The sequence below is a fragment of the Malikia granosa genome, from assembly GCF_002980595.1.
In the GTDB taxonomy this organism is placed as follows: Bacteria; Pseudomonadota; Gammaproteobacteria; order Burkholderiales; family Burkholderiaceae_C; genus Malikia; species Malikia granosa.
Window position 1 is genome coordinate 111,986 of record NZ_PVLQ01000008.1, and the last position, 57,671, is coordinate 169,656.

The 57,671-nt window shown below is 67.6% G+C and carries 45 protein-coding genes and 3 tRNA genes (2 of these 48 running past the window's edge); 30 read left to right on the plus strand and 18 right to left on the minus strand.

All coding sequences use genetic code 11. From position 1 onward, the window contains the following. The 3 genes in view from C6P64_RS01640 to C6P64_RS01650 are tightly spaced (at most 37 nt apart) and all read right to left on the minus strand, a layout consistent with a single transcriptional unit that may run on beyond the window. On the minus strand, positions 1-277 hold the 5' portion of the coding sequence (locus C6P64_RS01640) for a metal-sensitive transcriptional regulator (RefSeq protein ID WP_105746845.1). The gene continues 35 nt to the left of window position 1, outside the view; only the first 277 of its 312 coding nucleotides appear in the window; the start codon lies at positions 275-277; its stop codon lies off the left edge, out of view. A gap of 37 nt (positions 278-314) precedes the next feature. Then, a complete protein-coding gene (locus tag C6P64_RS01645) occupies positions 315-1,259 on the minus strand; it encodes a complex I NDUFA9 subunit family protein (protein WP_105746846.1) in 945 nt (314 codons plus the stop codon). A 21-nt stretch (positions 1,260-1,280) separates the two neighbouring features. Beyond that, positions 1,281-3,215, minus strand: coding sequence for a lytic transglycosylase domain-containing protein (locus C6P64_RS01650; protein WP_105746847.1), 1,935 nt, complete (start codon positions 3,213-3,215; stop codon positions 1,281-1,283). Between the two features lie 63 nt (positions 3,216-3,278). Between C6P64_RS01650 and C6P64_RS01655 the strand changes: the two genes are divergently transcribed. Continuing rightward, positions 3,279-3,902: a 5-formyltetrahydrofolate cyclo-ligase gene (locus C6P64_RS01655; protein ID WP_105746848.1), complete on the plus strand. Its 624-nt coding sequence runs from the start codon at positions 3,279-3,281 to the stop codon at positions 3,900-3,902. A gap of 16 nt (positions 3,903-3,918) precedes the next feature. Here the strand turns inward: C6P64_RS01655 and C6P64_RS01660 are convergent, their stop codons facing one another. Then, a complete protein-coding gene (locus tag C6P64_RS01660; protein ID WP_245911589.1) occupies positions 3,919-4,428 on the minus strand; it encodes a YeeE/YedE family protein in 510 nt (169 codons plus the stop codon). Further along, entirely contained in the window at positions 4,425-4,832 is a 408-nt protein-coding gene (locus C6P64_RS01665; protein WP_105746849.1) for a YeeE/YedE family protein, read from the minus strand. The genes C6P64_RS01660 and C6P64_RS01665 overlap by 4 nt, the downstream gene beginning before the upstream one ends. A 138-nt stretch (positions 4,833-4,970) precedes the next feature. On the opposite strand from C6P64_RS01665, the gene C6P64_RS18750 reads away from it, so the two are divergent. Then, entirely contained in the window at positions 4,971-6,092 is a 1,122-nt protein-coding gene (locus C6P64_RS18750; protein ID WP_105746850.1) for an MBL fold metallo-hydrolase, read from the plus strand. A gap of 56 nt (positions 6,093-6,148) precedes the next feature. Beyond that, positions 6,149-6,928 (plus strand): type III pantothenate kinase, encoded by a 780-nt coding sequence (locus C6P64_RS01675; RefSeq protein ID WP_105746851.1) that lies wholly within the window; start codon positions 6,149-6,151, stop codon positions 6,926-6,928. A 54-nt stretch (positions 6,929-6,982) separates the two neighbouring features. On the opposite strand, the gene C6P64_RS01680 is transcribed toward C6P64_RS01675, so the two are convergent. After that, positions 6,983-8,200, minus strand: coding sequence for a M20 aminoacylase family protein (locus C6P64_RS01680; protein ID WP_105746852.1), 1,218 nt, complete (start codon positions 8,198-8,200; stop codon positions 6,983-6,985). Positions 8,201-8,382: 182 nt separating this feature from the next. Between C6P64_RS01680 and C6P64_RS01685 the strand changes: the two genes are divergently transcribed. The 8 genes from C6P64_RS01685 (at position 8,383) to C6P64_RS01720 (ending at position 16,604) form a co-directional block, all read left to right on the plus strand. Further along, positions 8,383-9,630 carry a glycosyltransferase gene (locus C6P64_RS01685; RefSeq protein WP_105746853.1) on the plus strand — a complete coding sequence of 416 codons (1,248 nt, stop codon included), beginning with the start codon at positions 8,383-8,385 and terminating at the stop codon, positions 9,628-9,630. Positions 9,631-9,735: 105 nt separating this feature from the next. Beyond that, positions 9,736-9,811 (plus strand) — tRNA-Asn (locus tag C6P64_RS01690). A gap of 9 nt (positions 9,812-9,820) precedes the next feature. Then, positions 9,821-9,896: transfer RNA gene (locus C6P64_RS01695), tRNA-Gly, on the plus strand. 23 nt (positions 9,897-9,919) lie between these two features. Then, positions 9,920-9,994: transfer RNA gene (locus C6P64_RS01700), tRNA-Thr, on the plus strand. A gap of 272 nt (positions 9,995-10,266) precedes the next feature. Next, the gene (locus tag C6P64_RS01705; RefSeq protein ID WP_105746854.1) at positions 10,267-12,036 is read left to right on the plus strand and encodes a type I secretion system permease/ATPase; all 1,770 of its coding nucleotides are present in this window, start codon (positions 10,267-10,269) and stop codon (positions 12,034-12,036) included. Between the two features lie 32 nt (positions 12,037-12,068). Further along, on the plus strand, positions 12,069-13,805 hold the full coding sequence (locus C6P64_RS01710; protein WP_105746992.1) for a type I secretion system permease/ATPase: 1,737 nt from the start codon (positions 12,069-12,071) through the stop codon (positions 13,803-13,805). A 67-nt stretch (positions 13,806-13,872) separates the two neighbouring features. Beyond that, the gene (locus C6P64_RS01715; RefSeq protein ID WP_105746855.1) at positions 13,873-15,231 is read left to right on the plus strand and encodes an HlyD family type I secretion periplasmic adaptor subunit; all 1,359 of its coding nucleotides are present in this window, start codon (positions 13,873-13,875) and stop codon (positions 15,229-15,231) included. 2 nt (positions 15,232-15,233) lie between these two features. Further along, positions 15,234-16,604, plus strand: coding sequence for a TolC family outer membrane protein (locus C6P64_RS01720; protein WP_105746856.1), 1,371 nt, complete (start codon positions 15,234-15,236; stop codon positions 16,602-16,604). A gap of 54 nt (positions 16,605-16,658) precedes the next feature. On the opposite strand, the gene metK is transcribed toward C6P64_RS01720, so the two are convergent. Continuing rightward, complete coding sequence (gene metK / locus C6P64_RS01725) at positions 16,659-17,849, minus strand: methionine adenosyltransferase (protein WP_105746857.1); 1,191 nt, start codon at positions 17,847-17,849, stop codon at positions 16,659-16,661. A gap of 157 nt (positions 17,850-18,006) precedes the next feature. Between metK and C6P64_RS01730 the strand changes: the two genes are divergently transcribed. Next, on the plus strand, positions 18,007-18,855 hold the full coding sequence (locus tag C6P64_RS01730; RefSeq protein ID WP_105746858.1) for a lysophospholipid acyltransferase family protein: 849 nt from the start codon (positions 18,007-18,009) through the stop codon (positions 18,853-18,855). Between the two features lie 32 nt (positions 18,856-18,887). Here the strand turns inward: C6P64_RS01730 and yihA are convergent, their stop codons facing one another. Next, entirely contained in the window at positions 18,888-19,619 is a 732-nt protein-coding gene (gene yihA, locus C6P64_RS01735; protein ID WP_105746859.1) for a ribosome biogenesis GTP-binding protein YihA/YsxC, read from the minus strand. Between the two features lie 109 nt (positions 19,620-19,728). Here yihA and C6P64_RS01740 point away from each other — a divergent pair, with 109 nt between their 5' ends. From C6P64_RS01740 to msrP, 4 genes are all read left to right on the plus strand, one after another. Next, positions 19,729-20,343, plus strand: a complete 615-nt coding sequence (locus C6P64_RS01740; protein ID WP_105746860.1) for a c-type cytochrome — start codon at positions 19,729-19,731, stop codon at positions 20,341-20,343. A 150-nt stretch (positions 20,344-20,493) separates the two neighbouring features. Continuing rightward, positions 20,494-22,620 (plus strand): cytochrome c biogenesis protein ResB, encoded by a 2,127-nt coding sequence (locus C6P64_RS01745; protein ID WP_105746861.1) that lies wholly within the window; start codon positions 20,494-20,496, stop codon positions 22,618-22,620. Continuing rightward, the gene (gene ccsB, locus C6P64_RS01750; RefSeq protein WP_105746862.1) at positions 22,617-23,954 is read left to right on the plus strand and encodes a c-type cytochrome biogenesis protein CcsB; all 1,338 of its coding nucleotides are present in this window, start codon (positions 22,617-22,619) and stop codon (positions 23,952-23,954) included. The genes C6P64_RS01745 and ccsB overlap by 4 nt, the downstream gene beginning before the upstream one ends. A 112-nt stretch (positions 23,955-24,066) precedes the next feature. Beyond that, on the plus strand, positions 24,067-25,050 hold the full coding sequence (gene msrP, locus C6P64_RS01755; RefSeq protein ID WP_105746863.1) for a protein-methionine-sulfoxide reductase catalytic subunit MsrP: 984 nt from the start codon (positions 24,067-24,069) through the stop codon (positions 25,048-25,050). 23 nt (positions 25,051-25,073) lie between these two features. On the opposite strand, the gene C6P64_RS18680 is transcribed toward msrP, so the two are convergent. From C6P64_RS18680 to lptM, 9 genes are all read right to left on the minus strand, one after another. Then, positions 25,074-25,520, minus strand: coding sequence for a type IV pilin protein (locus C6P64_RS18680; RefSeq protein ID WP_105746864.1), 447 nt, complete (start codon positions 25,518-25,520; stop codon positions 25,074-25,076). Positions 25,521-25,532: 12 nt separating this feature from the next. Next, positions 25,533-29,447, minus strand: coding sequence for a pilus assembly protein (locus tag C6P64_RS01765; RefSeq protein WP_170073022.1), 3,915 nt, complete (start codon positions 29,445-29,447; stop codon positions 25,533-25,535). Positions 29,448-29,488: 41 nt separating this feature from the next. Next, positions 29,489-30,127: a pilus assembly PilX family protein gene (locus tag C6P64_RS01770; RefSeq protein ID WP_105746866.1), complete on the minus strand. Its 639-nt coding sequence runs from the start codon at positions 30,125-30,127 to the stop codon at positions 29,489-29,491. Next, positions 30,124-31,179 carry a PilW family protein gene (locus tag C6P64_RS01775; RefSeq protein ID WP_170073029.1) on the minus strand — a complete coding sequence of 352 codons (1,056 nt, stop codon included), beginning with the start codon at positions 31,177-31,179 and terminating at the stop codon, positions 30,124-30,126. Before C6P64_RS01775 ends, C6P64_RS01770 begins: the two co-directional genes overlap by 4 nt. After that, complete coding sequence (pilV, locus tag C6P64_RS01780; protein WP_105746868.1) at positions 31,176-31,655, minus strand: type IV pilus modification protein PilV; 480 nt, start codon at positions 31,653-31,655, stop codon at positions 31,176-31,178. The genes C6P64_RS01775 and pilV overlap by 4 nt, the downstream gene beginning before the upstream one ends. Further along, on the minus strand, positions 31,652-32,290 hold the full coding sequence (locus tag C6P64_RS01785; RefSeq protein ID WP_105746869.1) for a GspH/FimT family pseudopilin: 639 nt from the start codon (positions 32,288-32,290) through the stop codon (positions 31,652-31,654). Before C6P64_RS01785 ends, pilV begins: the two co-directional genes overlap by 4 nt. A gap of 120 nt (positions 32,291-32,410) precedes the next feature. Further along, a complete protein-coding gene (locus C6P64_RS01790) occupies positions 32,411-35,686 on the minus strand; it encodes an AMP-binding protein (protein ID WP_105746870.1) in 3,276 nt (1,091 codons plus the stop codon). Positions 35,687-35,740: 54 nt separating this feature from the next. Continuing rightward, complete coding sequence (gene lysA, locus C6P64_RS01795; protein WP_105746871.1) at positions 35,741-37,027, minus strand: diaminopimelate decarboxylase; 1,287 nt, start codon at positions 37,025-37,027, stop codon at positions 35,741-35,743. A gap of 4 nt (positions 37,028-37,031) precedes the next feature. After that, a complete protein-coding gene (gene lptM, locus C6P64_RS01800; RefSeq protein ID WP_105746872.1) occupies positions 37,032-37,202 on the minus strand; it encodes an LPS translocon maturation chaperone LptM in 171 nt (56 codons plus the stop codon). Between the two features lie 66 nt (positions 37,203-37,268). Here lptM and cyaY point away from each other — a divergent pair, with 66 nt between their 5' ends. Further along, entirely contained in the window at positions 37,269-37,598 is a 330-nt protein-coding gene (gene cyaY / locus C6P64_RS01805; RefSeq protein WP_105746873.1) for an iron donor protein CyaY, read from the plus strand. On the opposite strand, the gene C6P64_RS01810 is transcribed toward cyaY, so the two are convergent. Continuing rightward, positions 37,588-39,951, minus strand: coding sequence for a penicillin-binding protein 1A (locus C6P64_RS01810; RefSeq protein ID WP_105746874.1), 2,364 nt, complete (start codon positions 39,949-39,951; stop codon positions 37,588-37,590). The genes cyaY and C6P64_RS01810 overlap by 11 nt on opposite strands. Before the next feature lie 203 nt (positions 39,952-40,154). Between C6P64_RS01810 and C6P64_RS01815 the strand changes: the two genes are divergently transcribed. From C6P64_RS01815 to C6P64_RS01875, 13 genes are all read left to right on the plus strand, one after another. After that, positions 40,155-41,234, plus strand: a complete 1,080-nt coding sequence (locus C6P64_RS01815; RefSeq protein ID WP_105746875.1) for a pilus assembly protein PilM — start codon at positions 40,155-40,157, stop codon at positions 41,232-41,234. After that, the gene (locus C6P64_RS01820) at positions 41,231-41,851 is read left to right on the plus strand and encodes a PilN domain-containing protein (protein WP_105746876.1); all 621 of its coding nucleotides are present in this window, start codon (positions 41,231-41,233) and stop codon (positions 41,849-41,851) included. Before C6P64_RS01815 ends, C6P64_RS01820 begins: the two co-directional genes overlap by 4 nt. Positions 41,852-41,861: 10 nt before the next feature. After that, positions 41,862-42,554 (plus strand): type IV pilus inner membrane component PilO, encoded by a 693-nt coding sequence (locus C6P64_RS01825; protein ID WP_105746877.1) that lies wholly within the window; start codon positions 41,862-41,864, stop codon positions 42,552-42,554. Further along, on the plus strand, positions 42,551-43,102 hold the full coding sequence (locus C6P64_RS01830; RefSeq protein ID WP_105746878.1) for a pilus assembly protein PilP: 552 nt from the start codon (positions 42,551-42,553) through the stop codon (positions 43,100-43,102). The genes C6P64_RS01825 and C6P64_RS01830 overlap by 4 nt, the downstream gene beginning before the upstream one ends. Further along, on the plus strand, positions 43,099-44,997 hold the full coding sequence (locus C6P64_RS01835; RefSeq protein ID WP_105746879.1) for a type IV pilus secretin PilQ: 1,899 nt from the start codon (positions 43,099-43,101) through the stop codon (positions 44,995-44,997). Before C6P64_RS01830 ends, C6P64_RS01835 begins: the two co-directional genes overlap by 4 nt. Positions 44,998-45,019: 22 nt before the next feature. Next, a complete protein-coding gene (locus C6P64_RS01840) occupies positions 45,020-47,131 on the plus strand; it encodes an Ig-like domain repeat protein (protein WP_146115841.1) in 2,112 nt (703 codons plus the stop codon). A gap of 121 nt (positions 47,132-47,252) precedes the next feature. Next, positions 47,253-47,786 (plus strand): shikimate kinase, encoded by a 534-nt coding sequence (locus tag C6P64_RS01845; protein WP_105746881.1) that lies wholly within the window; start codon positions 47,253-47,255, stop codon positions 47,784-47,786. A gap of 9 nt (positions 47,787-47,795) precedes the next feature. Beyond that, a complete protein-coding gene (gene aroB, locus C6P64_RS01850) occupies positions 47,796-48,953 on the plus strand; it encodes a 3-dehydroquinate synthase (RefSeq protein WP_105746882.1) in 1,158 nt (385 codons plus the stop codon). Then, a complete protein-coding gene (locus tag C6P64_RS01855) occupies positions 48,937-50,130 on the plus strand; it encodes a deoxyguanosinetriphosphate triphosphohydrolase (RefSeq protein WP_105746883.1) in 1,194 nt (397 codons plus the stop codon). The genes aroB and C6P64_RS01855 overlap by 17 nt, the downstream gene beginning before the upstream one ends. 6 nt (positions 50,131-50,136) lie before the next feature. After that, a complete protein-coding gene (locus C6P64_RS01860) occupies positions 50,137-51,375 on the plus strand; it encodes an MFS transporter (protein ID WP_105746884.1) in 1,239 nt (412 codons plus the stop codon). A 10-nt stretch (positions 51,376-51,385) separates the two neighbouring features. Continuing rightward, on the plus strand, positions 51,386-52,096 hold the full coding sequence (locus C6P64_RS01865; protein ID WP_105746885.1) for an REP-associated tyrosine transposase: 711 nt from the start codon (positions 51,386-51,388) through the stop codon (positions 52,094-52,096). A gap of 158 nt (positions 52,097-52,254) precedes the next feature. Then, on the plus strand, positions 52,255-57,003 hold the full coding sequence (locus tag C6P64_RS01870; RefSeq protein ID WP_105746886.1) for a glutamate synthase-related protein: 4,749 nt from the start codon (positions 52,255-52,257) through the stop codon (positions 57,001-57,003). 57 nt (positions 57,004-57,060) lie between these two features. After that, positions 57,061-57,671, plus strand: partial view of a glutamate synthase subunit beta gene (locus C6P64_RS01875; protein ID WP_105746887.1) — the 5' portion only. The gene runs 871 nt beyond the window's last position; the window shows 611 of its 1,482 coding nt (coding positions 1-611); it begins with the start codon at positions 57,061-57,063; its stop codon lies beyond the right edge, outside the window.

The following is a 57,671-nucleotide window of genomic DNA, read 5'->3' on the forward strand; positions in this document are numbered from 1 at the left end:
CGACGCCCTCGATCGAGTCGCCCTGGGTCACGGCTTCCAGCATCGAACAGGCCATCATGCGGTAGAAGGCCTTGTCCATTGCCTTGCGTGCGGCCGACATCTGTTGCGCGATGTCCTCGCAGGGGCGGCCGGCATCGACCATCTCGGCCAGGGCCCGGACCTGGCCCTCGATGCGGCGCAGCCGGTTGACGATGTCGCGCTGGTGCTCGCTGCGCTGCACGGCGGCGCTGGGCACCGGCGTCGGGCTGGCCTGGGTTGCAGTCTTGTTCGCGGGCATGTGGGAGGATCTTTCTGTGGTTCGGGACCGGCCAGGGTCAGCCCCGGGTGTAGCGCTGGCGCATGGCCAGCAGGGGATCGGCGCGGCCCTGCAGTTCGAGGTAGCTGGCCACCACCGGCTCGAGCGCCTCGGCGCTGATGCCGAGCTCGGCCAGGCCGGGCAGCTTGCCGCTGGCGACGTTGTCGACCTTGAGCGAGGCGAAATTGTCGGTGCTCATGAGCGGCTCGCCCGGCAGCGATTGCAGCAGCAGCGCCTGCAGATAGCCGAAGGCGCGCGGCATGCCGATCACCGGGCGCGGATGGCCCGACAGCCGACCGGCGATCTGCACCAGCTCGCGCAGCGGGTAGGCACGCGGCCCGGCCAGCTCATAGGTCTGGCCGATGGTCGCCGGCTGCTGCAGGCAATGGACGACGGCGCGCGCGACATCGCCGACCCAGACCGGCTGCAGGCGCGCGTCGGCGCCCGGCAGCAGCATCACGGGCACGACGGCCTGCAGGCGGGCGAACAGGGTCAGGAAGCTGTCGCCGGCGCCGAAGATCACGCTCGGGCGCAGCAGGGTCAGCTCCAGCCCAGCCTCGCGCAGCGCTGCTTCGCCAGCGGCCTTGCTGCGCTGGTAGAGCGAGGGACCATCGGCGCTGGCGCCCAGCGCGCTGACATGCACCAGCCGCCGGATCCCGGCAGCCTGCATCGCGCGCGCCAGCTTGCGCGGCAACTCCACATGGGCGCGTTCGAAGCGCTGCTGATTGCCATGCAGCACGCCGACCAGGTTGACGACCGCGTCATGGCCCGGCAGCAGGCGCGCCAGCTCGGCCTCGTCATGCACATCGGCCTCGAGCACGGTCACGCCGGGCAGGGGCTGGACCGCGCGCGCGTTGACCTCGCGCCGGGTCGGCACGGTCACGCGCAGGCCGGCACGCACCAGCTGTTCGCAGATCTGGCGACCGACGAAGCCGGTGCCGCCCAGCAGCAGGATGTTATTCATCTTTGTTTCCTCCGGTGCGGTTCAGGGCAGGTCGGCATTGGGGGGCAGGTTGCCCAGCCGCGGCCCGATCGCGGCCAGGCGGCTGCCGATGCGTTGCGGCTGCCCGCTCAGCAGTGCCGCATACTGGGTGGTGTTGGCGATCACTTTCTTGACGTAGTCGCGCGTCTCTGTGAACGGGATGTTCTCGATCCAGACCGGCGCCTCGAGCACCGGGCCGTTGCGCCAGACGCGCGGCCGACCGGGTCCGGCGTTGTAGGCGGCGGCGGCCATCGGCATCGAGCCCTCGAAGTCGTCCAGCGCCAGCTTGAGGTAGGCGGTGCCGATCAGGATGTTGGTGTCGCGCTCGGCGATCTGGTGCGGCTTGTAGTCGCTCAGGCCGATGCGTTTGGCGGTCCACTGCGCGGTCGCCGGCATGACCTGCATCAGTCCCGCCGCGCCGACGCCCGAGCGCGCCTCGGTGATGAAACGGCTTTCCTGCCGGATCAGCCCGTAGACATAGGCCGGATCGAGTCCGACCTCGCGCGCGCGCCTGACCACCTGTTCGCGGTGCGGGGTCGGGAAGCGCTGGCTGTAGTCGATCTCGCTCTTGGTGCGCTCGCTGGTGTTGATGCAGCGGTCCCAGACCTGCTGCTGGCAGGCCAGGTCGGCCGCGGCCAGCAGCTCGCGGTCATTCATGCCGCCGCGCTGGTGCAGGTTGGTCTGGTAGTTCCATTCGCGCACGCCTTCGCTGCGCAGGCCGTTGGCGATGGCCCAGAGCGCGCGTTGCAGGCCGGGGTTGTGCTGGGCTGCCGCCTTTTCGGCCGGACTCAGCGGCGCGGGTACCGACGCCACCGCAGTGGCCTGGCCCAGCGCCTCCTGCGCGAGCTGTTCGTAGAAACCGGTACTGCCCGCGATGCGCTGCAGCAGCGCGCGCGCCTGGGCCTCGTGATCGGGCCCCTGCAGCGCGAGCAGCGCACGCGCCTGCCAGTAGCTCCAGGCCGGGTCGCGCCGCTGCGCCTCGCTCATCTGGGCGATCGCGCCCTGCACCTGCTTCCAGTCGGCCGAGCGCAGCGCGGCACGCGTCTTCCAGGCCAGCATCTCGTCGTTGAGGTAGCGTTCCTGCGCCTGGTTGAAATAGTCGAGAGCGCGCGGCGACAGCCTGAGCGCGGCCTGGCGGCCGATCACGCCCCAGACCCAGCTGCGTTCCTCGTCGGTCAGCTGGGTGCGCCAGCGCAGCTTGCCGAGCTGTTCGGCGGCTTCCTCGTGATCCTTGATCGCCAGCCTGACCAGCGCCAGCGTGACCAGCTCCTTGGTGCTCTGGCGCAGCGCGGTCAGCTTCTCGAGGTAGCGCGCCGGGTTGGCGTAGATTTCCTCGACCGTGGCCGCCCATTGCCGGTCGAGCATGGACACGGCCTGGGTCGCGACGCGCAGGCGGCCACTCTCCATCCCGAGCCGGGCGCGTTGCCAGACCGTGTCGACATCGAGCGCCTCGCGCTGCAGCAGCGCGCGCGCGGCGCTGGCGCAGCCCTCGTCGGCCTCCTTCTGGCCCAGCCAGAGCGGGCGCAGCGTCTCGGCCGCCGAGGCACGCGGGCCCTGCGGATCGGCCAGCAAGGCATAGCACTGGACCTCGCGGTCGTCGTTCATGCGGTATTGCGCCTGCTCGAGGCGGAAATTGTCCCAGTCGCCGCGCCGGCCCAGCAGCAGCAGCCAGTCGTTGCGCAACCGGTCCTCGTAGTAGCTGCCGGCCCAGCGGCTCATGAAGGCGCGGATCTCGTCCGGGCTCGCGCTCTCGAGCCGCACGCGCAGCTCCCAGTAGGCGCCCAGGGGTTCGAGCAGATGGCCTTGCAGGCGTGGCAGGGCGGCGCTCAAGGCTCGGCTGTCCTTCTTGCGGAAGGCCTCGCGCATGTCTTGCAGGGTTTGCTCGGGCCCGCTCTGGGCGCTCGCCGCCGTTGGCGCACCCAGCAAGGCGGTGGACATGGAAAGCGTGGCAAAAATCGAACACAATCCTGCCAGGGTCACATTTCTCATCATAAGGCGATTATGGACAACATTGACCGAGTCGTGCAGGCGGGCCGGGCGGCCCAGAAGGCCGTCTGGCGCAAGCGGCTGGTGGCCGAGCGCCTGCAACTGGAGGACAGGCTGGCGCGCAACGAGGCGCTGCAGCGGGTCATGCGGGTCTGGCTGGTTGATCGTCCCGATGTCGTGATCGGCGCCTACTGGCCGATCAAGGGCGAGTTCGATCCGCTGCCGGCGCTGTTCCGCTGGCAGGAGGCCGGCATGGAGGCCGATGCGGCCGCTGCTTCGCAGCGGCGCCGGATCGGGCTGCCGGTCATCAACAAGATCGACAAGACGCTGAGCTTTCATCGCTGGTACCCCGGTTGCGAGATGGAGGAGGACGCCTTCGGCATTCCCAAGCCCAAGGACACCGAGTTGGTGCACCCGACCCTGCTGTTTGTTCCCTGCGTCGGCTACGGGCCGGGCGGCTACCGGCTCGGCTACGGCGGCGGCTTCTACGACCGCACGCTGGCCGCGCTGTCGCCCCGGCCCTTCACCGTCGGCCTGGGTTACACCCATGGCTTCCTGCCCGAGCTCGAACCCGAGCCGCATGACCTGGCGCTCGACGCGTTGCTCAACGACAACGGTGTGGTCTGGCCGCTGCCCTGAGTCGCTATTCGGACTGTCAGCGCGCCATGCGGCGCGCCAGCCACATGCCGGCCAGCATCGCCGGCACGAACAGCCAGACATCCCGGCCGCCGAGCAGCAGCGTCGCCAGCGCCGGTCCCGGGCAATAGCCCGCCAGGCCCCAGCCGACGCCGAAGATCACTGCGCCCTGCAGCAGCGGGGCGTCGATGCGCTCCTGCCGCGGCAGCTCGAAGCGGCTGCTGAACCAGGGCCGGTGCTGCGGTTGGCTCGGCTTGGGCGGCGTGAGCCGGAACGCCAGCAGCGTGACCATGACTGCGCCGCCCATCACGAAGGCCAGGCTCGGGTCCCAGGCGCCGGGGAATTCACCCTGTGCCAGGCCGGCCAGGTTCAGGAAGCCGATCACCTTGGCCGGCTGTGCCATGCCCGACAGCAGCAGGCCGAGCGCAAACAGCAGGCCGGCGGCCAGCGCCAGCAGCAGGCCACCGATCAGCTGCGCGGCCGGAGTGCGCTGGGGCAGGGGCGGGGTGACGAAGTTATCGGGTTTCATTGCAGGCCTCCGGTCAGGAACACGGTCACGAAGGCGCTGGCCATGAAGGTCAGCACCGCGACCAGCGAGCGCAGCGAACGCCGGCCCAGGCCGCAGACGCCATGTCCGCTGGTGCAGCCCGAGCCGCGCACGCTGCCGAAGCCGACCAGCAGTCCGGCGGCCACCATCAGCAGCGGCGCGCGCGCCGGCAGTTCCGGCACCGGCAGCCATTGCGCGAACAGCGCGCCGCCCAGGACCAGTCCGAGCAGGAAGGCCCAGCGCCAGCAGGCGTGCCAGCCACGCTCGCTCAGCGCCGCGCAGGCGATGCCGCTGATGCCGGCAATGCGGCCCAGCCCGGCCAGCAGCAGCCAGCTCGCCAGGCCGATCAGGATGCCGCCCAGGGCGGCCGAAAGATAGGGGTGCAATTTCTCTCCAGGGGCCGCCAGCCGGCGGCAAACCCGCTATTTTCAGCCGAAAGCGCTGGCCGCCGCGGCGCAGGATTGCCGCCCTATTTATGATGTCGGGTCAATCCCGTCTGGCCCTTTCGATCCTCTGCCGCCGCCATGCAACCGATCCAGCTCTTCGATCCCGACTCCAGCAGCTACACCTACCTGCTGTTCGATGAATCCAGCCGCGAGGCGCTGATCATCGATCCGGTCGACAGCCAGCTCGAACGCGACCTGGCCGTGCTGCGCCAGTACGGACTCAAGCTGCTGTGGACGATCGAGACCCATGCCCATGCCGACCACATCACGAGCGCGGGCCTGCTGGCCGAGCATGCCGGCGCGCGCACCGTGGCGCCGGCCGGCTGCGGCATCAACACGGCCGCGGTCCAGCTGCAGGATGGCGACCGGCTCGAATTCGGCCGCCAGTCGCTGCTGGCCCTGGCCACGCCCGGCCATACCGCCGGCAGCATGAGCTACTACTGGGATTGCGACGGCAAGCACCATGTCTTCACTGGCGACACGCTGCTGATCAACGGCTGCGGCCGAACCGATTTCCAGTCCGGCAGCGCCGAGGCGCTCTGGCACAGCATCACTGACAGGCTGTTCGCGCTGCCGGCCGACACCACGGTCTGGCCTGGTCATGACTACCACGGCCGCAAGCATTCGAGCATCGGCCACGAGAAGGCGCACAACCCGCGCCTGGCCGGCAAGACACAGCAGGAATTCGTCGCCATCATGGCAGGCCTGGACCTGCCCAAGCCGCGCCGGATCGACGAGGCCGTGCCGGCCAACCTGAGCTCGGGCCTGCGCCACGACGCCGATGGCGCCTGGCTGCTGCAGCCGCGCCCGGCCGCCGGCTATGCGGGCGATGTCTCGCCGCAGCTGGCCTGGGCCTGGGTCCACGCGGGTGAAGCCGTGCTGGTCGACGTGCGCACCGATGCCGAGCGGGCCTGGGTCGGCTTCGTGCCCGAGGCGGTCCCGCTGGCCTGGAAGCAATGGCCCGGCATGGCGACGAACCCGGACTTCGATGCCGCGCTGCTGCAGGCAGCTGCCGGCCGCAAGGTGGTGCTGCTGTGCCGCAGTGGCGTGCGTTCGGTGGCGGCGGCCAAGCGCGCGACCGAACTCGGGCTCGAGGCCTACAACATCCTCGAGGGCTTCGAGGGCGATCCCGATGCCCAGGGCCAGCGCGGCCACCTGGGCGGCTGGCGTTTCCACGGTCTGCCCTGGCGCCAGAACTGATGCGCTTTTGGTGCAGCAAGGGTTAACCCTGGTAGCGGCCTGATTATCATCGCGGCATGAGTTTTCTTGCCATCGACGTTGGTAACACCCGCCTCAAGTGGGCGCTTTACGACAAGCCTGCCGTGGACGCCCGCCTGCTCGCGCATGGGGTGCAGTTCCTCGAGAACATCGAGACCCTGGCCGAGGGCGACTGGAGCCGCATCGCGGCGCCGACCCAGGTGCTGGGCTGCGTGGTCGCTGGCGAGGCAGTCAAGCGCCGCGTCATCGAGCAGCTCGAGCTCTGGGACGTGACGCCACAGTGGGTGGTGTCGAGTGCCGCCGAGGCCGGACTGGTCAACGGCTACGACCATCCGTCGCGGCTGGGCTCGGACCGCTGGGTCGCGATGATAGGCGCGCGCCAGCGCCTGATCGCGCGCGGCCAGCGCAGCCCCTGCGTGCTGGTGATGGTCGGCACGGCGGTGACGGTCGAGGCCATCGACGCCGACGGCCGCTTCCTCGGCGGCATCATCCTGCCGGGCCACGGCATCATGCTGCGCGCGCTCGAGTCGGGCACCGCCGGCCTGCATGTGCCGACCGGCGAGGTGCGCGACTTTCCGACCAACACCAGCGATGCGCTGACCAGCGGCGGTACCTTCGCGATCGCCGGTGCGGTGCAGCGCATGGTCGACAACCTGCGCCACCACAGCGGTCAGGAGCCGACCTGCATCATGACCGGTGGCGCGGGCTGGAAGATGGCGCCGAGCATGACCGTCAAGTCCGAGTTGGTCGAGAGCCTGATCTTCGATGGTCTGCTCGCGATCGCGCACCACCGCTTCGGCGCCGTTCCGGTCGCCTGAACGGCGCGCAGCCACCAGCCCGCCGCCTTGCCGGCGAAGCGGGCGGCTGCCGCTTTAGGCGAGCGGCCGGCCCAGCCAGCGCCTGGCCAGCTCGACCCAGAGGCTGGCGCCGACCGGGATCAGCTCGTCGTTGAAGTCGTAGTAGGGGTTGTGCAGCGTGCAGGGACCCGCGTCATGGCCGCCGCCGGCATAGCCGGCCCGGTGCTCGCCGTCGCCATTGCCCAGGAACAGGTAGGCTCCCGGCCTGGCCTGCAGCATGAAGGCGAAGTCCTCGGCGCCCATGGTCGGTTCCTGCGCCAGCGTCAGCTCGGGTCCGACCAGGTCCAGCATCACCTCGCGCACGAAGGCGGCTTCCGGCGCGCTGTTGACCGTCGGCGGGTAGTTGCGCTCGAACTCGAACTCGCAGCTGGCGCCGAAGGCGGCGCAGCTGTGGACCGACAGCTCGCGCATGCGCTGCTCGATCAGGTCCAGCACCTCGGTCGTGAAGGTACGCACCGTGCCCTGGATCTCACAGCTGTCCGGCACCACGTTGGTGGCTTCGCCGGCATGGATCATCGTGACCGAGATCACGCCGGTATCGATCGGCTTCTTGTTGCGCGAGATGATGGTCTGGAAGGATTGCACCAGCTGGCAGGCGAGCGGGATCGGATCGATCGACCGGTCCGGCATCGCCGCGTGGCCGCCCTTGCCGCGGATCGTGATCTTGAACTCGTTGCTCGACGCCATCACCGGCCCCGGGCTGACGGCCAGGCTGCCGGTCGGCAGACCGGGCCAGTTGTGCAGGCCGAACACCGCCTCCACCGGCCAGCGCTCGAACAGGCCGTCGATGATCATCTCGCGCGCGCCGCCGCCGCCTTCCTCGGCCGGCTGGAAGATCAGCACCACGGTGCCGTCGAAGTCGCGCCGCCGCGCCAGTTCGCGCGCCGCCGCCAGCAGGATCGTGATATGGCCGTCATGGCCGCAGCCATGCATGCGGCCTTGGTGCCGGCTCGCGTGCTCGAAGCGGTTGAGCTCGGTCATCGGCAGCGCGTCCATGTCGGCACGCAGGCCGATGGCGCGACCACAGGCGCCGCCGTCACGGCCGTGGACCAGTCCGACCAGGCCGGTGCGGCCCAGGCCCCGGTGCACCGGTATGCCCCATTCGGTCAGCCTGGCTGCGATCAGCTCGGCGGTGCGCAGCTCCTCGAAAGCCAGTTCGGGATGGGCATGGATGTCGCGGCGCAGTTGCGCCATCTCGGGCATCTGCGCGACCAGGGTATCGATCAGTTTCATAGCAAGGCTCCGGCCATGGGGAGATATTAGGCCATCCGCATGTCGCTTGCCCAGGTCCGGACTCTGCCATCAGGGCGGCGCCGAACGACCTGGATAATGCAGCGATGCCAGCACCAGGGCAAGGCCCCATGATCCCGGGCGCCTGCTGCAGCGGCAGCAGGGCCTGACCATCCGGACTCCCGATGAACATCCTCTTCGTCCACCAGAACTTTCCCGGCCAGTTCAAGCACCTGGCGCCGGCCTTGGCGCGCCAGGGCCATCGCGTGCTGGCCATGACGATGCGCCAGACCGAGCCCGGGGTCTGGCGGGGCGTGCGCATCCTGCCCTACCGGGCGCAGCGCGGCTCCACCCCCGGCGTCCACCCCTGGGTGCAGGATGTCGAGGCCAAGACGCTGCGTGGCGAGGCCTGCTTCCGCGCCGCCCTGGCGCTCCAGCGCGAAGGCTTCGAGCCCGACGTGATCGTGGCGCATCCCGGCTGGGGCGAGAGCTTGTTCCTCAAGCAGGTCTGGCCGCGGGCTCGGCTGGGCATCTACTGCGAGTTCTTCTACCAGGCGCAGGGGGCCGATGCCGGCTTCGATCCCGAGTTCGCGTCCGCCGACCCGGCGGGCGATGCCTGCCGGCTGCGGCTCAAGAACCTCAACAACCTGCTGCATTTCGAGGTCGCCGAGGCCGGCATTGCGCCGACGCAATGGCAGGCCAGCACCTTCCCCGCGCCATTCCGCGACCGCATCACGGTGGTGCATGACGGCATCGATACCGCGGCCCTCGCGCCCCGGGCGGACGGGCACCTGATGCTCAACGGCCGGGTGCGGCTGGAGCGCGGCGACGAGATCATCACCTTCGTCAACCGCCAGCTCGAACCCTACCGCGGCTACCATGTCTTCATGCGTGCGCTGCCCGAGATCCTGCGCCGGCGCCCCAACGCCAGGGTCATGATCGTCGGCGGTGACGGCGTGAGCTATGGCGCCGCGCCCGATCGGGCGCGTTACGGCGCGCGCAGCTGGAAGCGCATCTTTGCCGAAGAGGTCAGGCCACTGATCCTCGATGCCGACTGGGCGCGCGTGCATTTCCTCGGCAACCTGCCTTACCAGCAGTTCGTGCCGCTGCTGCAGCTCAGCGCCGTCCATGTCTATCTGACCTATCCCTTCGTGCTGAGCTGGAGCCTGCTCGAGGCCATGAGCGTGGGCTGCGCCATCGTCGCCAGTGATACCGCGCCGCTGCGCGAGGCCATCGTCCACGGCGAGACCGGCCGCCTGGTCGACTTCTTCGACGTTCCGGCACTGGCGCAGCAGGTCTGCGCGCTGCTCGACGACAAGCCCGAGCGCGAGCGCCTGGGCCGGCAGGCGAGGGCGTTCGCGCGCGAGCGCTACGACCTCGCGACCGCCTGCCTGCCGCGCCAGCTGGCCTGGGTCAGCGAGCTGGCGGGCTGAAGCGGTCCTGGGACAGGAATTTTCTGCCTTCATGCTGCGGATCACGAAAACGCCGAATTTTCTGTATATAATCATGGCTTCTGATCGATGCGCAATGCATCGTATTCCTCGATAGCTCAGTCGGTAGAGCGCCGGACTGTTAATCCGTAGGTCCCTGGTTCGAGCCCAGGTCGAGGAGCCAGAGTTTGACGCGGGATTAGCTCAGTTGGTAGAGCGATACCTTGCCAAGGTATAGGTCGAGAGTTCGAGTCTCTTATCCCGCTCCAGCGTCTTCACGCTCGAGCAGTCCGCCCATGTGGCTCAGTGGTAGAGCACCCCCTTGGTAAGGGGGAGGTCGGCAGTTCGATCCTGCCCATGGGCACCACGCCTTTTTCTTGCGCGGCCGTTCTGGTTGCCTGATTCCCCATTTTCTCGTCGATCAGCCGGTTGGCCGTAGCCACCCAGGCTTGGTGCTGTCGTCTTTGTCAGTGGCGAGACTTTCATATGACATTGCTAGAATGGTCTGAATATGAAAAAAATGTGGCCAGTCAGCTTGCCCGCCCATGAGGGTCTGGGTGCCTTCCCGTGCACCTTGCTGCCGCGGGTCGCGCGTCCCGGCAAGGTCTCGTGCTCCCCTAGGCTGGAAGAGCAGGCCGCATGAATCCTGACAAGAAAACCTCCGAGCTGGCGGCGGCTGTGCTGGCCTTGAAGCCCGCCTATTGGCGTGCCTTCGGCTTTGCCATCGTCTCCGGCCTGCTGGTGCTGGTGCCCACGCTCTACATGCTCGAGGTCTACGACCGGGTGGTCAACAGCCGCAACCACATGACGCTGGCCATGCTGACCCTGCTGGTGCTGCTGGCCTATGTGGTGATGGAAGTGCTGGACTGGGCGCGCGCCGAGACCCTGCGCGAGGCGGGGGCGGCGCTGGACCGGGCGCTGGCGCCGCGCGTGTTCCAGGCCATCTACGAGTCCAACCTGCGCCGTCTGGGGGCGGCATCGATCCAGCCGATGCACGATTTCCGCACCCTGCGCGATTTCCTGCATCACCCGCTGCTGGGATCGCTGATGGAGTCGCCGGTCTCGCTGGTGTTCGCGCTGATCCTGTTTCTGATGAGTCCGGCACTGGGCTGGTCGGCCGTCGCCGGCGCACTGGTCCAGGTGGCACTGGCCTGGTTCAACGAACGCAGCACCCAGCCGCCGCTGCTGGCAGCCAACCGGGCCGCGATTGCCGCCCAGCAATATGCCGACAACTCATTGCGCCAGGCCGAGGTGATCGAGGCCATGGGCATGCTGCAGCCCATCCACCGCCGCTGGATGGCCCGGCAGCGCGAGTTCCTGGGCCTGCAAGCCCAGGCTTCCGACCAGGCGGCGGCTTTCCAGGCCACCAGCAAGTTCGTCCAGACCACCATGGCCTCGCTGCTGCTGGGCGTCGGGGCCTGGCTGATACTCGAGAATGCCTTGCCCGGGGGCGGCGGCGCGATGATCGTCGGCTCGGTATTGGGCGGACGCATGCTGGCCCCGCTGGTGCAGACCATCAGCCAGTGGCGCGCGGTCGTCAACCTGCGCGATGCCTGGGGCCGGCTGGACCAGCTGCTGACCCAGCTGCCTGCCCGGCCGCCCGCCATGTCATTGCCGCCACCCAAGGGCCGGCTGCAGCTGGAAAACCTGATGGCGGCGGCCCCGGGCTCGAATGCCCCCATCCTCAAGGGACTGGCCTTCGCCCTGCAGCCGGGCGAGGTGCTGGCCGTGGTCGGCCCATCGGCTTCGGGCAAGACCACGCTGGCCAGGCTGCTGGTCGGGCTCTGGCCTGCCGCTGGCGGCAAGGTGAGGCTGGACGGCGTCGACATCTTCGCCTGGGACAAGCTGGAGCTGGGGCCTTGCCTGGGCTATCTGCCGCAGGGGGTCGAGTTGCTCGAAGGCACGCTGGCCGAGAACATTGCGCGCTTCGGCACGCCCAGTCCGGCCAAGCTGGAAGCGGCGGCGCGCGCCGTCGGCCTGCATGACTTCATCCTGAGCCTGCCCCAGGGCTACGACAGCCCGGTCGGACGCGACGGCGCCATGCTCTCGGGCGGCCAGCGCCAGCGCATCGCGCTGGCACGTGCGCTCTATGGCGATCCGGTGTTCGTCGTGCTCGACGAGCCCAATTCCAGCCTGGACGAGGCCGGCGACCTGGCGTTGGCGCAGGCCATCGCCCAGCTCAAGGCGCGCGGCACCACCTTCGTCGTGATGACCCATCGCACCAGCGTGCTGGGCGTGGCCGACAAGCTGCTGGTGCTGCGCGACGGCATGCAGCAGGCCTTCGGCCCGCGCGACGAGGTGCTGGCGGCACTGGCCAAGGCGGCGCAGCAGGCGCAACAGCAGGCCCAGCAGGTTCATAGGCCGCACGCACCGCAAGCGGGCCCCAAGATGGCAGCCCCGGCGCCCTGATGGCGGTGCAATACCTGGACGGATCGAACGAGATGACAAGCAAGGGGTTTTTGGCGCGCAGCGAGCTCACGGCCACGCTCTGGTCCTTCCGGCGCGAGTTCATGGTGGCGGGGCTGTTCAGCCTGGTGATCAACTTGCTGCTGCTGTCGCCCACGCTCTACATGCTGCAGGTGTATGACCGGGTGCTGGTCAGCCGCAGCGAGCTGACCCTGCTGGCGGTCTCGCTGCTGACCCTGTTCCTGTTTGCCGTGATGGCGTTCGCCGAATGGTCGCGCTCGCGCCTGCTGGTGCGCGCTGGCGTCCGGCTGGACGCCGTGCTCGGGACCCGGGTCTTCAACGCCAGCTTCGAGGCCAACCTGAGCCAGTCGGGCGCGCCGGTGCAGCGCGCCTTTGCCGACCTGACCGAGATCCGCCAGTTCCTGACCGGCAACGGCATCTTCGCCTTCTTCGATGCGCCCTGGACCCCGATCTACATCGCGGTGCTGTTCTTCCTCCATCCCTTCCTGGGCTGGGTCGCGATTGCCTTTGCCCTGCTCCAGGCCACGCTGGCCTGGCTGGGCCATCGCCACACCGTTGCGCCGGCCGAGGCGGCGGCCAAGGCCCAGAGCGAGGTCAACCAGTTCCTGCAGCACAAGCTGCGCAATGCCGAGGTGGTCGAGTCCATGGGCATGCTGGCCGGACTGCGCCAGCGCTGGCAGCAGCGTCACGCCGATTCCATGGCCTTGCATGGCACCGCGCAGGAACTGACGCATCGCATCACGGCCATCAGCAAATGGCTGCGCTACTGCCAGCAGTCCCTGGCCCTCGGGGCTGGCGCGCTGCTGGTGATCGACGGCCAGTTGAGCGCCGGCGCCATGATCGCGGCCAATGTGCTGATGACCCGTGCCCTGGCGCCGATCGATCTGATGGTGAGCAGCTGGCGCAGTTTCCTCGGCGCGCGCGGCGCCTTCGAGCGACTGGAAAAGCTGCTGCAGCTCCACCCGGAGCGCGATCCGGCGCTGAGCCGCGTTCCGCCCCGGGGCTCGATCTGCCTGCGTCAGGTGCAGGCCAGTGCCCCGGGCCGTTCCCGTCCCATCCTGCAGGATGTGAGCCTGCAGGCTGAGCCCGGCAGCGTGACGGTGGTGCTGGGCCCCTCGGGCTCGGGCAAGTCCACGCTGGCCAGGGTGCTGGTCGGCATCTGGCCCGAGGTCCAGGGCGAGGTGCTGCTCGACGGCCATCCCCTCGCTGGCTGGAGCCGTGCCGAGCTCGGATCGCATCTGGGCTATCTGCCGCAGGACATCGAGCTGTTCGACGGCACGGTGGCCGAGAACATCGCTCGCTTTGCCGAGATCGATTCCGGCCAGGTGATCGCTGCTGCGCAAAGTGCAGGCCTGCACGAGATGATCCTGCGCCTGCCCAAGGGCTACGACACCCCGATCGGCGAGGCCGGCAGCCTGCTGTCGGGCGGCCAGCGCCAGCGCATCGCGCTGGCCCGCGCGATCCATGGCGAGCCGGCGCTGATCGTGCTCGACGAGCCCAACGCCAACCTGGACGATGTCGGCGAAGCCGCGCTGAACCAGACGGTGCGCGAGCTCAAGGCCAAGGGCAAGACGGTGTTCCTGATCACCCACCGCCCCGGTGCCGTGCAGCTGGCCGACCAGCTGCTGGTGCTGCAGGAAGGGCGGATCGCCATGCAGGGGCCGCGTGCCGCCGTGCTGGCGCAGCTGCAGGCCCGGGCGCAGGCCCAGGCATCCCGGCCGGCGGCGGATGCCTTGCCTGCCTCGGCCTGAGCCGGCCTCCGGCGACCGCTGTCCAGCCTCTTCCTGCCCCGAACCGATTCCGATCCAAGCTTCCATCATGGCCCATCCTCAGCAACCCTCGACCTCTGTCTCCGCCACGCCCGGGACGGCCCCATCCAGCCAGCCGCCCGCCGATGCCGGTCGCGCGGCCCGCATCGGCCTGTGGGTGCTGGGCCTGGGTTTCGGCGGCTTCCTGCTCTGGGCCGGACTGGCTCCGCTCGACGAGGGCGTGCCGACCCATGGCATGGTCGCCATCGACACCAAGCGCAAGGCGGTCCAGCACCTGAGTGGCGGCATCGTCAAGCAGGTGCTGGTCCGGGAGGGCGATCTGGTCCAGCAGGGACAGCCCCTGATCGAGCTCGACCAGGCGGTGGCGCGCGCCAACTACGAGGCCGTGCGCCAACGCTACCTCGGCCTGCGCGCGATGCAGGGCCGCCTGCTGGCCGAGCAGGCCGGCACGGCGACGGTCAGCTTCCACCCCGATCTCCAGCAGGCCGCCGCCGACCCGCTGATCCGGAACCAGCTCGAGACCCAGCGCCAGCTCTTCGGCTCGCGCCGCGCCGCCCTGCGCGCCGATCTGCAGGCGATCGAGGAAAGCATCCAGGGCCAGCAGGCCCAGCTGCAGGCCTACCAGGGCATGATGGGCAACCGCAACAGCCAGCTCGCGCTGCTGCAGGAGGAGCTCAGGCATACGCGCGAGCTGGTGGCCGAGGGCTACGCGCCGCGCAACCGCCAGCTCGAGCTCGAGCGCTCGCTCGCCGATGTCCAGGTTGCCCTCGCCGACCTGAACGGCAACAGCCTGCGCGGTCAGCGCACCATCGCCGAACTGCGCCAGCGCGCGCTGGCACGCCAGCAGGAATACCGCAAGGAAGTCGAGACCGAGCTGACCGAGGTCACGCGCGAAGTCCAGTCCGATGCCGAGAAGTTCCTGGCCGTCAAGGCCGACCTCGAGCGCACCGAGATCCGCTCGCCCGCTTCCGGCCAGGTGGTCGGGCTGGTGGTGCAGACCGTCGGCGGCGTGATCGAGCCGGGCCAGAAGCTGATGGACGTGGTGCCGGCCGATGCCCCGCTGCTGCTCGAGGCACGCATCGAGCCGCATCTGATCGACAAGGTCAGAGCCGGGCTGCCGGCCGACCTGCGTTTCACTGCCTTTGCGCATTCGCCGCAGCTGGTGGTCGCGGGCGAGGTGGTGTCGGTATCGAGCGACCTGCTGAGCGAGCAGCAGGGCGGCACCGTGTTCTCCTATTACCTGGCCCGCATCAAGGTCACGCCCGACGGCATGAAGACCCTGGGCCAGCGCCGGCTGCAGCCCGGCATGCCGGTCGAGGTCATCATCAAGACCGGCGAGCGTTCGCTGCTGACCTACCTGCTCCATCCGCTGACCAAGCGCCTGGCGGCGTCGCTGAAGGAGGAGTGAACATGCCTGCAGCATGGCTGACGCCCTCCGCCCGTTCGCCTGGCCTGCGCGGCTGGCCTTGCTGGACCGTACTTGGGCTGGCCGCCTGGCTGGCCGGCCTGCCGGCCTGGGGGCTGGACCTGCAGCAGGCCTATGAAGCCGCGCGCGAGCATGATGCGACCGCGCGCGCGGCTTACGCTGCGGCGGAAGCCGCACGCGAGCGCCTGCCGCAGGCCAGGGCCCAGCTGTTGCCCAACATCGCCTTCAGCGCCGGGCGCAACCGCAACGACCTGTCGCGCGAGCAGTCCGGCTTGCCGCTGGCCGAGGCGCCTTACTACAGCTTCAACCAGACCCTGCAGCTGCGCCAGCCGATCTACCGCCGGCCGCTGCTGCTCGCGCTCGAGCAGGCAAGCCATCTGGTTGCCGATGCCGAGGCCACGCTGGAGCAGGAGCGGCAGAACCTGGGGGTACGGGTCGCTGGCGCCTATCTGGAGGCGTTGCTGGCGCAGGACCAGCTCGAGCTGGTCCTGCGCCAGCATGCCTTCACCCTGGCCTACCTGGATGCCGCGCGCAAGGCGCTGGTCGCAGGCTCGGGCACCCGAACCGACATCGACGAGGCGCAGGCCCGCCTGGATCTGAACCTGGCGCAGCAGCTCGAGGCGCGCCAGCAGGTCGACTACACCCGACGCCAGCTCGAGTCCATGACCGGCCAGCCCGTCGGCGAGCTGGCGCCGGTCGATCCGCAGCGGCTGGCCCTGGCCGCGCCGCAGCCGGCGGCGCTGGAGGATTGGCTGGCGCTGGCCGAATCCGTCAGTCCGGAACTGCTTGCGCTCAAGTCCCGACTGGAGGCGGCGCGGCTCGAGATCGGCAAGGCCCAGGGGGCCCATCATCCGACCCTGGATGCGGTGCTGCAGGTGACCCGCAGCGCCAGCGAGAACGTGACCACGCCCGAATCGAGCTATCTCAACCGCATGGTCGGTCTGCAGCTGAACCTGCCGCTCTATGCCGGTGGTTACGCCAGCTCGGTGGTGCGGCAGGCGGTGGCAGAGAGCAAGCGCGCCGAAGAGACGCTGGAGGCAGCCCGGCGCGACCTCGGCCTGCGGCTGCAGCGCGAATTCCGCGGCGTCACCGAGGGGGTGCTCAAGGTCAGGGCGCTGGAGCAGGCGGTGCGTTCGGCCGAGCAGCTCGTCAAGTCGAGCCGCCGCTCCTTCGAGGCCGGCAGCCGCAACATGCTCGATGTCCTGAACGCCGAACAGCAGCAGCAGACGGCGCTGCGCGACTTGGCGCAGGCGCGCTACCTCTATCTGCTGTCGCGGGTGCGGCTGCAGGCCCTGGCCGGCACCGATCCGTCGGCAGCCATCAGCCAGGTCAATGGCTGGCTCGCACCGCGCTGACCTGGGCCGGCCGCGCCGCCGGCAGGTCGGGCCCGCCAGGGCGCTCGCCCGGGATCAGGCCGCCGACAGTCCTGCCAGGTCGCGCAGGATCTGCACCTTGTCGGTCTTCTCCCAGGTGAACTCGGGTTCGTCACGGCCGAAGTGGCCGTAGGCGGCGGTCTTGCTGTAGATCGGGCGCAGCAGATCCAGCATCTGGATGATGCCGCGCGGGCGCAGGTCGAACACCTCGCGCACGATCTGCGCGATGCGCTCGTCGGCGATCACGCCCGTGCCCTCGGTGTAGACCGTGATGTTCATCGGCTGCGCGACGCCGATTGCGTAGGCGACCTGGATCTGGCATTGCTTGGCCAGGCCGGCGGCGACGATGTTCTTGGCCACGTAGCGTGCGGCGTAGGCGGCCGAGCGGTCGACCTTGGTCGGGTCCTTGCCGCTGAACGCGCCACCGCCATGCGGGCAGGCGCCGCCATAGGTGTCGACGATGATCTTGCGCCCGGTCAGGCCGCAGTCGCCCTGCGGGCCACCGATGACGAAGCGGCCGGTCGGGTTGATCAGGTACTTGGTGTCCTGCAGCCACTCTTTCGGCAGCACCGGCTTGATGATCTCCTCGATGATGGCCTCGGTGAAGCTGGCCTTCATCCTGGTCGGCGATTCCGACTGGTCCGGGCTGTGCTGGGTCGACAGCACCACGGTGTCGATGCTGTGCGGCTTGCCATCGACATAGCGCAGCGTGACCTGGCTCTTGGCATCCGGACGCAGGAAGGGCAGGCGGCCATCCTTGCGCAGCTGGGCCTGGCGCTCGACCAGGCGGTGCGCGTAGTAGATCGGCGCCGGCATCAGGTCCGGCGTCTCGTCGCAGGCATAGCCGAACATCAGGCCCTGGTCGCCGGCGCCGATGTTGAGGTAGTCGTCCGAGGCATGGTCAACGCCCTGGGCGATGTCGTTGCTCTGCTTGTCGTAGGCGACCAGCACCGCGCAACCCTTGTAGTCGATGCCGTACTCGGTGTTGTCGTAGCCGATGCGCTTGATCGTGTCGCGCGCGACCTGGATGTAGTCGACGTTGGCCTGGGTCGTGATCTCGCCGGCCAGCACCACGAGACCGGTGTTGGTCAGGGTTTCGGCCGCCACGCGCGAACGCGGGTCTTGCTCGAGGATGGCGTCAAGGATGGCATCCGAGATCTGGTCCGCCACCTTGTCGGGGTGGCCTTCGGAGACTGATTCGGAAGTGAAGAGGTAGTCGCTGGACATTCAATTGGCTCCGTGGAAAGTTGGCGCGTTGCCAACTCCTGACGGAGCCTGGCGAACGCTTTAGCAGGATTTGTGAGTCGCCCTGCAAGTAGTTCATTAACTCGGCGACCCCTCAATTCTACGACTTGCCGGGGCAAGCGTCGATAATTACCCCGTGATGAAACATGTCTTTCGCTTCCTGGCGACCTGGCCCTTGCCCCTGCTGCACGCCCTGGGTTGGCTGCTGGGCTGGCTGTCCTGGCTGGCATCCCCCGCCTACCGGCGCCGTCTGGCGCGCAATGCCGGACTGGCCGGCGTGGCGGCTGGAGCGCGCCTGGCCTCGGTCGGCGAGGCCGGCAAGCTCAGTGCCGAGCTGCCCCGGCTCTGGCTGGGCCGGCCGGTGCCCTGGCGCTGGGACGGCGTCGAGCATATCGAGGCCGCGCGCGCAGCCGGACAGGGCATGCTGTTCCTGACCCCGCACCTGGGCTGCTTCGAGGTCACGGCCCAGGCCTACGCGGCCCGCTTTGGCACCGGTCCCGCGGCCCGGCCGATGACGGTGCTGTACCGGCCACCGCGCCAGGACTGGCTGCGCGAGCTGGTCGAGGCCAGCCGGGCCCGCCCCGGACTGGCGACGGCGCCGACCACGCTGGCCGGCGTGCGCCAGCTGATCCAGGCACTGAAGAACGGCGAGGCGGTCGGCCTGCTGCCGGACCAGGTGCCGCCCGAAGGGCAGGGCGTCTGGGCGCCTTTCTTCGGCCAGCCGGCCTACACGATGACGCTGTCGGCGCGCTTTGCCCGCCAGGCCAACACCCGGGTGCTGCTGGCCTGGGGCGAGCGCTTGTCCTGGGGTCGCGGCTATGTCGTGCACATCCTCCCGCTCGAGCAGGTGCTTGAGGCGCCGCTGTCGGGCGACATGGCCGATCTGGCCGCCCAGATCAACCTCGCGATGGAGCGGGTCATCGCGCGCTGTCCGCAGCAATACCTCTGGGGCTACGCGCGCTACAAGTCGCCACGCTCAGCCGCCTGAGCCGGCGTCGAGGCCGGCACGAACGGTCAGTTTCAGGCTTCGGCTGCCGGTGCCGCAGGGGCATCCGGTGCAGCGGCGCCGGCATCGACCGCCGGATGGGTCCAGTCCCAGAGCAGGGTCGCTACATCGTCCAGTCCCTGCTTCTTGAGCGCCGAGAACAGCCTGACCTCGCCACCGCCGGCCTGCAGCTTGGTGATCTGCAGCACCTTGGCCGCCTCGCTGCGGGTCAGCTTGTCGGCCTTGGTCAGCAGCACCAGGAACTTGAGCCCCTGCTCGACGCGCGGACGGATGATCTCGAGCAGCGCCTCGTCGAGCTCGGTCAGCCCCAGGCGCGGGTCGCACAACAGCACGACGGCGCGCAGATTGGGCCGGCTGACCAGGTAGTTGGCCATCACCTGCTGCCAGCGTCGCTTGGCCTCCTGCGGCACCGCGGCATAGCCATAGCCCGGCAGGTCGGCCAGCACCGCGTCGGTCGCGCCCTGCTTGCCGAGCGCGAACAGGTTGATGCTCTGCGTGCGGCCCGGCGTCTTGGAGGCGAAGGCCAGCCGCTTCTGCTGCGTCAGCGTGTTGATGCTGGTCGACTTGCCGGCGTTGGAGCGGCCGACGAAGGCGATCTCGGGCACATCGAGCGCCGGCAGGTGGTGCAATTGCGGCGCCTCGGTCAGGAAACGCGCCGTATGCAGCCAGCCATGGGCCGTTTTGGCATCGGACGCTGGCCGGGCGGCAGGCGGGATTTTGCGGTCGGAGGCGGGTTCTGGGCTCATGTGCGGTTCTGCGGTCATCGTCCATTGTAAAATCATCTCGTTCTGCGTCTTGCGTGCCCATGGTTGCGCAGTTCGCTCCTTCGCCAACCGACGCCATCTGCCCCTCGAAATGAAACTGATCGCATCCCTCATCGGCGCCGCTGCGCTCGCAGCCCTGTCGTTGTCCGCCCACGCGCAGGCCGTCAAGCCCGATCTGGGTAAGGGCGCTGCATCCTTTGGCCAGGTGTGCGCGGCCTGCCACGCAGCCGACGGCAACTCGGTCATCGGCGCCAACCCCAAGTTGGCCGGCCAGCACCCTGAGTACCTGGTCAAGCAGCTGACCGAATTCAAGTCCGGCAAGCGCGCCAACGCCGTGATGTCCGGCATGGCCGCCGCCCTGAGCGACGAGGACATGCGCAACATCGGCTTCTGGCTCGCCAGCCAGAAGCCCGCCACCGGCGTTGCCAAGGACAAGGCCCTGGTGTCCCTGGGCGAGCGCATCTACCGCGGCGGCATTGCCGACCGTCAGATCGCCGCCTGCGCGGGTTGCCACTCGCCCAACGGTGCCGGCATCCCGGCCCAGTACCCGCGCCTGTCGGGCCAGCACGCCGAGTACACCTCCACCCAGCTCAAGGCCTTCCGCAGCGGCGAGCGCAAGAACAGCGCCCAGATGACCGGCGTGGCCGCCTACCTGACCGACAAGGAAATCGCGGCGGTTTCCGACTACATCGCCGGCCTGCGCTGAACCACGGCCTGGCAAGACCCCCAGTCATCTGGGGGAAATAAGCTGGCCTTAATCTTCGGCAGCACAATCCGGGCGTTGGCAGTCCAGCTCTCCCTTCAGCCCCTACCCAGGCAGGCCCGGACTTCTGGCCTGCTTTTTTATTTCTGAACCATGAGCGTTTCCACCACCGGTTTTGAACTCGAACGGGGTTCGCAGCGTCTGCGAGCCACGGTGGAATTGCTGTCGTCGATGCGCTTCGCGATCGCGCTGCTGACGGTGATCTGCATTGCCTCGGTCATCGGCACGGTGCTCAAGCAGCACGAGCCCGTCAACAACTACATCAACCAGTTCGGTCCCTTCTGGGCCGAGCTGTTCGGCAAGGCCCAGCTCTATGCGGTCTATGGCGCCTGGTGGTTCATGCTGATCCTGGCCTTCCTGGTCGTCAGCACCAGCCTGTGCATTGCGCGCAACACGCCCAAGATCCTGAAGGACCTCAAGTCCTACAAGGAATCGGTGCGCGAGCAGAGCCTGAAGGCCTTTGCCCACCGCGCCGAAGCCGACCTGGTGGCTGCGCCCGAGGCGGCAGCACAATCCATGGGCCAGGCCCTGGCCGGCGCCGGCTGGAAGGTCAAGCTGCAGCAACGCGAGACCGGCGTCATGGTCGCTGCCAAGGCTGGTTCCGCCAACAAGCTGGGCTATCTGGCCGCGCACAGCGCGATCGTGCTGATCTGCCTGGGCGGCCTGTTCGACGGTGACCTGGTGGTCAAGGCCCAGACCTGGTTCCAGGGCAAGACCCCCTTCACCGGCGGCGGCATGATCGCCGACGTGCCGGACCAGCACCGCCTGTCCGATCGCAACCCGACCTTCCGCGGCAACCTGCTCGTCAGCGAGGGCCAGCGTTCCGGCACCGCCATCCTGGCCCAGCCCGATGGCGTGCTGCTGCAGGACCTGCCGTTCGACATCGAGCTCAAGAAGTTCAGCGTCGACTACTACTCGACCGGCATGCCCAAGCTGTTCGCGAGCGACATCGTGATCCACGACCGCTACAGCGGCGAAACCCAGGAAGCGCGGGTCGAGGTCAACCATCCGGTCAGCTACCGCGGCATCGAGATCTACCAGTCCAGCTTCGACGACGGCGGCTCCAAGCTCAAGCTCAAGGGCATCGCGATTAACGGCAAGCCCGGTGCGCTCGAGATCGAGGGCCGGGTCGGCGAATCGGCCCGGATCGAGCTCGGCGGCAAGCCGATGACGCTCGAGTTCACCGCCCTGCGCGTGATCAACGTCGAGAACCTCGGCCAGACCGCGGCCAGCGGCGTCGATGTGCGCAAGGTTGACCTGCGCCATGCGATCGAAGGTCGCCTGGGTGCCGGCAACAAGACCATGAGCCGGCAGGAGCGGCGCAACGTCGGGCCGAGCGTGAACTACAAGCTGCGCGACGCCTCCGGCCAGGCGATCGAGTTCAACAACTACATGTTCCCGCTCGAGCTCGACGGCCGCCGTGTCTTCCTGCTCGGGGTGCGCGACACACCGGGCGAGCCCTTCCGCTACCTGCGCCTGCCGGCCGACGAGTCCGACAGCATGAACGGTTTCCTGAACCTGCGCGCCGCGCTGGCCGACCCGGCACAGCGCCGCGAGGCCGTGCGCCGCTATGCCGCGGGCGCCACCGAAGGCCAGCGCCCTGACCTGACCCAGGCGCTCGAGGCCTCGGCCACCCGCGCGCTCGACCTGTTCGCCGGCATCGAGGCGTCGAGCGCGGCCCGCGACCCGGCGCGTCCGCCCGGCGGCCTGCCCGCGCTGTCGCAGTTCATCGAATCCCAGGTGCCCGAGGCCGAGCGCGAGCGCGCCAGCGAGATGCTGCTGCGCATCCTCAACGGCACGCTGTTCGAACTGGCCCAGGTCGGCCGCGCCAAGGCCGGCATGTCAGCCCTGGCGCGCGACGAGCGCAGCGTGTCCTTCATGACCCAGGCCCTGGTCGCCCTGAGCGACAGCTTCTACTACCCGGTGCCGATGGCGCTCGGGCTCGATGCCTTCACCCAGGTCCAGGCCAGCGTGTTCCAGGTCGCGCGTGCGCCCGGCAAGACCGTGGTCTACATCGGCTGCCTGTTCCTGATCCTCGGCGTGTTCGCCATGCTCTATGTGCGCGAGCGCCGCCTCTGGGTCTGGCTCGCACCGCGTGCTGACGGCAGCCTGCACGCCACGCTGGCGTTCTCGAGCAATCGCAAGATGATGGACACCGAGCGCGAATTCGACACCCTCAAGACCCTGCTGCTGCAGTCCCCCACCGAGGTGAAAGCATGACTACCGCCACCCAGAACCTTGCCTTGCAACTGCCCCCTGGCTATTTCGCCCGCAGAAGTCCGTGGGACTGGCTGTTCGCGCTGTTCGTCGCGGTCGGTGCGGGCATCGCCTTCGCGCTCTACAGCAGCTACATGGACGGCTACGAGCAGGCGATCCTGATCGGTAGCGTGCCTTCGCTGGTCGCGTTGGCCTGGTTCTGGCGTCCGGTACGCCAGCTGACGCTGGCGGTCGCCGCGCTGTCGCTGCTCGCGATCTGGCTCTACCAGGCAGGCAGCGGTCCCGACCTTGCGCGCGCCGAACAGGCCTTCCTGCTCAAGTATTTCCTCTCCAGCCAGTCCGCCATCCTCTGGATGAGCATGCTGTTCTTCATGGCCACCGCCTTCTACTGGGTCGGCCTGCTGTCACGCGCGGGCGACGCCTTCGAGAAGCTGGGCTCGCGCCTGACCTGGGTCGCGATCACGCTGGCGCTGGTTGGCTCGCTGGTGCGCTGGTTCGAGAGCTATCTGATCGGTGCCGATGTCGGCCATATCCCGGTCAGCAACCTGTACGAGGTCTTCGTGCTGTTTTCCTGGCTGACGGCGGCCTACTACCTCTACTACGAAGACCAGTACCAGACCCGTCGCATGGGCGCCTTCGTGATGCTGGTCGTCAGCGCGGCGGTCGGCTTCCTGCTCTGGTACACCGTGGTGCGCGAGGCACACCAGATCCAGCCCCTGGTTCCGGCGCTGCAGAGCTGGTGGATGAAGCTGCACGTGCCGGCCAACTTCATCGGCTACGGCACCTTCGCGCTCGCAGCCATGCTGGCCTTTGCCTACCTGATCAAGCACAGCGCGGGCGAGACGCGCTGGTACAAGCTGGCGCCGCTCTGGCTGCTCGGCATCGTGCTGTGCTTCGAGCCGCTGGTGTTCCGCCGCGGCGCGACCGAGGCCGGTGGCAGCTACTGGTTCGTCTACTTCGGCATCTCGGCCTTGATCGTCGGCACCATCCTGTTCGGGCGTCGGCGCATCGCCGAGCGCCTGCCCACGCTCGAGGTGCTCGACGATGTGATGTACAAGTCGATCGCGGTCGGCTTCGCCTTCTTCACCATCGCGACCGTGCTCGGCGCGCTCTGGGCCGCCGAGGCCTGGGGCGGCTACTGGAGCTGGGATCCGAAGGAGACCTGGGCCCTGATCGTCTGGCTCAACTACGCCGCCTGGCTGCACATGCGCCTGATGAAGGGCCTGCGTGGCACGGTCGCGGCCTGGTGGGCGCTGACCGGACTGGCCATCACCACCTTCGCCTTCCTGGGCGTCAACATGTTCCTGAGCGGCCTGCACAGCTACGGCACTCTCTGACCGGCCCTGGCCTGGTGCAACCCGGAGCGTCCCGACCCAGGGGCGATCCGGGTTTTTGCTTTCTGCTACCTTGTGCCGACTTCATTCCTGCTGTCGTGAAAATGCTGCCACCATGCTGATCCGTTCCCAAGACAAGGACTTCCTGCCGCCGCCCGCGAGCGAGATCACGCCCCGCGCGGTCTGGCAGCAGCGGCGCCAGCTGCTGCGGCTGGCGGCCATCGCGGGTGGCGCGTCGCTGGCACCCTGGGCCAGCCAGGCCGCCGAGCGCCCCGGCAAGCTGGCTGCCTTGCCCGGCGCGCGCTCGAGCCTGCCGGGCGCCACCACCCCGGAGCCGCTCACCCCCTACGCCGATGTCACCGGCTACAACAACTTCTACGAGTTCGGCACCGACAAGGCCGACCCGGCCCGCCAGGCGCACCGCCTGAAGACCCGGCCCTGGAGCGTCCAGGTCGACGGCCTGGTCGGCAAGCCGCGCAGCTTTGCCATCGAGGACCTGCTCAAGCTCGCCGGCATGGAGGAGCGCATCTACCGCCTGCGCTGCGTCGAGGGCTGGTCGATGGTGATTCCCTGGGTCGGCTACCCGCTGGCCGAGCTGCTCAAGCAGGTCCAGCCGCTGGGCAGCGCCAAGTATGTCGAGTTCGTCAGCCAGGCCGACCCATCGACCATGCCCGAGCTGCGCGCCGGCGTGCTCGACTGGCCCTATACCGAGGGCCTGCGGCTCGACGAGGCCATGCACCCGCTGACGCTGCTGGCCTTCGGCCTCTACGGCGAGGTACTGCCGAACCAGAACGGCGCCCCGCTGCGCCTGGTCGTGCCGTGGAAATACGGCTTCAAGAGCGCCAAGTCCCTGGTCAGGATCAGGCTGGTCGAGCAGATGCCCAGGACCTCGTGGAACCTGGCGGCACCGCGCGAGTACGGCTTCTACTCCAACGTCAATCCCGAGGTGGCCCACCCGCGCTGGAGCCAGGCCAATGAGCGGCGCCTGGGCGAGCCCGGCGGCCTGTTCGCCAAGCGCCGTCCGACCCAGCCCTTCAACGGCTATGCCGCGCAGGTGGCACAGCTCTACACCGGCATGGACCTGCACCGCTTCTACTGAAGGCGGTCCAGCCGAGGCGACGGCTAGCGGTTCCAGCAGGCGGCCACGCCGAGCGAACCGCTCACGCCCTGGGTGCCGGTCTGGTTCAGCGTGAAATTGCCGCATGCGTCACTGGCCATCGAATTCACCGCCGTTGCCGTCAGGCTGTAGCCCGTGTTGCTGACGCTGGCGCTCAGGGTGTAGTTGGCCGTGCCCGACCTGGGCACCTGGGTCACCGGCAGGGTGGGGGCGGTGTTGTTGCCCTTGGCGGTGGAATAGAAGCCGCGCGTCGTGTAGTAGGACTCGAGGAACAGGGCATTCTCGAGCAAGGCCTGCTTGGCCTCGGCCCGCTTGCCCCGCGCCAGATAGCCCACATAGGACGGCGTGGCGATCGAGGCCAGCAGGCCGACGATCGCGATGACGATCATCAGCTCGATCAGGCTGAAGCCGCCAAGGGTTCGCGTCGGTCGCGCAGAGGTAGACAGGTTCATGTCCTGGCCTCTCTACATCAGCTGTTGCCAGTTGATGCGCTGCGGCTTGCCGGCCACGCCGCGGCCGCGGTTGGTGACGGTCTGGACCTTGCCCCGTGTTCCCGGCACCAGCTTGAAGCCGACCTTGGCATCCCGGTCCAGCCAGGTCACCGAATCCATCAGCCCGACGGTGGAGGCCATTCCGGTCGGGACCAGGCCGTCGAGCACGGTATCGTCGCCGGTCTTGAACTGGTAGTCCTGGTTCAGGTCGAACACCGGCCGGCTGGGGCGACGCCCATTGAAGGACAGCTCCATCAGCCAGCTCGAGCCCTGCGCGTTGCAGGGGTCGGCAGAAGGAATGGCCGTTGTGAAGATGATGCGGTTGTCGTTCGAATTGACGTTGTCGACCACGGTCGTGGCCTCGGCGATCACCCGCTCGCCGCTGTCGGGCAGGTCCATGTACCAGCCGCGCTGGTTGCTCAGGTTGACCGCATTGTCCGAGGTGACCCGCAAGTTCATGCCGCCCTTGCTCGTGGTGTTGGTGACGGTCTGTGCCACCAGGTCGCTGCGGCCGGTGATGGGCTGCTTGTTGTCCCACAGGCCGTAGAAGCTCTGCTTGACCGACATGGCGGTCGCCCCGATGTCCTCGGCCGCGAGCAGCCGACCGGTGCCCAGGAAAACCCAGAAGCCGCCATCGCCCTTGATGGCGCTGGGCTGGACCGTGATCGGCTGCACGTTGCCGCTGCCGTCCTGGGCGGTGAACAGCTTGGCGACGGTCCAGCTCGAAGCGCTGCTCGACTTCAGGTCGAACTTCCACAGATTGCCCTTCAGGTCGCCGGCATAGGCGACATCGGCGATGCGGTCGCCATCGCTGTCGACCAGGGTCGGGGTCGACAGGCCGTTGTCGCTGTCGCTCGCCAGGGCCGTGATCTTCTTGATCAGGGCTCCGTCGGACAGCCTGACGACATACAGGTGAACCCCCTTGTTCTCGCTGTTGTAGCCATTGCCGAACACCGCCGCCCAGTTGCCGTCGTTGAGCCTGACCACCTGCGGCTGGCTGTAGCTGTAGCCCATGTCCTTGTCGGACTCGTCGGCGTTGAATTCCCACATGAACCGGGTCGGCGCATCGACGGTGGGCTTGGTGGCATCGACCGCGAACACGGACTTGCCGCCAGCACGCAGGCCGGAGACGACCACGCTGTTCCAGCCCGAGCTGTCCGACAGGGCATTGTTCAGGTAGGCATCGCCCGCGCCGGGCGAGCCATCGACGAAGTAGCGGTGGTTGTAGTCCGGATTGGTCAGCTGGTGCAGCCGGGGAAAGACGCTGGTCGGGATCACGGCAAACTGCTCGACGCCATCACTGGCCTTGAAGGCATGCAGCATGCCGTCGTTGGCGCCGACATAGATCATCGGGGTCCGGGTCTTCTTGTAGTTGACATAGGAAGCATAGCTGGACTTGCCCTCGCTGCCCGCGGCCAACTGGTCGTAATGCTGGTCGTCGGCGCCGAGATAGACCGGGTCCGAGGCAATGATGTCGCCCAGCACCCATTCGCTGCGGTCCTGCCTGGCGCTGCCATCGTAATTGCGCTCGAAGGCGATCCGGTTGCGGAACACGCCCCCGGTGTAGCGCTGCTCCATGCTGTGGTCGCCGCGCAGCCAGTTCAGGCGCAGGCTGCCCCTGCCGTCCGACTGGTCCAGGCTGTTTTGCTGGCTCTTCGTCAGGTTGCTCCAGGCCAGGCTGGCACCGCCGCTGCCATTGCGGATGTAGATCGAGCGTGCATCGGGCGCGGGCATCATGGCGGCTGCATTCCAGACCGGGCCGCTGACGCTGCCGTTGACCGAATTGACTTCGAGCGCATACAGCTGTCCGTTCCAGTACCGGGTGTCGAAGCGTGCCTGGAAGATGCGCGTGCTGCCGCTGGTCTTGGTCGAATTGGTCGCCAGCGCAGCGGCAGTCGGGGTGGTCGCCTCGATCAGGGACAGCAGCTTCTCGAACGCGTACTGCAGGGTATCGGGCGTCTCGGCGCTGAAGAAGCGGCCGCGGCTGTTGATGGCCGTGTGCCAGAGGTCGGGCGCGCTCAAGCCATAGCTCGGGTCATTGGTCTTGCCCATCCACTTGGTCGCGGGTGGCCATTCGAGTGCGCCCGACCGCAAGCTCGGGTAGCTGCCGCCATACATGTCGCCGTTCCAGTTCAGCCCGGCAGCGCCCAGGAAGTCGGTCAGGCCGAGACCGACCGTGAAGTTGACCATGTGCTGCCAGCTGGCCGGGTTGTTCTTCGGGTTCCAGTAGATCGTCTCGGCGCTGTCCAGCACCCCGTTGCCATCGCCATCCTCATCGGTCGTTAGAGGGTTGAGGTTGTTGCTCAGCGACGGGGCCAGATCGGTCAGCCAGTAATAGAAGGCCATGTCGGCCAGGGTGTGCGGCGTCGTGTCTGCATAGACCTGGGCGTAGTCGGCGCTGTTCTTGTAGCGGGTGCCGTCCGGCAGCCACTGTCCGTTGTTGTCGTCGGTGTCGTTGAGGTCCTTGTCGTCGTTCCAGATGCCGTCCGTCATCAACGCATGGTAATTGCGCCGGCAGCTGTATTGCCCCGATCCGCTCACACCGGGGCTGTTGGCATAGGGGCTGTTGGCCGATGTGGTGTCGCTGAAATAGCGGCCGGCCCGGCTCATGGCCTGGCGCAGCGGCGTGTCGCCCGAGGTGGGCAGCCGGAACAGCCAGTCGTAGAAGTTCTTGCGCTGCTGGCTCTGGCTGTCGCCGAAGGCCTGGATCGCATTGCTGCCGAACTGGCCCAGCCAGCCCGAGCAGCTGGCCGTGACCAGCTTGTCATTGGCCTGGTCGTAGCAGGTGTTGAGCGCCTGCCATGCCACGCGAATCCTGGGGCTGAGCTGCGAGAAGGCCAGCGAGGCACTGCCCTGCGTCGCGAGGTTGCGCGTGCGGTAGAAGGAATACCAGTTGGCGAAGTTCTGCCGCTCGTCGCTGCCGTTCGGGCCCGAGGTGGCGCTGACCTGCACATAGCGGTAGCAACTGTTGTTGCGCTTCTGTGCCACCGGGTCAGAGCAGCCTGAGCGGCTGGCGTCGAACAGGTAGTAATAGGCTGGCACGCCACCAAAGGTCTTGGTGGGTTCTCCCACCTGGCTCTGCGCCGAGACCTTGAGGCGCACCACCACGGCCGAGCCGCTGTAGTTCTCGTTGAAGCACAGCCGCAGGGTGTTGCTGTTGATGAGCCGGGTCCGGTAGCGTCCGTCAGCGGGCTGGACGCTGGGGTTGCAATTGTCCTTGTCGGAGTTGCCGTCACCGCTGAACGGCATGCCGTTGACGCTCACGCCGAGCAGGTTGGTGCCGGGATCGATGCCCTTGACGCTGCCGTCCACATCGACGAAATCGGTGATGTCGAAGTAGGGCACTTCCTGGTTGTTCTTGTTGCCCAGCATCGCGCCGCTGACTTCCCGCTCGCTGACCTGGCCGGTGAAATGCCCCATGTAGCATTCATAGCTGCCATCGCCGCCGCCCCCGCCGGAGCAGGTCTGATATCCCGTCATCCCGAGCGCTGCGGTCGGCTGGAAGTTGCTCGACAGGTCGATTCGCTGGTCGAAAACGGGTCCCGCCCTGTAGTAGCCGTTGCGCCAGGCGGCATTGAACTCGGTGCTGAGCGTCTTGCGGTCCGCGCCCACGGGCGCCGAATAGATGACCCGTGGGTTGTAGTAGAGCCCGTTGCCATGCGCGGACTTGGCCCAGCGGTTGTCGAGTGCGGCGCAGTCGCTGTTGTCGTCGCAGGTCTCGGGCACATAGCCCCGCCTCATGCTGCCCGAATCATCGAGCGTCAGGATCAGGTTGGGGTCGACCTGGTTCGACAGGAACAGGGGCAGCGGCTCGATGTCGAAGCTGTCCGCCGGTCCGGACAGCAGCAGCAGGCTGGTCACGGCCAGTTTCAGGCTGATGTGCTTCATGGTGGAACTTCCTCTGGGCATGTCGGCTCGGTGTGCTGGCTTCAACTGGCTTCCAGGCACAGGCGGTATTCACTCTGCAGCAGGACCCGGGTGTCGGCTTGCTTGCGCGACGCGGCCGAAGCCCCCACCGCGAGTGCCGTGATGCGATAGCGGTAGTGCGTCCGGGGCGCCGTGCAGTCCACCGAAGGCGCGGCCGTGCCCAGGTATTCGATGACGAAGCGCGGTGGCTGGTCCACGCCCTCGATCAGCTGGTTGATCGCGATCGACTTGCTGCCGTCGATCGCGCCGTTGGCGTCGAACCAGCCATAGCCGCCCGCGCTCGTGGGGCTGATCCAGTAATCGGTCTTCGACGCCTTGACAATGATCGCGGTCTTGGCGCTGGCGCTGAGGGCGTTCCGGTTCAGCAGCCCGGCCGCCACGTTCTCCACATTGCTGTTGGCGCTGTCAGTGAAGCGGGCGTGGTATTCGAACGCCAGCCTTTCCTCGCCATCGACCAGCGCGGCCTCTGCCGCCTGGAAGGCCAGGTCGCGGTCGCGCGTGTTGCTGCTCATGACGGCTTGCAGGCGTCCGCTGCGCGAGGCTGCCAGCACGACCAGCGTGACCACCAGCAACAGCAGCAAGCCGGTCACCAGCACCATGCCTTGCTGGCTGCGAGGGGAGCGATGGCGGTAGGCGTTCATGACAGTCGCTTGCGCAGGCCGAAGGTCATCGTGTAGCTGCGACGCAGCCGGCGGTCGGTGATGACGGTCCCGTTGCCGAGCGTGAAGCTGCGGCTTTCGGCAATCACGTTGTCGTCCTGGGACTCGAGTGTCACGGTCACTCGCACCGCCAGCACCCTGGTCCAGTCGGTCACGTTGCTTGCCTCGGTGTAGGCCGTGATCACCAGGATACCGTCGGCGTTGGGCGTTCCCACGCCATAGAGCATCTGCAGGTCGGTGACGCCGCTGACCAGCTCCTGCGCCTCTGTCGCTACCGCGCCGCCGCTGGTCGTCAGGGCCTGGCGGTACAGCGAGGGAATCAGGCTGCTGCTGTTGCTGTACTTGCGCCCGCTGTTGCGCAGGTAATAGGCATTGGCCGACAGCGGCAGCACCTTGGCTCCTGCCATGTCCTGGGCACCGGCACTCGGGCTCGCCAGTGCGGTGCTGTGCTGGATGCCGCCGGTATTGCCGGTCATCTGGAACAGCGAGGCCGTCGTCTGGCAGTCGGTCAGCAGCAGCAGGCTGCCGGCGTTGAAGCTGCCGGAGCCCAGCACGATAGGCTGGGTCGTGCCGCTGTTGTAGCTGCTCACCAAGCCCGGCGTGACGTCGTCGGCGTTGGCGCGCAGCACGACCAGGGTGTCGCCCCGGAGCGCGTTGGGCCCATAGCCGCCCGGAGCGGTCTGGGGAAAGTTGGCATCGCCCACCGCGTTGCTGTCTGCGCTCTCGTCCTGTCCGAACAGCGGCCGGTCGGTGTTGCTCCACCAGTTGCTGGTGTAGCTGCTGACGAAGTTGACGGGGTTGGCCTGGCTCGGCAGCTGGCAGGTCATGTTGCCCGCCATCCGGATGTCATAGCCCATGATCTCGAACACATAGCGTGCATTCGACTGCAGTTGAGCCAGGGCCTCGAGCTGGCGATAGCTGCGGGCCGTGCTGAGGTAGAGGGCGACCAGGGCGCCGACGACGACCAGTCCGATGCTGATGCTGACCAGCAGTTCGACCAGCGAGACGCCACGCGCGCGCGGGTGCAGTTTCATACCCCCCCCTCGGTCGTGAAGCAGGCGGGTCTTGTCGAGCTGCAGTCGCAGCCGGCCTCGCAGTCGGGCGCGCTGGATCGGCGGTCGTTCCATTCGATCCAGATCCTGGCCATCCGGGAGTCCGGGTCGAACTCGACATGCCCATCGCCGTCCGGAAGCGCTTGCGCGATCCGGCTTTTCCAGGCGCTGACATCGGCAATCGCCACATTGCTCGGCCCCTGGGCGGCCGACTGGCTGCCAGCGTCCACCGCATAAGCCGCTGCCTGGTCGTGGTTCACATGGTTGAGCACGCGCATGCTGTCGAGGATGTCGTTGGCCAGGAAGGTGGCTTCGGCACGGTAGAGGGCATTCTGCTGGTTCTGCAGGTTGCTGACCTGCAGCTTGGCCAGGCCCAGCAGTCCGATGGTCATGATCACGATCGTGACCAGGACTTCCAGCAATGAACTGCCTCGGGCGGGGTTGTGGTGGCGGGTCATGGGCTCTCGCAGTTCTGCAGATTGCTCCCGTCGCCTTTTTCGGGAATGCCGTTGTTGTCGCTGTCGGTCGCCAGTACCGATCGGGTCGCGATCACCAGGATGGCCTGCGACTTGTTCAGCTCCCCGTTGGCGCAGATGGCGAAGGTGCCGGTCCCGAGCCCCCAGACCAGGCCGGTGCGCAGGAAGGTGATCCCGTTCGTGAAGTTGCTGTTCGGCCGCACGGTGATCCGCGCTGGCAGGTCCTGCCTAGCCTGCAGCAGCAGCTCGCCGTCATCGCGTGCGACCGCAGCGCCTTCGCTGGCGGCGTCTTCGTTGACGAAGGCGATCCAGCCACTGTCCCAGCCGGTGCCGCTGGAGGCACAGCTGCTGCCGTTGCTGCTGCGGCAGACGCTGACCGGCTGGCCGCGGCGCGCGGCCTCGGAGCGGGCCAGGTTCAGCGTGGCCATCAGTTCGCTGGCCACGGTCCGGGTCCGGTTGGCCTGGATCATGGTCTGGAAAGAAGGGACGGCGAACGCCCCGATGATCGCCACGATCGCAACCGTCACCATCAGCTCGAGCAGGGTGAAGCCGCCCGCACTGGCCTGCCGCCTGGCAAGCCAGCCGTCTTGGGGCGCTGTGGTCAGGGGGTGCAGCATGTTCTGTTATGTCATTGGGATCAATATGAAGTCATACAGCCTTGCTGCCATATCCTTGGATTTAAATGGAGCATTGCGGTTTCTGTCAGTTTAAATCCAAAAGGCTGAAAAGTGTCTGCTTCAGCTGGAGCTGTCTGCCCGAGCGGCCAGGGACGCTGGCAGGGGTTCCGTGGCCAAGACCCGATCCACCCCCTCGAAGGGGAGTTCGGTCGTGACGAATTCCGCTACCGGCACGGCCACCGCGATCGCATCGACCTCGCGCGACAGCGCAAGCGCGCTCGCGCGCGGGTAGCTGCCCCTGAGCGCCAGCTGGCAGCGGGCGCCCGAAGGGGTGAGCGTCAGCTCCGGGCCGGTCAGGTAGGCCCGCAGGCCGTCCGCCAGCCAGGCCTGCCAGCGCTGGCTGGCCGCGGTCCAGGCCGCTGCACCACCGACGAAGACCTCGACCGGTATCCGGCCCCGGTCCTGCACCAGCCAGTCCAGCAGGACCGGAATCTGGCGGCGAGAGATCTCGCCGCCGCCCAGTTGCGGCGCATGGTTGACCTCGTTGATGATGGCGCCGTTCTCGAACCAGGGGCGGGCGATGTCGGGCGTGATCAGGTCGATGCCGGCGATGTCGAGCCCGAACAGCCGGCTCGCCTCGAGCGCGATGCTGAGGTTTTCCGGGTGGACGATGGCGCTGACCTCCTCGTCGGTGCCGCCCCAGGCGGTCGACTCGATCCGGCGCAGCGCGACCCAGGTCCCGGCGGGCGGTACCGAGTCGGCGCGGTAGCCGGCCATTGCTAGCGCGCTCAGCGCCAGCGCGTCGAGCGGCTGGATCTTCGAGCGTTGCCAGGGTGGCAGCCGCCGTTGCGCCTCGACTTCAGCCTGCACGAGTTCGGCGATCGAACGCTGGCCATCGGTCAGGACCGACATCGGCAGGCGCTTGACCGCATACAGCAGCCGACCCCTGGCGATGAAGAGGCGGTGGCAGCAGCCGGCGACCTGTCGTTCCACGATCACCTGCCCGGCGCGCGACAGACCTTGCGCCTGGGCGAAGGCGGCCTGCAGCGTGTCCTCATCGGCGACATCGACCGTCACGCCTTCGCCCCGGTCCCGGTCCAGCGGCTTGATCACCACTGGCCAGCCCAGCTGCCGTGCCGCTGCCAGCGCATTGGCCGCATCGGCCACGACCTGGTGTTGGGGGGCTGGCAGTCCTGCCCCCTGCAGCAGCCGGGCGCTCAGCGCCTTGTTCTGCGCCAGCCGCGCGCCGATGGACGAGTCGAGCTCGGTCGCGCTGCGGTCGATCCGGTGCGCCTTGCTGCCCCAGCCGAGCTGGAAGATCCCGCCACCCAGGTGAATGAAGGGAATGCCCTTGCCATGGGCGGCCCGCAGCAGCGGCAGGGTGGATTTGCCAGGCGGCATCAGCCGGGTCAGCCGGCCGACCACGTGCTTGGCCTCGTCGTAGCAGCCCTCGAGGCTGGCCTCGCTCAGCGCCTGGTCGGCGACCCGCTCGCAGAGCCTGAGCGCCGCCGTCAGGGCTTCGCCGTAGAGCGCCAGGGGCAGCTGCTGGACCAGCGCCAGCCCGACCCGCGCCTGCCATTGGCCTGTTGCGGGGTCAGGCCCGCCGAGCGCAAGGATCTGCGGCGGGTCGAACACCGGGATCCGGCTGGCCTGCAGCAACTGGCGCGCGAGCAGCAGGGCGCGCCACAGCCATTGCAGGGCGGCTTCCTGCTGCGCTGACGGTGGTGCCTGCGAGCAGCCCGGCGCCGGATCGATGGCCTCGGCTGGCGTCTGCAGCAACAGGCTCAGCCAGCGGTCCAGGGCTGGCAGGTCGATCGCTTGCGGCAGGGTGAAGGCCTGCGCGAAGCGCTGTAGCCGCTGCTGGCGCTGGCCGGCCGCCGGTTCAGGCTGCTGGTCCTGAGGATCGGCCAGTGCGCCAGGTGCGAGCAGCCGCGCGCCGATCAGTCGCAGCAGCTCCGCGCGCATGAGCTTGCCCTCGGGATTGCGCGGTATCGCCTCGACGATCAGCACCCGGTAAGGCCCGCGCGCGCCGAGCCGGTGGCTGGCATGCTCGAGCAGCGCCTGCTCCGAGGCAGTCGCTCCGGCCCTGAGGGTCAGCGCGCAGACCGGGATGTCCTGGTGCACGCGGTGTCGCACCGGCACCACGGCCACGTCGGCGACGGCGGGGTGGGCTGCCATCAGCTGCTCGATCTCGGCCGGGTAGATGTTGATCCCGTTCATGATCAGCAGGTGGTCGGCGCGGCCATAGAACACCAGTTGCCCCTCGCGGGTCAGCAGGCCGAGGTCGCCGGGCAGGAAGCCGCCGTCCTGGAAGCTGGCCCGCGTGGCCTCCGCGTCGCCGAGGTAGCCGTCGACCAGGGCCGGCGTCCGGATCCGGACCAGGCCGACCGTCCCGGGTGGCAGCGGCTGGCCGCGGCGGTCGACCAGCTCGATCTCGACCCCGGCCGGCGGGCGGCCGATCGTGCCCGCGACCTCGTAGACCTCGGGCGGTCCTGCAACTGCGACCGGCCCGGCCTCGTTGATGCCGTAGCGGACGTAGAGCTGCGGGGTCAGCCGCTGCCGGAAGCGCTGGCGCAGGTCGTCGCTGACCGTCGAGGCGGTGAGCTCGAAGGCGCGCAGCATCGGCAGCGCCGGCTGGCTGTCTGCCGGCAGCGCGGCGATCAGCTTCTCGGCATGGAAGACGGTGCCGTAGAGCACCGTGAGCCGGTCGCGCGCGCAGCGCTGCAGCAACTGGGGGGCGTCGCTCCACAGTTCCAGCGCGCAGGCGGCTCCAGCCCACAGCGCCTCGTGCAGGCGGAACTTCGAGGTCGAGAAGTCGAAATGGCTCAGCGCCGCCACCCGGTCCGACGGCGTCAGCCCGAGCGCCCTGGCGCCCAGCTCGGATCTGGCGCGCCCCTGGGCGTGGCTGACCGGGATCAGCTTGGGCCGGCCGGTCGAGCCAGAGCCCGTGATCAGCAGCCAGGGGACGTCCGGCGCGGTCGCCAGCAGGCTTTCATCGATAGGGATCGGACTGGCTTCGATCGCCTGGCGTTCCAGCCGCAGGCTGGCGACACCAGCTTCGAAGCGCTCGGGCTGGTCGCTCGCCAGCCAGGTCAGGCCGGCCTGTTCGGCCAGCTGGTGGCGCTGGCTGGCAGTCGCGCTGCGCGGGATCGAGTAGGCGGTTGCCCCGAGGCGCGCGAGCGCCAGCAGCGCCAGCACCAGGCCAAGTTCCTCGACGAAGCTCAAGCCGACGACCTGACCGGCCCGCACGCCCTGGGCGTGGAGCGCGGCGGCGTATTGCCAGACCGACTGGTCGAGTTCGCGAAAAACTATCGTCCTGTGGGGCAGCAGCAGGGCCGGAGCGTCCGGGCGCGCCTGGGCCTGCCCGATCAGATCAAAAGTGATGTTCCCCTGCACGGCGACCTCCTCCGTGCAGTCTAGTCATGGCCGGGTGGCCCGGCTAGTCCTGGTTTACATCGATTCCAGTCGCAGCTGATCCTCGATCGATTCGCGCGCGCGCACCAGTCGCGCTTGATCGCCATCGACCAGCAGCTCGGCGGCGCGGCCGCGACTGTTGTAGTTGCTGGACATGCTCATGCAGTAGGCGCCGGCCGAGCAGACCGCCAGCAGGTCGCCGGGCTGCACGGCGAGTTCGCGCTCGCGGCCCAGCCAGTCGCCGCTCTCGCAGACCGGACCGACCACGTCCCAGGTCTGGGTCTCGGTTTCGCGCGGCTGCACCGGCACGATGGCGTGATAGGCCTCGTACATGGCCGGGCGCGGCAGGTCGTTCATCGCGGCATCGACGATCAGGAAGTTCTTCTGCTCGCCGGGCTTGAGGAATACCGTCTCGGTCAGGCAGATGCCGGCATTGCCGATCAGCGAGCGGCCCGGCTCGATCACCAGCTTGCGCTGGCCGTAGCCGCGCGCGTCGAGCTTGGCCAGCAGCAGCTGCCACAGCGCGTCGGCCGCCGGCGGGGTCTCGCCGTGGTAGTTGATGCCCAGGCCGCCGCCGAAGTCGATGTGCTCGAGCGTGATGCCGCTGGCCTCGATCGCATCGACCAGGTCCAGCACCCGGTCCATCGCGTCGAGGTAGGGCGAGGTCTCGGTGATCTGCGAGCCGATGTGGCAGTCGATGCCGGTCACCTTCAGGCCGGGCAGGGCAGCGGCGTGCTGGTAAGCCACCAGCGCATCGGTGTGCGCGATGCCGAACTTGTTGCCCTTGAGGCCGGTCGAGATGTAGGGATGGGTCTTGGCGTCGACATCGGGGTTGACGCGCAGGCTGACCGGCGCGCGCCGGCCCAGGCCGGCGGCGACTTCGCTCAGCACGTCGAGCTCTGGCAGGCTCTCGACGTTGAAGCAGCCGATGCCGGCTTCGAGCGCGCGCTTCATCTCGGCGCGGGTCTTGCCCACGCCCGAGAAGATCACCTTGGCCGGCTCCACGCCGGCGCGCAGCGCGCGCTCGAGCTCGCCACCCGAGACGATGTCGAGGCCGCAGCCGGCCTCGACGAAGGTGCGCAGCACGGCCAGTGTCGAGTTGGCCTTCATCGCGTAGCAGATCAGGGCCTCGCGGCCAGCGAAGCCGCGCTGGTAAGCGGCGAGCGCATCCAGCATCGCGGCTTTCGAATAGACGAACAGCGGCGTGCCATGCTCGCGCGCGAGCTCGGCGGCGGACACGCCCTCGACCATCAGCTGGCCGTCGCGGTAGTCGATGAAGGGGCGGGCCGGCAGGTCGGCGCGTGCTTGTTCGAGTGGGGACATGGGTTCAGCGTTGAGTCTTGTGGATGGTGGGGGCCGGGGCGGGTGCCGTGGAGATCTGTCCGTCTGGCAGATAGAGCGGGCCCTTCTGGCCGCAGCCAGCCAGCGCCAGCAGGGCGGCGCTGCAGAGTCCGACCCGCGCCAGTCGCCCCGGGCGGGTCAAGGCCCTGGCCGTCATGGGGCCAAGAGCTGGCAGGCCGGGCAGGCCTAGAATTCGGCGGATTGCAAACATCCGGGAATTGTAATGACCGACCTCGAATACATGGATCGCGCCGAAGCAGTGTTGCAGGCGATCGAGCTGGCTTGCGACCGCATCAACGACGACAGCGATGCCGACATCGACAACCAGCGCGTTGGCGGCATGATCACGCTGACCTTCGCCAACCGCAGCCAGATCGTGATCAACCTGCAGAAACCGCTGCAGGAGATCTGGCTGGCCGCACGTTCGGGCGGCTACCACTACCAGTTCGACGGCAGCCAGTGGCAGGACACCAAGGGCCAGGGCGAGTTCTTCGCCCATCTCTCGCGCGAGGCCAGCGCCCAGGCGGGCCAGCCGCTGGTCTTCAGTTCCTGAACAGGTCGAGGATGCTGTTCTTCTCGTCCGATGCAGCCGGCGCGGTTTCGCCTTCGCCGCCGCCGATCCGGGCCACGCCGCTGCCGGGCGCATAGTTGTCGTAGTACCACTCGCCGGCCACGTTCACCACGCCGGCCGGAACGGCCAGGTCCGTCACCGGCACGTCGCGCAGTGCCTCGGACATGAAGTTGATCCAGATCGGCAGCGAAAGCCCGCCGCCGGTCTCGCGGCTGCCCAGGTTGCGCGGGTTGTCGTAGCCGACCCAGACCGCACCGACCAGGGTCGGTTGGTAGCCCACGAACCAGGCATCGACCGCATCGTTGGTGGTGCCGGTCTTGCCGTAGAGGTCGCGCCGCTTGAGCGTGGCCTGGGCCCTGGCTGCAGTGCCCGAGCGCGCGACCTCGTTGAGCAGCTGGCTCATGATGAAGGCGTTGCGCGGCTCGATCACCTGTGGCATCTCTGCCAGCGCTGGCGGCTTGGTTTCCTGCAGCACGCGGCCCCGGTGGTCGTCGATGCGGCTGATGAAGCGCGGCGCGGCATAGTGCCCGCCGTTGGCGAACACGCCATAGCCGGCCGCCATCTGGAGCGGCGTGACCGAGCCCGCGCCCAGCGCCATGGTCAGGTAGGGCGGGTGCTTGTCGGCATCGAAGCCGAAGCGGGTGACCCACTGCTGCGCCTCGCTGGCGCCCACGGTCTGCAGGATACGGATCGACACCATGTTCTTCGACTTGGCCAGTGCCGTGCGCACGCTCATCGGACCCTCGAACTTGCCGTCGTAGTTCTTCGGTTCCCAGGGCTGCCCGCCCGTGACCCCGGCACTGAAATACAGCGGTGCGTCGTTGACCATGGTCGCTGGCGTCACGCCATGCTCAAGCGCTGCCGAATAGATGAAGGGCTTGAAGCTCGAGCCCGGCTGGCGCCAGGCCTGGGTCACATGGTTGAACTTGTTCTTCTCGAAGTCGAAGCCGCCGACCAGCGCGCGGATCTCGCCGCTGCGCGGATCGAGCGCGACGAAGGCTGCCTCGACCTCGGGCAGCTGGGTCAGCTCCCAGCCGCTGGCGCCCTTGACCACGCGCACCACCGCGCCCGGGCGCAGCTTGAGGTTGGGCGGCGCCTTGGCCGCCAGGCCCGACTGGACCGGCTTCAGGCCGTCGCCCGTGATCTCGATCGGCTCGTCGTCGCCGCGCAGCACCACCACCTTGCGCGGTCCGGCCTCCAGCACCACGGCCGTGCGCAGTTCGCCGCTGTCGGGGTGACTGGAGATCACCTCGTCGATTGCATCGGCCCGCGCCTTCGGGTCGGCCGGCAGCTCGATGAATTTCTCCGGCCCGCGGTAATGCTGGCGGCGCTCGAAGTCGAGCACGCCCCGGCGCAGCGCCTGGTAAGCCGCGCGCTGGGCCGAGGCGTCCAGCGTCGTGTGCACCGTCAGGCCCCGGGTATAGGTTTCCGCACCATACTGCTCGAACACCGCCTGGCGCACCATCTCGGCCAGGTACTCGGCATGCAGCGGCGGCTTGCCGTTGTCGCGACGCAACACCAGCGGCTCTTCCTTCGCCAGGCGCGCCTCCTCGGCGCTGATGAAGCCGTTTTCCTGCATGCGCTCGATGATGTACTGCTGACGGATGCGGGCGCGTTTGGGGTTGGTGATCGGGTTGTAGGCCGAGGGCGCCTTGGGCAGGCCGGCCAGCATCGCGGCTTCGGCGATCGTGAGGTCCTTGAGCGGCTTGCCGAAGTAGACCTGCGACGCAGCGGCGAAACCATAGGCGCGGTGACCCAGGAAGATCTGGTTCATGTAGATCTCGAGGATCTGGTCCTTGCTCAGCAGGGCCTCGAGCTTGAAGGTCAGCAGCACCTCGTAGATCTTGCGCAGGTAGCTCTTCTCGCTCGAGAGGTAGACGTTGCGTGCCACCTGCATCGTGATGGTCGAGGCGCCCTGGCTCTTGGACTGCCCCAGGTTGGCCAGTGCCGCGCGCAGCATGCCGATGTAGTCGACCCCGCTGTGCTCGTAGAAGCGGGCATCCTCGATCGCCAGCACGGCATTGATCATGACCGGCGGGATGTCCTCGATCGGTGTCAGGTTGCGGCGCTCCTCGCCGAACTCGGCAATCGTCTCGCCGTCGGCGCTCAGCACGCGCAGCGGCAGCTTGGGTCGGTAGTCGGCCAGCGCGGCCACATCGGGCAGCTTGGGGAAAGCCAGGGCGAGCGCAAGCCCCAGGATCAGCAGCAGGGCCAGCAGGCCGGCGACGCTGGCTCCGAGCAGCCACTTGAGCCAGCGCCAGCCCGATGAGGCTTGCTGGCCGCTAGGGGAGGTCTGATCCTCCTGCGAGTACGGGTGTGGGGGGCGAGCAGGCATGGGCGTCCGTCAGAGAGTGGTGCTGGATTATAGAAATCCGCCCGTTCTTTCGCTCGACAAGACTTCTATTGGTACAAAGACAATTGACATTTATGGCATCAAATAAGGTCTGATTCAGTCTTGTAGCCTTTGCTGTCTTGCTGATAGTATGCAAGTAACGCAAAAGAAAACGCCGTTCAGGCGGCTTTCGAAGGGGAGAGGAATTGATCTCATTCGGAACACTCATCAGTCGGGGACCCGTGCCCATGCTCGGCATCGACATCAGTTCCTCCACCATCAAGCTGGTTGAGCTCGGGCGCAATCCGGACGGCCAACTGGTGCTCGAACGCTGCGGCATCGAGCCGCTCGAGCGGGGGTGGATCAACGAAGGCAATGTCGAGCGCTTCGACGAGGTGGCGGACGCCCTGCGCCGGCTGCTGCAGCGCAGCGGCAGCAAGACCCGTAACGTGGCGCTGGCCTTGCCGGGGTCGGCGGTCATCACCAAGAAGATCGTGCTGGCCGCCGGCCTGAGCGATCTCGAGCTCGAGTCCCTGGTCGAGGTCGAGGCCTCGCAGTACATCCCCTTTCCACTGGCGGAAGTCAGCCTGGACTTCTGCGTGATCGGGCCCTCGGCTGGTTCGGCCGAGATGGTCGACGTGCTGCTGGCGGCCTCGCGCAAGGAGAAGGTCTCGGATCGCCAGGCCTTGGCCGAGGCGGTCGGCCTGCTGCCGGTCGTGATGGACGTGGAATCCTATGCCATTCGCCTGGCGGCCGGCCGCGTCATGGACAGCCTGCCCAACCAGGGCCGCGACGCGCTGATCGCCCTGGTCGAGATCGGCTCGCACAGCACCAGCTTGCAGGTCATACGCAACGACGACATGCTCTACGAGCGCGACCAGGTCTTCGGAGGCGCCATGCTGAGCCAGCAGATCGCGCGCCAGTACGGCCTGAGCTTCGAGGAGGCCGATGCGAGGAAGAAGGGCGCCGAACTCCCGCCCGACTATGCCGCCCAGGTGCTGCATCCCTTCATGGAAAGCCTGGGCCAGGAAATCGGGCGCGCGTTGCAGTTCTTCTTCACCAGCACGCCGCACAACAAGGTCGACCATGTCCTGCTGTCCGGCGGTTGCGCCGCCTTGCCCGGCTTGGTCGAGACCGTGGCCGCCCAGACCGCCTTCCCCTGCAAGCTGGTCAATCCCTTCGATGGCATGTTGCTCGGCCCCGAGCTCAGGTCAGCGGCACTGGCCCGCGAGTCGACCTCCTACCTGGTCGCTACCGGACTGGCATTGCGGAGGTTCTACCCATGATCCTGATCAACCTGTTGCCGCATCGCGAGGCCGCGCGCAAGCGGCGTCGCGAGCTGTTCCTGCTCGAGCTCCTGCTGGCCTTGCTGGCCGGCCTGCTGCTGGCCGGCGCCGTGGCGCTGTCCTACCAGGCGCGCATCGATGCCCAGCGCGACCGCAACGACCTGTTCCGCGCCGAGATCGCGCTGCTCGATGCGCAGATCAAGGAAGTTGCCAGCCTCAAGACCCAGGTCGAGGCCCTCAAGGCGCGCCAGCAGGCGGTCGAGCGGCTGCAGGCCGATCGCAACCTGCCGGTCCACCTGCTCGAGGAAATGGTCAAGCAGGTGCCCGATGGCGTCTACCTGAGTTCGCTCAAGCAGGAAGGCTCGAGCATCATCATCGCCGGCATGGCCCAGTCGCAGGAGCGTGTTTCTGAGCTGTTGCGCAACCTGGGCAACCGCAGCGCCTGGCTGCGTCAGCCGCAGCTGGTCGAGATCGTCGCGGGCGAGGTCAACGTGCCCCAGCGCGGCATCCGGCGCGTGTCCAACTTCTCGATCCGCGTCGCGCTGGTGCCCAGCCAGCCAGCCGAGACCAACCCGTCTGCGCCCAAGCCCGATGCCGCTGCGGCCGGCAAGGTCTGAGGAGGAAGCGATGGCCAAACCCAAGCCCAAGTCGTCTGTCGATTTCGCCCTCTGGCGCGAGCGGCTGCGCCAGGATTTCTCGAACCTTGATCGCAGCGACCCGTCGCGCTGGCCACCCTTGCCGCGCTACCTGCTGCTGGGCGCCACCGTGGTGCTGGTCTTCGTGGCGCTCTGGTATGGCTGGCTCAGCAGCCGGGCCGATGAGCTCGAGGCCGAACGGCGGCAGGAAGTCGATCTGCGCGTCACCTACACCAGCAAGCTGGCCCAGGCGGTCAATCTCGAGGTGCTCAAGCTCCAGCTCGAACAGGTCCAGGTCTATGTCAACCAGCTCGAGAAGCAGCTGCCGAGCAAGGCCGAAATGGATGCCCTGCTGTCCGACATCAACCAGGCCGGTCTCGGACGCAGCCTGCAGTTCGAGCTGTTCCGGCCCGGCAGCGTGAACGTGCAGGAATACTATGCCGAGCAGCCGATCGCCCTGCGCGTCAGCGGCGGCTACCACGACATCGCGCTGTTCGCTGCCGACATCGCCGCGCTGTCGCGCATCGTCACGCTCAACGACCTCAGCATCGCTCCGGTCGCCAACAAGCCCAACCTGCTGACCTTGGAGGCCACGGCCAAGACCTTTCGCTACCTGGATCCCGACGAGGTGCTGGTCCAGCAGGCCGCCGCCAAGGCTGCCGCGAAAAAGGGGAAGCAGAAATGAAGCCGATCCATCCCGTTCCGCTTGGCTCCGCCCTGGGCCTGGTCCTGCTGCTGGCCGCCTGTGGCCAGACCGCCCAGGACGAGATCCGGCAATGGATGGCCGAGCAGCGCCAGGCCGTCTCGCCCCAGGTCGAACCGATACCCGAGCCGACCCGCTTCGTGCCGCAGGCCTACGGATCCGAATCGGTGCTGCCGCCCTTCAGTGCCGAGAAGCTGTTCGTCGCCCTGCGCAGCGAGAGCGCCTCGGGTGCCGGCAGCGCCCTGATCCGGGCCGAGCTCAACCGGCGCAAGGAGCCGCTCGAGTTCATCCCGCTCGATGCCATGTCCATGGTCGGCTTGCTCGACCGGCGCGGCCGCCGGGTGGCACTGGTGCGGGTGGACAAGCTGCTCTACCAGGTCGGCGTCGGCCAGTATTTGGGACAGAACTTTGGTCGCGTCATGAAGATCAGCGAGCACGAGATCGCCTTGCGCGAGATCGTTCAGGACGCCGCCGGCGACTGGGTCGAGCGCCCGGTCACGCTGCAGCTACAGGAGGAGACCCGCAAATGAAGCATACCCAGAAACCGACGGCGGGCCGGATCGGCTGGCACAGCCTGCTGCTGCTGACCCTGTTGTCATCCGGCCTGGTGCAGGCCGAACTCGCGGTCGATCGCACCACGGCCACGGTCCAGGACCGCGCGGGCATCCTGCGCCGCCCTGCTATCGCTGCGGTCAAGCCGGTCCTTGCCGAAGGCATAGACAACGTGGTGCTGCCGCTGCAGGACGTGGATTTCCGTCGCGGCCCCGATGGGGCCGGCCGCGTGCTCGTGAGTCTCGCCAGCAGCCAGGTCGGGGTCGATGTGCATCAGCAGGGCAACAAGCTGGTGGTCGACTTTCTCAAGACCTCGCTGTCCGAGGGCTTGCGTCGTCGTCTCGATGTCACCGACTTCGGCACCCCGGTGCAGAGCGTCAGCACGAGCCAGGTCGGCGACCGCGTGCGCATGGTGGTCGAGGCCCGGGGGCGCTGGGAGCACAGCGCCTACCAGACCGACAAGCAGTTCGTGCTCGAGCTGCGCGAGCCCAAGGTTGATCCGAACAAGCTGACCCAGGGGCCGGGCTATGCCGGCGAGAAGCTGACGCTGAATTTCCAGAACATCGAGGTCAGGTCGCTGCTGCAGGTGATCGCCGACTTCACCAACTTCAACATCGTGAGCTCGGACACGGTGACCGGCAACGTCACGCTGCGGCTCAAGGACGTGCCCTGGGACCAGGCACTCGACATCATCCTGCAGGCCAAGGGCCTGGGCATGCGCAAGACCGGCAACGTGATCTGGGTCGCGCCCAAGGACGAGATCGCCGCGCGCGAGAAGCAGGAGTTCGAGGCCAAGGCGGCGCTGCAGACCCTCGAGCCGGTGCGCACCCAGTCCTTCCAGATGAACTACGCCAAGGCGGTCGACATCGCGTCCCAGCTGCGTGGCGAAGTGCTCGGCCAGCAGGGTACGAGCGTCACGGCTGCGGGCGCTCGATTGCTGTCGCCGCGCGGCAGCGCCGTGCCCGAGCCGCGCACCAACCAGCTGTTCGTGACCGACATCCCGTCGCGGCTCGAGGCGGTGCAGGATCTGATCAAGAAGCTCGACATCCCGGTGCGCCAGGTCATGATCGAGGCCCGCATCGTCGAGGCCAGCGACACCTTCGGCCGCTCGCTCGGCGTCAAGCTCGGCGGTAGCGACCTGCGCGGCATCCGCGGCGGCGATGCCGGCTATTCGATCGGCGGCGGCAACCGGGCCGCCTTCGGTGGCAGCTATGACGCGGTCTCGGCGACCACGCTCGAGCGGGCCAATGCCCTGACCTCGGCCAATACCCAGTTCGTCAACCTGCCGGCGCTCGCGATCGGGACCACCACCCCGCCCGCGTTCGCGCTGTCGCTGTTCAGCCCGACCGCCAACCGCTTCCTCGACCTCGAGATCTCGGCCCTGCAGGCCGATGGCAAGGGCAAGGTGGTCGCGAGCCCGCGCGTCATCACCGCCGACCAGACCCAGGCCGAGATCGAGCAGGGCGTCGACATTCCCTACCAGGCCGCTGCCGGCGTGACCGGAGCGACGACGGTGCAGTTCCGCAAGGCCAGCCTGCGGCTGACGGTGACGCCGCAGATCACGCCCGACGGCGGCATCATCCTCAACGTCGAGGTCGCCAAGGACACTCCCGGCACGGTCTACAACGGCGGCGTGGCGATCAACACCAAGCGCGTCAAGACCAATGTGCTGGTCGAGAACGGCGGCACCGTGGTCATCGGCGGCATCTTCAGCTCGACCGAACAGGAAGATATCAACAAGGTGCCCTTGCTCGGCGACATCCCGATTGCCGGCAACCTGTTCAAGAACCGCACGCTCAAGACTGAAAAGACCGAGCTGCTGGTGTTCCTGACGCCGCGCACCCTGTCCGATGTCATCACCACGGCGCGCTGAGCCTGCACGAAGGGGAAAGAACATGAAGATGTTTCAATGGCTTGTGACTCTGCTCATGCTGGCTGCGCTGGCGGCTTGCGGTGGCGGTGGGGGGAGTGCGGGAACCCAGATGGTCGGCGCGGAGACCGGGACTGGTGCCGGTACGGGAACCGGTTCGGTTGCGAGTGCTGCCATGACCCTGCAGCTGGTTGATGCGACCGGTGCCGCCCTGGCATCGCCCAGCTTGTCGCAGACTGAAGCGCGCAATCTGAAGGTCACGCTGAAGAACGCCGTCGGGACGGTACAGGCCTTCAAGCGGGTCGCCGTCACGCTCGACAGCCCGTTTGCTGTCTTGACTCCCCAGTCCGGCACGCAGTTGACCGATGCCGCTGGCGTGGCGGTATTCGCAATCGCTCCTGCTTCGGTCACTTCGAGCGGTGCGGTCACCGCCACTGCCAAGGCCAGCGTCGATGGCGCCGAAGTCTCGAAGACGCTGGACCTGCAGATCACGGCAGGCAATGTGGCCCTGTCGGGCCTGGCGGTCACGCCAGCGTCGGTCCAGCTTGGCCAGTCGGTGAACGTCAGCGTCAATGCCAGCGTCAACGGCCAGCCCGCCGCGTCCAACTCGGTGACGGTGGCTATCACCAGCACTTGCGGCACCGTGTCGCCCGCCTCGGCTCAGGTCGACGGCAACGGCAAGGCATCGGCGGTGATCCAGACCACGGTTTCGGGCAGTTGTTCGGTCGCGGCCACCACTGCGGGGGTCGCATCGCCCGCGACGGCCAGCTACACGGTGACCACCGCACCCGTGACCGGCATCCAGTTCGTGCAGGTCAGTCCTTCCGTCATCTATCAGCAGGACTCGGTGGGGGCCAACAGTTCGATCGTGAAGTTCAAGGTCATCGACTCCAACGGCAATCCGGTCAGTGGTCAGACAGTCAACGCCGCCTTGATCAACCCGACCGGAGGCGTACATTTCTGCGACGCTGCCGCCGTCGCAGGCTCCGCCGTGTCGGCGGCACCGAGCGGTGAGGTCAGCTTCTCGGTCTGCTCCGGCACCCAGCCCGAGACCGTGCAGGTGCGCGCGACGCTGGCCGGTGCCAGCGGCATCTTCACCGACTCGAACATCCTGACGGTGCAGACCGGGCTGCCGACGCAGCGGTTCTTTGACATCGCTGCGGATCGGCTGAACCTCTACTGTGGTGGCTATTTCACCAGTAAAGTGAACAATGACTTCACAAACATCACTGTCAACTTGGCTGATCGCCAGGGAAATCCGGTGCCAAATGGCACGCCGCTGGCCTTGGTGACCGAAGGCGGGCAGATCAATTCGTCGAATGTCAGCAGTTGCCTGATTGATGGCGGCGCCTGCACGGTCAAATTGCTGTGTCAGGATTACCGGCCGCTCGGCTCCCTAAATTTAAATGGTAGCCCGCTTGGTGATCCGCGTCCGGGTCGGGTCACCGTGCTGGCGATGGCCGACGGCGAAGAGTCCTTCATCGATGCGAACAACAACAACCGATACGACCCCGGCGAGCTGTTCGAAGACCTCGGCGCACCTTTCATGGACAAGAACGAGGATGGCCTCCTGACTCTGGCCTATAAGAACCGCATCACTAATACCGATGAGGGCGAGGTGAGCTATCCGATCGCCGCAGAAGCGAAAGGTAGCTTGGCCTGTCCCGCTAATTCGAATGTTTGGCTGTCACAACCGGGCACTTGCAACGGCGTCTGGAATGGCAGCGGCACCAAGCCGGACGGCAGTCGCTACACGCCGACCAAGGTGCGGCGGTCGATCGTGATCGTGTTCTCGGGCGGCGAGATCGGGTTGCCCGGCCAGTACGACGCCAGTATTCCGTTGGCCAGTCGGACCGCTGTGCTTTTCAGCTCAAGGAATTCCATCGTCGCCAGGCTGGCTGACCTGGATGGCAATCCGCTGCCGGCCGATGCCACGCTTGGCGTGACAGTGCGCAAGCCCGATACGAGTAATTGCACGGCCAAGCTGCTGGACTCGGTGATCGGCAACAGCACCGAGCCGACCGTGCATGAGGCGATCCTCGAGAAATGCTCGGGTGGCGAGACGATTGAATTCACCGTGGTGGTCACTTCGGCCTCCGCCAGCAAGACCAGCATGTTCACGGTGACGGTGCCTTGATACGGATGGGCCTGCCCCAGGGGGCATCGGGTTACACTCGCAAGCCGTGATCCCGATGCCCGGGCCTGCCGCTTGAGCAGGGCGGGTGCGTTCAATTGCCCCTCTACCAGACCTTGCTCTCTTGACCATCGTCCTCGTCGGCCTGCCCGGTTCAGGCAAATCCACTGTCGGGCGCCAGCTTGCCCGGCGCCTGGCCATTCCCTTCGTCGATTCCGACCAGGTGATCGAGCAGCGCCTGGGCTGCTCGATCCGCGAGTTCTTCGAGCGCGAGGGCGAGGCGCGCTTTCGCGACATCGAGCAGGACACGCTCGACGACCTGACCCGGGGCCCGGATGTGGTGCTGTCGACCGGCGGCGGCTCCTGCATGCGCGAGGCCACCCGGGCTTTCCTGCACGAGCGCGGCCAGGTGATCTACCTGCGCTCGGTGCCGGAGGACATCTACCGCCGCATCAAGCATGACCGCGGCCGTCCGCTGCTGCTGGTCGCCGATCCCTTGCAGCGGCTGCGCGAGCTCTACGAGGCGCGCGATCCGCAGTACCGCGAGTGCGCGCATTACGTGATCGAGACTGGCCGGCCCTCGGTCGCGACCCTGGTCAACATGATCGTGATGCAGCTGGAGCTGGCTGGCAAGCTGCCGGCCCCCGCCCCCCGCTAAACTAGCGGGATGACCCCAGCCACCCACCAGCCGTCCGCAGCCGGACAAGTCCATGCTCGCGTCGAGATCGACCTGGGCGAGCGCAGCTACCCGATCCTGATCGGTTCCTCCTTGCTCGACGATCCGGCCACCTGGTCCGGCCTGCCCAAGGCCGCCAGCGCGCTGATCGTGACCAACGAGACCGTCGGTCCGCTCTATGCCGCCCGGCTGCAGCAGGCCCTGCGCCCCCACTACCCGCAGGTCCATGTGCTGAGCCTGCCCGATGGCGAGGCCTACAAGACCTGGGACTCGCTGAACCTGATCTTCGATGCGCTGCTGTCGCGCGGCTGCGACCGCAAGACGGTGCTGTTCGCGCTCGGCGGCGGCGTGGTGGGCGACATGACCGGCTTTGCCGCCGCCTGCTACATGCGCGGCGTGCCCTTCGTGCAGGTGCCGACCACGCTGCTGGCCCAGGTCGATTCCTCGGTCGGCGGCAAGACCGCGATCAACCACCCGCTGGGCAAGAACATGATCGGCGCCTTCTACCAGCCGGTGCGGGTGGTCTGCGACCTCGACACGCTGCAGACCCTGCCCGAGCGCGAGCTGTCCGCCGGCCTGGCCGAGGTGATCAAGTACGGCCCGATCCACGACCTGGCCTTCCTGGACTGGATCGAGGCGAATCTGCCGGCGCTGCGCGCGCGCGAGCCGAAGGCACTGGCCTATGCGGTGCAGCGCAGCTGCGAGATCAAGGCCGAGGTCGTCGGCCAGGACGAGCGCGAGGCGGGCCTGCGCGCGATCCTTAACTTCGGCCACACCTTCGGTCACGCGATCGAGGCCGGCCTGGGCTATGGCGAATGGCTGCACGGCGAAGGCGTCGGTTGCGGCATGGTGATGGCCGCGCGCCTGTCGCAGCGTCTTGGCCTGCTGGCCGAGGACAAGGTCGAGCGGCTGGTGCGGCTGGTCGATGCCGCCGGCCTGCCGGTGCGCGGGCCGCAGCTGAAAGCGGGTCATGGCGAGGATTGCGCGGACTTGCCCAACGCGCAGCGCTATCTGCAGCTGATGCGGGTCGACAAGAAGGCCGAGGCCGGCGAGATCAAGTTCGTGCTGGTCGAGGATGCCGGTCGGGCGGTGGTGCGCGGCGCGCCCGACGCGCTGGTGGCCGAGGTCATCGATGCCTGCTGCGCCTGAGGCGCAGGGCCTGCAAATCTATGCGTGCGATCCCGCACGCACCCAGGGGCGGCGCTTTGCCGAAGGGCCGGCGCCGACACGCAACGACTTCCAGCGCGACCGCGACCGCATCGTCCATTCGAGCGCGTTCCGGCGCCTGGTCTACAAGACCCAGGTCTTCCTGAACCACGAGGGCGACCTGTTCCGTACCCGGCTGACCCATTCGCTCGAGGTGGCGCAGCTGGCGCGCAGCATCGCGCGCAGCCTGGGCTTGCACGAGGACCTGGTCGAGGCGATCGCGCTCGCGCATGACCTGGGCCATACCCCCTTTGGCCATGCCGGCCAGGATGCACTCAACGCCTGCCTGCAGGGCGACGAGGCGCAGGCCGCGCCACCCGGGCCGGACGAGCCGCGCGGCGGCTTCGAACACAATATGCAGAGCCTGCGCGTGGTCGATGCGCTCGAGCAGCGCTATCCGGCCTTCGACGGGCTCAACCTCTGCTTCGAGACGCGCGAGGGCATACTCAAGCATTGTTCGCGCGCCAATGCCGAATGGCTGGAGGCGCGCGAGCCGGGCGGTGTCGGCCAGCGCTTCCTGCTCGGGCGCTCGCCCTCGCTCGAGGCGCAGCTGGCCAACCTGGCCGACGAGATCGCCTACAACGCACATGACATCGACGACGGGGTGCGCTCGGGCCTGCTGAGCCTGGAGCAGCTCGAGGCGGTGCCGCTGTTCGATGGTCACCGGCGCGAGGTGCTGGCCGAGTTTCCCGCGCTGCAGGGCCGGCGCCTGCTCTACGAGGCGATCCGGCGCATGCTGAGCGTGCAGATCTACGACGTGATCGACGCGACCCAGGCGGCCGTGCGAGCGGAGGGGATTGATTCGCTGGCGGCGGTCAGGGCGGCGCCGGTGCTGGTGCAGTTCTCGCCGGCCATGCGCGAGCAGTCCGCGCAGCTCAAGCGCTTCCTGTTTCGCAACCTCTACCGCCATCCGCAGGTGCTCGAGACCACTGGCCGCGGTTGCCAGGTGGTCAGCGAGCTTTATGCGGCCTACTGTGCCGAGCCGGCCCAGCTGCCCGATTCGGCGCGCCGCCCGGGAATGGGCCTGCGGCGCCAGGTGGCCGATTACATCGCCGGCATGACCGACCGCTTCGCGATCCGCGAGCACCAGCGGCTGACCGGTGGCAGTCCCTTTTTCTGACATCCGATGCCTTCCTCGTCCAACCGCGCAGTTGCCGCCGCTCCACTCCATGCCGACCACGGAGCTGCTGCGCCAGGCAGTTCCATTGCCTGGCTGGTGATCGGCTCCGGCGTGGTGGCGGCCCTGCATGTGGGCAAGCTGCCGCCCGTCATCCCTGTCCTGCGCACCGAGCTGGGCCTGACCCTGGTCCAGGCGGGCTTCCTGCTATCGGTGATGCAAGTGGCTGGCATGCTGCTGGGCGTATTGGCCGGCTTGCTGGCCGACCGGATGGGGCTGCGCCGCACCATGCTGCTGGGGCTGTGCCTGTTGGCGCTGGGCTGTGCGCTCGGGGCCACGGCGTCCCAGGTGTCGCTGCTGCTGCTGGCCCGCATGGTCGAAGGGATCGGTCTGCTGCTGGCCGTCCTGCCGGCACCAGGCCTGATCCGGCGCCTGGTGCAAGGGCCGCAGACGCTGAATCTGCTGCTGGGAGCCTGGGGCGCCTACATGCCGACCGGGGCGGCCACGGCCATGCTGTTCGGCCCAGGGCTCTATGCGGCGCTGGGCTGGCGCCCGGCCTGGCTGCTGCTGTCGGGGCTGACCCTGTGCTGGGCGTTCTTGATCTGGCACAAGGTGCCAGCCGATCCCGCCCGCTCGGCGGCGCTGCCGGGGCCGGGCTGGGGTGGGCGGCTGCGCCAGACCCTGTCCTCTGCCGGTCCCTGGTGGGTGGCGCTGGCCTTCTGCGTCTATTCGGGGCAGTGGCTGGCGGTGGTCGGCTTCCTGCCCACCATCCAGACCCAGGCCGGCTGGTCGCTTGGCGTCGCTGGGGTCCTGAGTGCGGCTACCGCGGGAGCCAATGCGACCGGCAACCTGGCCGCCGGCCGACTGCTGGCGCGCCATTGGCAGCCCGGTCATCTGCTGGCCATCGGCTATGGCTCCATGGGCCTGGCCTGCTGGGTCGCGTTCAGCGGCCTGGTCGGGCCGGTCGGGCAGTTCATCGCGCTGCTGGTCTTCTCCTCGGTCAGCGGCCTGATCCCGGGCACCCTGTTCAGCCTGGCGGTGCGGCTGGCGCCGAGCGGGCATACGGTGTCGACCACGGTCGGCTGGGTGCAGCAGCTGTCTTCGCTCGGACAGTTTGCCGGACCGCCGACAGTGGCCTGGCTGGTCGCGCGCCAGGGGGGCGACTGGTCGCCGGCCTGGTGGTTCTCGAGCGGCTGCTGCGTGATCGGCCTGGGTCTGGCCTGTCTGTTGCAGCGTCGCCTGCGCTGAGGGCTTCGTCATGGCCCGCTTGCCCCGACTGGCCGTCACCGGCGTTCCCCATCATGTGATCCTGCGCGGCAACAACCGGCAGCCGGTCTTCGTCGATCGCGAGGACCGGGAGTTCTTCCTGTCCCAGCTGGCCGAGCTGGCGCAGCGCGAGCGGGTCCAGGTCCATGCCTATGTGCTGATGGACAACCACCTGCATCTGCTGTTGACCCCGCAGCAGGATGGTGCGCTGTCGCGCTTGATGCAGTCGCTCGGGCGCAGCTATGTGCGGCGCTTCAACCTGCGCCATGGCCGCAGCGGTACGCTCTGGGAAGGGCGTTACCGCTCGACCGTGATCGACAGCGAGCGCTATCTGCTGGCCTGCATGGTCTACATCGACCTCAATCCTGTGCGGGCTGGCATGGTTCCTGCTGCAGAGTTCTACCCCTGGTCCAGCCATGCCCATTACATCGGTCGGCGCCACGACAAATGGCTGACGCCGCATCCGCTGGTGTGGTCCCTGGGCAACACGCCGTTTGCGCGCGAGGCTGCCTATGCCGAACTGGTGCGCCAGGGACTCAGCGAAGCCCGCCAGCGCGAGCTGTCCGAGTCGGCGCTGCAGGGCTGGCCGCTGGGCGGGGCAGGCTTCCTGGCCCGGCTGCGCGAGCAGACCAGCCGCCGCCTCGAGAAGGGCCGTGCCGGGCGTCCGCGCACCCCGGCCGCCGCAGCGGACGAAGACGGCTGAGCCACATCTTTCCCTTTAGTCTTTTTACTCTGTCCCCAATTTATTTTCACTCTGTTTTGACTTGTAATAAATTGGTCTCTGACCCCAATTTTTTTGCTTGATTGTGCGGGGCGAATCGTCTATCCTCTTAGGGTTAATGCTTAATTGAGGAGTTTGGCGTGACCCGTCCTACCGAAATCGCTCAGCTGCAGCAGCAAGGTCTGTACAGCTCCGCCCAAGAACATGACGCCTGCGGCGTCGGCTTCGTGGCCCATATCAAGGGCCAGAAGAGCCATGCCATCGTCGGCCAGGCCCTCAAGATCCTCGAGAACCTGGATCACCGTGGCGCCGTCGGTGCCGATCCGCTGATGGGCGACGGTGCCGGTCTGCTGCTCCAGATCCCCGACCAGCTGTATCGCGAAGAGATGGCCAAGCAGGGCGTGACCCTGCCGCCGGCCGGCGAGTATGGCGTCGGCTTCGTCTTCCTGCCCAAGGAACACGCCTCCCGCCTGGCCTGCGAGCAGGAGATGGAGCGCGCGATCAAGGCCGAAGGCCAGGTCCTGCTGGGCTGGCGCGACGTGCCGGTCAACCTCGAGATGCCGATGTCCCCGGCCGTGCGCGAGAAGGAGCCGGTCATGCGCCAGGTCTTCATCGGCCGCGGCGCCGACGTGATCGTGCAGGACGCGCTCGAGCGCAAGCTGTACGTGATCCGCAAGACCGCCAGTGCCCATATCCAGGCGCTCAAGCTCAAGCACAGCAACGAGTACTACATCCCCTCGATGTCGAGCCGCACCGTGGTCTACAAGGGCCTGCTGCTGGCGAACCAGGTCGGCGAGTACTACCTCGACCTGCAGGACCCGCGCTGCGTCTCGGCCATCGGCCTGGTGCACCAGCGCTTCTCGACCAACACCTTCCCCGAGTGGCCGCTGGCCCACCCCTACCGCTATGTCGCGCACAACGGCGAGATCAACACGGTCAAGGGCAACTACAACTGGATGAAGGCGCGCGAAGGCGTGATGTCCTCGCCGGTGCTGGGCGATGACCTGAAGAAGCTGTACCCGATCAGCTTCGCTAGCCAGTCCGACACCGCGACCTTCGACAACTGCCTCGAGCTGCTGACCATGGCCGGCTACCCGATCAGCCAGGCCGTGATGATGATGATCCCCGAGCCGTGGGAGCAGCACAGCACGATGGACCCGCGCCGTCGCGCCTTCTACGAATACCACGCCGCCATGCTCGAGCCGTGGGACGGCCCGGCCTCGGTCGTGTTCACCGATGGCCGCCAGATCGGCGCCACGCTGGACCGCAACGGCCTGCGTCCGGCGCGCTACTGCGTGACCGATGACGACTTCGTCATCATGGGTTCCGAAGCCGGCGTGCTGCCGGTGCCCGACAGCAAGATCGTGCGCAAGTGGCGCCTGCAGCCGGGCAAGATGTTCCTGATCGACCTCGAGCAGGGCCGCATGATCGACGACGAGGAGCTGAAAGCCAACCTCGCCAACTCCAAGCCCTACGCCCAGTGGATCGAGAACCTGCGCATCCGCCTCGATGACGTGGTGCAGCCGGTCGCCGGCGAGCTCGATTCCCAGACCATGGTCGAGGAGTCCTCCGTCGCAGCCGTCGAGAGCGTCGAGCCCTCGCTGCTGGACCGCCAGCAGGCCTTCGGCATGACCCAGGAAGACATCAAGTTCCTGATGGCGCCGATGGCGAAGAACGGCGAGGAAGGCATCGGCTCGATGGGCAACGACAGCCCGCTGGCCGTGCTCTCGTCGAAGAACAAGCCGCTCTACAACTACTTCAAGCAGCTGTTCGCCCAGGTGACCAACCCGCCGATCGACCCGATCCGCGAGGCGATCGTGATGTCGCTGGTGTCCTTCATCGGTCCCAAGCCCAACCTGCTCGACATCAACCAGGTCAACCCGCCGATGCGGCTCGAGGTCAGCCAGCCCATCCTTGACTTCAAGGACATGGCCAAGCTGCGCAACATCGAGGCCAAGACCCAGGGCAAGTTCAAGAGCGCCACCATCGACATCACCTATCCGGTGAGCTGGGGCAAGCAGGGCGTCGAGGCCAAGCTGGCTTCGCTGTGCGCCGAGGCCGTCGATGCGATCAAGGGTGGCAAGAACATCCTGATCATCAGCGACCGCAACATCAGCGCGACCCAGGTCGCCATTCCCGCGCTGCTGGCCCTGTCTGCGATCCACCAGCACCTGGTGCGCGAGGGCCTGCGCACGACCGCCGGCCTGGTGGTCGAGACCGGCTCCGCACGCGAGATCCACCACTTCGCGGTGCTGGCCGGCTATGGCGCCGAGGCGGTCCATCCCTACCTGGCGATGGAAACCCTGCAGGCGATCAGCAAGGACCTGCCGGGCGAGCTGTCGACCGAGAAGGCGATCTACAACTACGTCAAGGCGATCGGCAAGGGCCTGTCCAAGATCATGTCCAAGATGGGCGTGAGCACCTACATGTCCTACTGCGGCGCCCAGCTGTTCGAGGCCATCGGCATCGACAGCGAGACCGTGGCCAAGTACTTCACCGGCACCCCGACCCGCGTCGAGGGCATCGGCGTGTTCGACATCGCCGAGGAAGCGATCCGCACCCACCAGGCGGCCTTCGGCGACGATCCGCTGCTGGCCAACATGCTCGACGCCGGCGGCGAATACGCCTGGCGCACCCGCGGCGAGGAGCATCTGTGGACGCCTGACGCGATCGCCAAGCTGCAGCACTCGACCCGCGCCAACAACTGGAACACCTACAAGGAATACGCCCAGATCATCAACGACCAGAGCAAGCGCCACCTGACGCTGCGCGGTCTGTTCGAGTTCAAGGTCGATCCGAGCAAGGCGATTGCGGTCGAGGAAGTCGAGCCGGCCAAGGAGATCGTCAAGCGCTTCGCCACTGGCGCGATGTCGCTGGGTTCGATCTCGACCGAGGCCCACGCCACCCTGGCCGTCGCGATGAACCGCATTGGCGGCAAGTCCAACACCGGCGAAGGCGGCGAGGACCCGGCGCGCTACCGCAACGAGCTCAAGGGCATCCCGATCAAGCAGGGCGAGACCCTGGCCTCGGTGATCGGCGCCGAGCAGGTCGAGGTCGACCTGCCGCTGCTGGCCGGTGACAGCCTGCGTTCGCGCATCAAGCAGGTCGCTTCGGGCCGCTTCGGCGTCACCGCCGAGTACCTGGCCTCTGCCGACCAGGTCCAGATCAAGATGGCCCAGGGCGCCAAGCCGGGCGAGGGCGGCCAGCTGCCGGGCGGCAAGGTGTCCGAGTACATCGGCTTCCTGCGCCACTCGGTGCCGGGCGTCGGCCTGATCTCGCCGCCGCCGCACCACGACATCTACTCGATCGAGGATCTGGCCCAGCTGATCCACGACCTGAAGAACGTCGCCACCAGCGCCAGCATCTCGGTCAAGCTGGTGTCCGAAGTCGGCGTCGGCACCATCGCCGCCGGCGTCGCCAAGTGCAAGGCCGACCACCTCGTGATCGCCGGCCATGACGGCGGCACCGGTGCCTCGCCGCTGTCTTCGATCAAGCATGCCGGCGGTCCGTGGGAAATCGGCCTGGCCGAGACCCAGCAGACCCTGGTGCTGAACCGCCTGCGTGGCCGCATCCGCGTCCAGGCCGACGGCCAGATGAAGACCGGCCGCGACGTCGTGATCGGCGCGCTGCTGGGCGCTGACGAGTTCGGCTTCGCGACCGCTCCGCTGGTTGTCGAGGGCTGCATCATGATGCGCAAGTGCCACCTGAACACCTGCCCGGTCGGCGTCGCGACCCAGGACCCCGAGCTGCGCAAGAAGTTCAGCGGCAAGCCCGAGCATGTCGTCAACTACTTCTTCTTCATCGCCGAGGAAGTGCGCCAGATCATGGCCCAGCTGGGCATCCGCAAGTTCGACGACCTGGTCGGCCGTGTCGACCTGCTCGACACCCGCAAGGGCCTGGAGCACTGGAAGGCCCAGGGCCTGGACTTCAGCCGCCTGTTCGCCCAGCCCCAGGTGCCGGCCGACGTGCCGCGCCTGCATGTGGCCGAGCAGGACCACTGCCTCGAGAAGTCGCTCGACAACGTCCTGATCGCCAAGTCCAAGGCCGCGATCGAGAACGGCGAGAAGGTCCAGTTCATGGAGGTGGCGCGCAACGTCAACCGTTCCGTCGGCGCCATGCTGTCGGGCGCGGTGACCCGGGTGCACCCGGAAGGCCTGCCGGACGACACCATCCGCATCCAGCTCGAGGGCACGGGCGGCCAGTCCTTCGGCGCCTTCCTGTGCAAGGGCGTGACCCTGTACCTGATCGGTGAAGCCAACGACTACACCGGCAAGGGCCTGTCGGGCGGCCGCATCGTGGTGCGTCCGAGTCTGGACTTCCGCGGCGTGGCGCAGAACAACATCATCGTCGGCAATACCGTGATGTACGGCGCGACCACCGGCGAGGCCTTCTTCAGCGGCGTCGGCGGCGAGCGCTTCGCGGTCCGCCTGTCGGGTGCCACTGCCGTCGTCGAAGGCGTGGGCGACCATGGCTGCGAATACATGACCGGCGGCACCGTGGCCGTGCTTGGCAAGACCGGCCGCAACTTCGCGGCTGGCATGAGCGGCGGCATTGCCTATGTCTACGACGAGGACGGCCAGTTCGCCTCGCGCTGCAACACGGCCCAGGTCACCCTGGACAAGGTGCTGTCGGCGACCGAGCAGCAGGCGATCGGCGATGTCGCGACCTGGCACCGTGGCCAGACCGACGAGGAGCAGCTCAAGAAGCTGCTCGAGGATCACCTGCGCTGGACTGGCAGCAAGCGTGCGCGCGACCTGCTGGACAACTGGGCCGAGGCTCGCGCCAAGTTCGTCAAGGTCTTCCCGACCGAGTACAAGCGCGCGCTGGGCGAGATCCATGCCCGCAAGCAGGCCAAGGCAGCGACCCCGGAAGCCGTCGCCGCCAAGTAATCCGTCAAAATCGATTCAGGGGGCAGGGCGCGAGTCCTGCCCCGCAAAGGAAAGAAAATGGGAAAAGTCACCGGCTTCATGGAATTTGAGCGCATCGAAGAGGGCTACAAGCCCGTCGCCGAGCGCCTCAAGCACTACAAGGAATTCGTGATCGGTCTGAGCGATGAGCAGGCCAAGATCCAGGGCGCGCGCTGCATGGACTGCGGCACCCCGTTCTGCAACAACGGCTGCCCGGTCAACAACATCATTCCGGACTTCAACGACCTGGTCTACCACCAGGACTGGCAGAACGCGAGCACGGTGCTGCACAGCACCAACAACTTCCCCGAGTTCACCGGTCGCATCTGCCCGGCGCCCTGCGAGGCGGCCTGCGTGATCAACGTCAACGGCGATCCGGTCGGCATCAAGTCGATCGAGCACGCGATCATCGACAAGGCCTGGGAAAACGGCTGGGTCAAGCCGCAGCCGGCCAAGGTCCAGACCGGCAAGAAGGTCGCCGTCGTCGGCGCCGGCCCGGCCGGCCTGGCCGCGGCCCAGCAGCTGGCGCGTGCCGGCCATGACGTCACGCTGTTCGAGAAGAACGATCGCGTCGGCGGCCTGCTGCGCTACGGCATCCCCGACTTCAAGTTCGAGAAGTCGCATATCGACCGCCGCGTCAAGCAGCTCGA

Coding starts and splice junctions, on each gene's coding strand:
- C6P64_RS01645 (WP_105746846.1), bottom strand. CDS start 1,259: ATGAATAACATCCTGCTGCTGGGCGGCACCGGCTTCGTCGGTCGCCAG.
- C6P64_RS01650 (WP_105746847.1), bottom strand. CDS start 3,215: ATGTCCACCGCCTTGCTGGGTGCGCCAACGGCGGCGAGCGCCCAGAGC.
- C6P64_RS01655 (WP_105746848.1), top strand. CDS start 3,279: ATGGACAACATTGACCGAGTCGTGCAGGCGGGCCGGGCGGCCCAGAAG.
- C6P64_RS01660 (WP_245911589.1), bottom strand. CDS start 4,428: ATGAAACCCGATAACTTCGTCACCCCGCCCCTGCCCCAGCGCACTCCG.
- C6P64_RS18750 (WP_105746850.1), top strand. CDS start 4,971: ATGCAACCGATCCAGCTCTTCGATCCCGACTCCAGCAGCTACACCTAC.
- C6P64_RS01675 (WP_105746851.1), top strand. CDS start 6,149: ATGAGTTTTCTTGCCATCGACGTTGGTAACACCCGCCTCAAGTGGGCG.
- C6P64_RS01680 (WP_105746852.1), bottom strand. CDS start 8,200: ATGAAACTGATCGATACCCTGGTCGCGCAGATGCCCGAGATGGCGCAA.
- C6P64_RS01685 (WP_105746853.1), top strand. CDS start 8,383: ATGAACATCCTCTTCGTCCACCAGAACTTTCCCGGCCAGTTCAAGCAC.
- C6P64_RS01705 (WP_105746854.1), top strand. CDS start 10,267: ATGAATCCTGACAAGAAAACCTCCGAGCTGGCGGCGGCTGTGCTGGCC.
- C6P64_RS01710 (WP_105746992.1), top strand. CDS start 12,069: ATGACAAGCAAGGGGTTTTTGGCGCGCAGCGAGCTCACGGCCACGCTC.
- C6P64_RS01715 (WP_105746855.1), top strand. CDS start 13,873: ATGGCCCATCCTCAGCAACCCTCGACCTCTGTCTCCGCCACGCCCGGG.
- C6P64_RS01720 (WP_105746856.1), top strand. CDS start 15,234: ATGCCTGCAGCATGGCTGACGCCCTCCGCCCGTTCGCCTGGCCTGCGC.
- metK (WP_105746857.1), bottom strand. CDS start 17,849: ATGTCCAGCGACTACCTCTTCACTTCCGAATCAGTCTCCGAAGGCCAC.
- C6P64_RS01730 (WP_105746858.1), top strand. CDS start 18,007: ATGAAACATGTCTTTCGCTTCCTGGCGACCTGGCCCTTGCCCCTGCTG.
- yihA (WP_105746859.1), bottom strand. CDS start 19,619: ATGAGCCCAGAACCCGCCTCCGACCGCAAAATCCCGCCTGCCGCCCGG.
- C6P64_RS01740 (WP_105746860.1), top strand. CDS start 19,729: ATGAAACTGATCGCATCCCTCATCGGCGCCGCTGCGCTCGCAGCCCTG.
- C6P64_RS01745 (WP_105746861.1), top strand. CDS start 20,494: ATGAGCGTTTCCACCACCGGTTTTGAACTCGAACGGGGTTCGCAGCGT.
- ccsB (WP_105746862.1), top strand. CDS start 22,617: ATGACTACCGCCACCCAGAACCTTGCCTTGCAACTGCCCCCTGGCTAT.
- msrP (WP_105746863.1), top strand. CDS start 24,067: ATGCTGATCCGTTCCCAAGACAAGGACTTCCTGCCGCCGCCCGCGAGC.
- C6P64_RS18680 (WP_105746864.1), bottom strand. CDS start 25,520: ATGAACCTGTCTACCTCTGCGCGACCGACGCGAACCCTTGGCGGCTTC.
- C6P64_RS01765 (WP_170073022.1), bottom strand. CDS start 29,447: ATGAAGCACATCAGCCTGAAACTGGCCGTGACCAGCCTGCTGCTGCTG.
- C6P64_RS01770 (WP_105746866.1), bottom strand. CDS start 30,127: ATGAACGCCTACCGCCATCGCTCCCCTCGCAGCCAGCAAGGCATGGTG.
- C6P64_RS01775 (WP_170073029.1), bottom strand. CDS start 31,179: ATGAAACTGCACCCGCGCGCGCGTGGCGTCTCGCTGGTCGAACTGCTG.
- pilV (WP_105746868.1), bottom strand. CDS start 31,655: ATGACCCGCCACCACAACCCCGCCCGAGGCAGTTCATTGCTGGAAGTC.
- C6P64_RS01785 (WP_105746869.1), bottom strand. CDS start 32,290: ATGCTGCACCCCCTGACCACAGCGCCCCAAGACGGCTGGCTTGCCAGG.
- lysA (WP_105746871.1), bottom strand. CDS start 37,027: ATGTCCCCACTCGAACAAGCACGCGCCGACCTGCCGGCCCGCCCCTTC.
- lptM (WP_105746872.1), bottom strand. CDS start 37,202: ATGACGGCCAGGGCCTTGACCCGCCCGGGGCGACTGGCGCGGGTCGGA.
- cyaY (WP_105746873.1), top strand. CDS start 37,269: ATGACCGACCTCGAATACATGGATCGCGCCGAAGCAGTGTTGCAGGCG.
- C6P64_RS01810 (WP_105746874.1), bottom strand. CDS start 39,951: ATGCCTGCTCGCCCCCCACACCCGTACTCGCAGGAGGATCAGACCTCC.
- C6P64_RS01820 (WP_105746876.1), top strand. CDS start 41,231: ATGATCCTGATCAACCTGTTGCCGCATCGCGAGGCCGCGCGCAAGCGG.
- C6P64_RS01825 (WP_105746877.1), top strand. CDS start 41,862: ATGGCCAAACCCAAGCCCAAGTCGTCTGTCGATTTCGCCCTCTGGCGC.
- C6P64_RS01830 (WP_105746878.1), top strand. CDS start 42,551: ATGAAGCCGATCCATCCCGTTCCGCTTGGCTCCGCCCTGGGCCTGGTC.
- C6P64_RS01835 (WP_105746879.1), top strand. CDS start 43,099: ATGAAGCATACCCAGAAACCGACGGCGGGCCGGATCGGCTGGCACAGC.
- C6P64_RS01840 (WP_146115841.1), top strand. CDS start 45,020: ATGAAGATGTTTCAATGGCTTGTGACTCTGCTCATGCTGGCTGCGCTG.
- aroB (WP_105746882.1), top strand. CDS start 47,796: ATGACCCCAGCCACCCACCAGCCGTCCGCAGCCGGACAAGTCCATGCT.
- C6P64_RS01855 (WP_105746883.1), top strand. CDS start 48,937: ATGCCTGCTGCGCCTGAGGCGCAGGGCCTGCAAATCTATGCGTGCGAT.
- C6P64_RS01860 (WP_105746884.1), top strand. CDS start 50,137: ATGCCTTCCTCGTCCAACCGCGCAGTTGCCGCCGCTCCACTCCATGCC.
- C6P64_RS01865 (WP_105746885.1), top strand. CDS start 51,386: ATGGCCCGCTTGCCCCGACTGGCCGTCACCGGCGTTCCCCATCATGTG.